Source organism: Tsukamurella pseudospumae (assembly GCF_001575195.1).
In the GTDB taxonomy this organism is placed as follows: domain Bacteria; phylum Actinomycetota; class Actinomycetes; order Mycobacteriales; family Mycobacteriaceae; genus Tsukamurella; species Tsukamurella pseudospumae.
In genome coordinates this window covers 218,221-273,355 of the sequence record NZ_LSRF01000057.1, presented here as the reverse complement: position 1 = coordinate 273,355, position 55,135 = coordinate 218,221, and the positions used below count along the sequence as shown (strand labels likewise).

Genomic DNA, 55,135 nt, shown 5'->3' with positions numbered 1-55,135 from the left:
AGAAGACCGCGCCCTCGACGGCGGCGACGATGCCCTGCCCGCCCAGCTCGGGGGCGATGTCCGAGCGCACCCAAGTAGCGTTGCCGCCGTGCCGCCGGTCGCCCGCGGCCTCCTGGACGACCACGGACTCGACGTGCACGCCGAACCGGCCCAGCAGCTCGTCGAGGTTGTTGCCGGAGGTGGCGGTGTCGCACTCCGCGAGCACGACGAGCCCGCCGCCGGCCCGCACGTACTGCTCGATCGCGTCGAGCTCGGCGGGGGCGTAGACGGGCGGCAGATCGCCGGTGGTCCGCTCGACGCCCTGCCGGGCGAGGTGCGGGATCACGTACACGTCCGTCTCACGGAGCGCGTCGACGGTGACCTGCGGGAACAGCCCGTCCGCCACGGACATCCCGCGACGGCGCAGGGCCTGCACCGCCTGCGCGAGGCTGACATCTCCGGGGTTCACGGGCACCAGCTCGCGGGCGCGGTCCAGGGTGGTCGCCCAGGCGCAGCTGCGGGCCTGTTCGACTACCACGCGCGGGAACACGGAATTTTCAGACATAACCGTTCCGATCATTTGCCTCTTACATCTCTTAACGCGATTTTAGCGGTCGAGGGCCTTGATTTCGAGCGGAACGGCACAGTTCGTACGGAGCGGGCGCAGAGGACGACGGCCGACCGGGTGAGGAACCCGGTCGGCCGTACGCGAAGAGGTACGAGTCGGTCAGCCCACCCGGTCGGGATCGTGGTGCGCCGAGGCGGCGGCGACCGGCGACAGATCCGCGGCCGCGGGATCGACGGTCGGCGACTTCGTGACCAGCTTGTGCCCCCACCACAGCCCGAGGAACAGGATCAGCGCGGCGTAGGTGGTGAGCAACAGACTGACACTGCCGCCCGTGTCGGAATCGTTGACGGCGACGTAGTACTGGCCCGCGACGACCGCGACGCACATGAGGAGCGCCACGATCGGCCCCGCCGGGTACAGCCAGGCCTTATAGGGCAGAACGTCGAGCGAGCGCCCCTGCGCGTTCCACGCCCTGCGGAACTTGTAGTGCGCCCACGCGATCCCGATCCAGGTCACGAATCCGGCCACCGACGATGCGGCGACCAGAACCGTGTACGCGGCACCGTCGCCCTTCGGGCCGGCGAGGAAGCACAGGCAACCGATCAGCGTGGTCGCCGCGGTGGCCGCGATGGGAACACCGGCCTTCGTCACCCGAGCGAAGATCTTCGGGGCGTTGCCGTCCACCCCCAGGCCGTACAGCGCGCGCGTGGCGGCGAACAGGCTGGCGTTGCCGGCCGAGAGGATCGCGATGAGGATGACCGCGTTCATGATCGACGCCGCGGCATCGATACCCGCGAGCTTGAACACCAGGGTGAACGGCGCCACCGCGACGTTCTCCGCGGACGCGTCGAGCAACTCGGGGCTGGTGTACGGGATGAGGAAGGCGATGATCGTGAGCGTGCCGATGTAGAAGACCAGGATCCGGAAGAACACGGTCCGCACCGCGCGCGGGATCGCGCTCTTGGGTTCGATCGCCTCGCCCGCGGCGACCGCGATCATCTCCGTGCCCTGGAAGGCGAAGCCGGCAATGAGGAACACCGAGAGCATGCCGAGCGGGAAGTCCACGAACGGCGCGTCGCCGACGGTCCAGTTCTGGAAACCCGGAGCCGGTCCGTCACCGACCGCTCCCACCACCATGAGCACGCCGACGATCAGGAAGATCACCACGGCGATCACCTTGATCGACGCGAACCAGAACTCGGCCTCACCGAACGCCTTCACCGCGAACAGGTTCAAGGCCAACAGTCCGACGAGGAATATCACCGACCAGACCCAGGTGGGGACGTCGGGCAGCCAGAACTTCATGATCAGCCCGCCTGCGACCACCTCCGCGGCCAGCGTGATCGACCAGTTGAACCAGTAGTTCCACCCGGCGGCGAAGCCGAAGGACTTGCTGACGAACCGGGTACCGTACTCCTCGAACGGGTTGCTGCACGGCAGGTACGCCGACATCTCGCCGAGGCTCTGCATGAGGAAGAAGACCATGACGCCCATGAGCGCGTAAGCCGTGAGGGCACCGCCGGGGCCGGCCTGGCTGATCGTGGCGCCGGACGCCACGAACAGGCCCGTGCCGATGGCACCGCCGAGCGCGAGCATGCTGATGTGGCGGCTCTGCAGGCCCTTGCGCAGGGTCTCGTCCGGGGTGATTCCAAGGGGGCTCGACACCCGATGAGAGTAGCGACCGCGACGCCGCTGCGGATACCATTCGCTACGACATGTTCTCGTACGACACCCGTTCCGCTCTGGCCAGCGCCGCCGACCTCGTGAACACCGCCCCCGACGCGCGCACCGGCCGGTACGAACGACTCCCCGACGTCGCCGCACTGCGCTCCTTCGTCGAGCGCTGGGGCTGGACGGGGCCCATCCCGCTGCGCGAGGACGAGCTCGACCGGGTGCACGCCGTCCGCCGCGTCCTGCGCGGCCTGTGGGATCTCGCCGGCGACGAGGCCGGCACCGTCGACCTGGTGAACCGCATGCTGCGCGATGCGGCCGTACTGCCCCAGCTCGTCCGGCACGACGACTGGCCGTACCACCTGCACGGTTGGAACGACGGGACGCCGATCGCCGAGCGCTTCCTCGCCGAGCCCGCGATGGGCATGGTCGACGTGGTGCGCGCCGACGCGCTGGACCGCCTGCGGCACTGCGCCGCTCCCGACTGCGCCGGGGTGCTCGTGGACTTCTCGCGCAACTCCTCGCGCCGGTTCTGCGACGACGGCTGCAACAACCGCCTCAACGTGGCCGCGTACCGCGCGCGCCGCGCCTGACCTCTAGGATCAACGGCGTGGCGGAATCGACGGGTGCGGGCGGAGCGATCAGGGGCGTTCCGGGGCCCGATCACCTGGTCGCCGGGCGGTACCGCCTGACCTCGAAGATCGGCGGCGGCGGCATGGGCGCCGTGTGGCTGGCCCGGGACGAGCGGCTCGAGCGCGAGGTGGCCGCCAAGCAGGTGATCTCCACCGAGGGCCTCACCGAGGAACAGGCGGATGAGCTGCGCAAGCGGGCCCTGCACGAGGGCCGGCTCGCGGCGCGGCTGCAGCACCGCAACGCCGTCGCGATGTACGACGTGGCCCTGGACCGCGGCGAGCCCTGGCTGGTCATGGAATACCTCCCGTCGCGTTCGCTCGCGCAGGTGCTGCACATGACGGGGACGATGCCCGAGCGGCAGGTCGCGCAGATCGGCGCACAGGTGGCCGACGCGCTGATCGAGGCGCACGAGTCGGGGATCATCCACCGCGACATCAAGCCCGGCAACATCCTCATCGCGAACCGGGGCCGCGCGTCGGGCACCGTCAAACTCTCGGACTTCGGCATCGCGCGGGCCGAGGGCGACGATGCCGGCCCGGCCGGGATCATCACCGGCACGCCCGCCTACTTCGCCCCCGAGGTGGCCCGCGGCACCGAGCCGTCCGAGGCCTCGGACCTCTACTCGCTGGGCGCCACGCTCTACACCGCGTTGGAGGGCACGCCGCCCTTCGGTGTGGACGACGACTCGATCCGGTTGCTGCACAAGGTCGCTCTGGGGCAGATCGATCCACCCAAGCACGACGGCGCACTGACCCACGTCATCCTCGACATGCTGCAGCCGAGCCCCAAGCGGCGCCCGTCGCTGGCTGAGGCACGGGACCGGCTCGCGGAGGTCGCGGCCGCCGGCGGCAACCCCGCCGCGATCCTGGCCGCCCCGCTGCAGGCCTCCGAGGGCGCGCCCGCGGTCTGGCTGCGCCGCACCGCCGGGGAACGCTCAGCGGGAGCGTCCGGGGAACGCGGTTCGACGGTGCGCCCGGCATCGTCAGGCAGGCCGGGCGCGTCCGGACCCGTCGAGCGCAAGCGTCCCGTCCCGCCCGCACCGCGGCCGAGCGCCTACGTCCCGCCGCCCGTGGCGCCGCCGACGAAGATGTCGAACACCATGCTGGCAGCGTGGATCATCGGTGGGTTCATCGTGCTGGCCGCGATCATCGCGGGGATCATCGTCGCCCTGGGCTGACGCGATATCGGCAGCGCGCGGCCGAAGACAGCCGGAAAACTCACTTCTCCACGTACACCGCGACGATGAGATTCACTCCTCCCATCTTCGCGGCGTCGAACAGCTCACTGAGGCGTTGTTGGCGAATCCCCCTCTTGGCCAGCAGCTCATCGAGGTCCGGTTGCCGCGTGGGCATCACACCGAGGTAGAAGTGATCACTTCCCGCTGCCCCGATCGCCGCTGTTACCGTCAAGTCCGACTCGGGCAGCTCCGTCACGCCTTCGCCAGTCGGGATGGCAAGCAAGATCGGAGGTGATGGCAGCCCAGTGGGCGGATTGCTCGGATATCCCAGCAAGCGTTTGGCATCCGCGACCGTCATTCCGACCAGATCGTCCAGGTCGACCTTGGTGAACCGGCCATCCACCGCTGCCTGAATTTCCGACGCCGTTCGGGAATCCATCTGCGGTCCCACAGGATCCGAGACGGTGCATCCACTGGCGGCCGATATCGCCAGCGCCGCAAGAAGCGACACCGCAAAATTTCGCATAGTTGATTACAGCATGAGTGTCCGCTATCGGCGCGCAAGCGCCCCGCGATATCGGCAGCGCGCGGCCGGTAGCTCTGAACGCTGCCGGCAATCGGCAGCGCCCACGAATGTCAGCAGCGCGCGGCCACAACCTCAGCGGCCGGGAACTCAGTCCGCGAGGTGGCGGGTGTGGGCCCAGCGGGTGAGCGCGTTGCGGTTGCTCTGCTGGGTCTTGCGGAGCACATTCGAGGCGTGGGTCTCGACCGTCTTCACCGAGATGAACAGGTCCTCGGCGATCTCCTTGTAGGTGTAGCCGCGGGCCAAGAGGCGCAGCACCTCGAGCTCGCGCGGGGTGAGCGAGTCCAGCTCCGGGTCGAGCGCGGGCTCCGGTACCGGCGAGCGGCCGGTGAACGAGTCGAGCACGAAACCGGCCAGCCGAGGCGAGAACACGGCGTCGCCCTCGGCGACCCGGCGCACCGCGTCGGCCAGTTCCTGCCCCGAGATCGTCTTCGTGACATAGCCGCGCGCGCCCGCGCGGATCGTGGCGATCACGTCCTCCGCGGCGTCGGAGACGCTGAGCGCCAGGAAGACCGGCATCTTCTCGAGCTTGGCACGCGGGGCACCGTCGGTCACGCCGCGCAGGACGGCGACACCGCCACCGTCGGGCATGTGGACGTCGAGGAGCACCACGTCCGGTGCGACGGAGAGGATCCCGGCCACGGACTCCGCGACCGTACCCGCCTCCCCCACCACCTCGATGGCGTCCTCGCGGGCCAGCTCGGCGCGCACGCCGGACCGGAACACCCCGTGATCGTCGACCAGGAACACCCGGTAGCTCACGCGTTCTCCTCCACTCGATCCAGTAGTGATCAGTACAGTTCCTGCAGCGGCGGAAGCGACTCCGAGACGCGCTCGGAATCCGCATTCCAGTACCGGATGAACCCCTTCGGATCGGCGAAGACCAGGGCTTGGGTGGGACCGGTGCCGTTCATGCGACGAAGCCTAGTGGGACCCCGCGCACCCGTGGGGGAAGTGCTCGTCGCGTCGGCCGGGTGCTCACGATGCGGACGCCTCCGCCTCGCATCGGGGGACCGACATCCTGACCTCGGTACCTCGCCCCGGGGCGGACCGGACCGCGACGGCGCCGCCGCGACGCTCCACCCGCGACCGGATCGACTTCGCCAGGCCCTGCCTGTCCGCCGGCACCGCCTCCGGATCGAATCCCACGCCGCGGTCGCGCACGAACACCGCCACCGAGTCCTCGTCGACCTCCGCGTACGTGTCGATGCTCTCGCAGCCGGAGTGCTTGGCCGCGTTGACCATCGCCTCCCTCGCCGCCCCGAGCAGCGCGGTGAAGCGGTCATCGACGCCCAGCTCCGGTCCCTCGACATCGCCGACCGTGATGACGTCCACGGCCACCGAGTGCGCGTCCTCGACGTCCGCGGCCGCAGCCTTGAGCGCCGCGGCGAGGGACCGCGCCGGCGCCTCCGCCCCGCCGAACAGCCACTCGCGCAGCTCACGCTCCTGGCTGCGGGCCAGACGCTTGACGGCGGCACCGTCGGCGGACTGCTTCTGGATGAGAGCGAGTGTCTGCAGCACCGAATCGTGCAGGTGCGAGGCGATCTCCTCACGCTCGATGGTGCGCACCCGGGCGGCGCGCTCGGCGCCCAGATCGCGCCACATGCGCACCCAGATCGGCACCGTCAGCAGCGCCACGCCCACCAGCGTCAGGACGACCGCGGCGAGTGCCGTCGGGATCGCCGCCACGTCCACCCGGCCGAGGAAGACCACCGCGAGACCGACGATCACCAGCGTGACTCCGCCCAACATGCGCAGCCAGGTGATCAGACGGGAGCCGCCGCCGAGCGCGGTCGACGTTGTACGCGCGGAATCGGCCTCGCGCCAGACCAGCGCGGCGCCGACGCCGATGACGATCACCGGCACCACGAATCCCGCGCTGGTGCTGCTCGCCACCGACGCGAGGGTCGCCGCGCCGACCACGCCGAGTACCGCCAGGGCCAGGCCCTGCCGGCGCTCGGCCGGATCCGGCCGCTCCGTGTCCGTGCCGGGGCGGCACATGAACCACAGCAGCGCGTACATCACGACGCCCGCACCGAGGAGTGCGAGCAGGGTGAAGGCGATGCGGACCTTGGTTACGTCGACGCCCAGGTGATCGGCGACGCCGCCGCACACTCCGCCGATCACCGCGCCGCCGCTGCGACGGTGCATCCGGGGGTACGACGGCGCCGGCGCCGGCTGCCCGGGCGGCGGCACGACCGCGGGCCGGGCCGCGGCAGGCGACGGAGCGGGCGCGCGGAGTCCGGCGGCCTGCGCCTGGTCCGCGCCCTGCTGCCACCCCTGCTGCCAGTTCTGCCAGCCCTGCTGCCACGCCTGCTGGCGAGCCTGGTGCCGCGCCCACCGGCGATCTGCTCGTCTGCTCATGATCCCTCGATGGTGGCACGGATCGTCGCCCTCGGGTATCGGGGAAGCCCCTGAATGTTCACCCTTCACCCCGAGGCGCGGCGCCACGATTTCAGGGTAGATCCCGATGGACCGGGACCGCCGCGCCCCGCAGGATCGAAGGCATGGACACGACAACCCTCTCCAGCCAGCTCCGGCAGATGTGGGAGACCAGGCCGCTCCGGGCCCGGCAAGCGCCGATCGCCGGCGTCTGCACGGGTTTCGCCCGCCGCTACCAGGTGGACGTCGCGCTCGTGCGTGCCGCCTTCATCGGTGCGACGGTGCTCGGCGGGCTCGGCTTCATCGCCTACATCGTCGGGATCTTCGTCCTCCCCAAGGAATCCGAGTACGCGTACGGCACGCCCGTGCAGCGCTCCGGGCCGCCCACCATCGTCCTGATCATCGCGGCTGTCCTCGCCGTGACCTTCGGCAGCAACTTCAGCTCGTCGTGGCCGGGCGCCGGATTGATCAGCCTGGCCCTGCTGTTGGCCGGCTGGTACGCGCTGCACCAGCGCCTCCCCGTCCCCCCGCCCGGCACCGCCGTCACGACCCGGTTCGCCCCCGCCCCCGTGGGCGCCTGGCAGCCGCCCGCCGCGCAGTTCCCGTGGCAGCCCGTGTGGACGCCGCCGACCGCGGGAACCGTCCCGTCCGAGCCCGCGCCGCCCAGCGCCGCACCGGAATCGGCACCGTCGGAAGCTGCGTCGTCGGAGGCAGCACCGTCGGGCGCGGCACCGTCGGACCCCGTGAACCTGCGCAAGGCACCCGAGGCGGGCCCCCGCACCCGGGACGTGACGCAGGCGACGGAGGAGATCCACCCGCCGCGCTGGGATCCGCTGGGCGCCGCTCCCTTCGCCTGGGACCTGCCCGAGCCCGCCTCCGCGGTGACGCCGGTCCCGGTCGTCCCGAAGCGGCGCACCCGCGTGACCCCGGTGACCCTCGGCATCGCACTGTTGACCGCCGCAGCGATCGCCACCATGAACCTCGTTCTCGGCGTGCCGATCTCGCCCGTGGTGGGCGCCGCGATCGTGCTGGCCGTGGTGGGCGGCGGCCTCGTCATCGGCGCGTTCCGGCGCTCCGGATACGGCCTCCTGTTCGCGGCGATCCCCCTCGCGGGCGTCGTCGTGGTCGGCACGATGGCGCAGAACGTGGTCACCGGCCTCGCCGATGCGCCGCGCGGCGACCAGAGGTTCACGGTGACCACGCCGACCGACCTGCGCGAGAGCTACACCACGCAGGTCGGCTCGCTGAAGCTCGACCTGACCGGGCTCACACTCGACCACGACCGCACGGTATCGACCCGGGTGGGCGTGGGCGACACCAAGATCCGCGTGCCGGCCGGCATGAACGTCCGCGTGAACTGCTCCGTCTCCGTGGGCGAGGCTCAGTGCCCCGACGGACTCAGCGTCGGCAAGGACGCGAAGCCCGACGCCCCCACCCTGACGATCAACGCCCAGGGCAACATCGGCAACGTGGAGGTGAACCGTGACCGGTGATACGTCCCATCGGCTGTCCCCCGCCCTGCTCGTCGCAGGCCTCGCCTCCCTCGTGATCGCGGCGTGGGCGATCCTCGGCGGCCCCGGACTGGTGAACGCGGGAACGCTCCTCGGCGGCCTCGCGATCGCCGCCGTCGCCGCGGCCGGGCTGGTGCTGATCAGGCCCCGAACGCGGCCCGATTCTTCGAAGCCCACTGCGCCAGGCTCGTCGCCGGACGACCACTGAGATCCTCGACCAGCGAGTTCGCCTCCTGCCGGTACCGGCGGGAGGCGTCCTGCAGGTCCAAGTACCAGCCGGCCATGTCGCCCATCTCCGCCGCGAGAGCCGCTTCGGCGGCCTCGCGGCTGATCTGTTCGAACCGCACCTCCCGGCCGATGCCCTCACCGATCTGCGCGGCCATCTCGACCCGGGTCAGGAAGCTCGGGCCGGTGAGCTCGTAGACCTCCCCGACATGCGCCGACCGGTCCTCGGCCGCGAGCAGCGCGGCCGCGACCGCGGCGATGTCGTCCATCGAGATCGGCGCACTCCCCGCGTCCGGGTAGGGCTCGCGGACCACGCCCGCGGCCACCTGTCCCGCCCAGCCCGCGAAGTTCTCCATGAACTCGCCCGGGCCGAGAACCGTCACGTCGATGCCGCTCGCGAGGATGGTGTCCGTGAGCGCCTGCCAGTGCGCGCTGCCCGAGGTCGCGACCACGTACTCGACACCCGCGTCCTTCGCCCGCCGCAGCACCTCCTCCGCCGTGGGCTCGTACGGCGCGAGGTACATCGCGGTCACGCCGTCGAAGGCACCGTCGAGCGTCTCCGGCTTGCCGATGAAGCCGCTGAAGGCCTCGATCCGGCTCGGCAGCGCCGCCTTCGCGGGGTTCGTGGTGAGCGCCCGGATGTCGGTGACACCCCTCGCCACCAGCTCGTCGACCACTTTCCGCCCGATGTTGCCCGTCGCACCCGTCACCAGAATCGTCATGGCATCGACCGTACCGGCGGCTCCGGTCAGAACGTGACCGCTATGTCATTCCCCCGGGGCTCCGCCCCCGAGCACCCCCGCCCTACTCCCACTCGATGGTCCCCGGCGGCTTGCTCGTCACGTCGAGCACCACGCGGTTGACGTCCTCCACCTCGTTGGTGATGCGGGTCGAGATGATCTCGAGCGTCTCGTAGGGCACGCGCGTCCAGTCCGCGGTCATCGCGTCCTCGGAGCTGACCGGCCGCAGCACGACCGGGTGGCCGTAGGTGCGGCCGTCGCCCTGCACGCCCACGCTGCGGACGTCCGCGAGCAGCACGACCGGGCACTGCCAGATGGTGCCGTCCAGGCCCGCGGCGGTGAGCTCCTCGCGGGCGATCGCGTCGGCCTTGCGCAGCAGGTCCAGCCGGTCCTTCGTGACCTCGCCGACGATGCGGATCGCCAGGCCCGGGCCGGGGAAGGGCTGCCGGCCGACGATCTCCTCCGGCAGACCCAGTTCGCGGCCCACGGCGCGGACCTCGTCCTTGAACAGCAGGCGCAGCGGCTCGACGAGGGTGAACTCCAGGTCCTCCGGGAGGCCGCCCACGTTGTGGTGGCTCTTGATGTTCGCGGTACCCGCGCCGCCGCCGGACTCGACGACGTCCGGGTACAGCGTGCCCTGGACGAGGAAGTCGACGGTGGTGTCGGCGTTCCCCACGACCTCGCTGACCGCGCCCTCGAACGAGCGGATGAACAACTCACCGATGGTCTTGCGCTTGGTCTCCGGATCACTGACTCCGGCGAGGCGATCCAGGAAGGTCTTCTCGGCGTCGACGGTGACCAGGCGCGCGCCCGTGGCCGCGACGAAGTCCGTCTGCACCTGCTCGCGCTCGCCCTGCCGCAGCAGGCCGTGGTCGACGAAAACACAGGTCAGACGATCACCGATGGCCTTCTGCACCAGTGCCGCCGCGACGGCCGAGTCGACACCGCCGGACAGGCCGCAGATCGCGAGACCGTTCTCCCCGACCTGTGCGCGCACGTCCTCGATCAGCTGCTCCGCGATGTTCGCCGCGGTCCACGTGGGCTTCAGCCCGGCGATCTCGTACAGGAAGCGCGTGAGAACCTCCTGGCCGTGCGGGCTGTGCAGCACCTCGGGGTGGTACTGGACGCCGGCCATCCTCTTCTCGACGTTCTCGAACGACGCCACGGGCGCGCCGGGCGTGGAGGCCACCGTCGAAAAGCCCTCCGGGGCGACCTGCACGGCGTCGTTGTGGCTCATCCACACCGGCTGCTCGGCGGGCAGCCCGACGTGCAGCACACCGTCGCCCGTGGGCGTCAGGGTGGTCCGGCCGAACTCGCGCCCGCCCGTGTTGGCGACGGTGCCGCCGAGGGTCCGGGCCATCATCTGGAAGCCGTAGCAGATGCCGAACACCGGGACGCCGAGGTCGAAGACCGCGGGGTCGAGGTTCGGCGCGTCCTCCGCGTACACCGACGCGGGACCGCCCGACAGCACGATCGCGGCGGGGTTCTTCGCCCGGACCTCCTCGGCGGTGATGGTGTGCGGCACCACCTCCGAGTAGATCCGCGCCTCGCGGACGCGGCGCGCGATGAGCTGCGCGTACTGCGCGCCGAAGTCGACGACCAGAACCGGGTTGGGTGAGGAGTCCGTCACCCGCAACAGTCTAGTTGCCGCCCGCCGCCGGTCAGGACACCAGGGCGGTCACGATTCCCCCGCCTGCCGCAGACGAGGAAGGAACGGCGTCAGCCTTCGCGGCGCCGAACCATCTCGGTGATCCAGATCGGGGCGAAGGGCGAGACGCAGCCCTTCGAGACCGGGTAGTCCGCCAGCACCTGCAGCTCCTCCCCGATGGCCAGGGCGCGGGCCCGGCGGGACGGATCCTCGATGCCGATGGTCGCGAGGGTCTCGTTCATCGCCCACTGCAGCTTCGACGGGGCATCGCGCATCTCCCGCGCGACGGTGTCGAGCAGCACGTCCCGATCGAGGTCGGCCGTGGTCACGGCGTGCGTCGTGAGCGCCCAGCCCGCCGCCCGCACACGCGGGTCGGCGTCGCCCCACCACCGGGTCCGGAGCGCACCCGCATGCGGGGACTTCTTCACCAGGTAGTTCAGCAGCCAGTCGTGCGCCTTGTCGCTGCGGGCGGACCGGAGCATCGCGTCCAGCTCGTCCGCGGTGTACTGCTTCGGCCGGCTGATCAGCAGCGCCACGAGCTGCCCCGCGACATCACCCGAGTCCCACAGCTCGCCGGCCAACTCCCGGTCCGTACCGAGCGACTTCGCCACAGCCCGCAGCTTCGTCAGGTTCACGCCGTGCGGGTCACCGTGCCGCTCGTTGACCGCCCGCGCCTTCGGATCCTCCAGCGCCGCCAACTCGGCCAGTACGTCCTCCACGCGCGTCATGGCACCGAGCGTAGCGACGGCGGACCGTCAGGCCTGCGTGTCCTGACGGCGGACCGTCAGGCCTGCGTGTCCTGCGCCGGCCGGACCTTCGGCAGCGGGAGCAGCAGCTGCCCGGGGGCGCCGGCCGGGACGGCGGGCTTCTGCGGCGCGGTGGGCGCGATCCGCTGGTAGCCCTCGCCCTGCGCGGGGCGCGGGTCCTTCTCGCCCTTGTTCGGCCAGAGCGACGCGGCGCGCTCGGCCTGCGCGGCGATCGACAGCGACGGGTTGACGCCGAGGTTCGCCGAGATGGCGGCACCGTCGACGACGAACAGCGAGGGGTAGCCGTGGATCCGGTGGTACGGGTCGATGACGCCCGTCTCGGGCGTCTCGGAGATGGCTGCGCCGCCGAGGAAGTGGGCCGTCATCGGGACGTTGAAGATGTCGCCCCAGGTGCCGCCGGCCACGCCGTTGAGCTTCTCGGCGCCGATCCGTGCGGCCTCGTTGCCCTTCGGGATCCAGGTGGGGTTCGGCGCGCCGTGGCCCTGCTTGGAGACCATGCGGCGCTTGCTGCTGCCCGGGATCTTCTTGGTGTAGGTGGTGATCGAGTTGTCCAGGCTCTGCATCACCAGCAGGATCAGCACGCGCTGGCCCCAGTCCTTCTGCGTGAGCAGCAGTTTCAGGTCGCTCGGCTTCTTCGCCAGGTCGCGCACGAACCCCTTGAGGCGGGTGCGTCCGGGGCCGCCATCGACCAGGAGCGACTGCAGCATCCCCATCGCGTTGCGGCCGGGCCCGTACCGGACGGGCTCGATGTGGGTGTCCGGCGTCGGGTAGAAGGAGCTGGTGATCGCCACACCCTTGGAGAGGTCCTCGACGGGGTCGACGACGGTGCGCGCCGAGCCCAGGATCGACTCGGAGTTGGTGCGGGTGAGCACGCCCAGACGCTCCGAGAGCTTCGGCAGCGCGCCCGTGTCCTTGAGCGAGTGCAGCAGCGTCTGCGTGCCCCAGGTGCCGGCCGCGAAGACCACGTTGTCGGCGGTGTAGACGGTGCGGTTCTTGCGCACCTTCGCGCCCGTGCGGCGGGTGTACACCTCCCACACGCCCTTGCGTCCCTCCCGGACCCCCGTCACCGTCGTCATCGGGATGAACCGCGCCCCACCGGCCTCGGCCAGGTGGATGTAGTTCTTCATCAGCGTGTTCTTCGCGCCCACCCGGCAGCCCGACATGCACTGGCCGCACTCCGTGCAGCCCGTGCGCGCGGGGCCGGCGCCACCGAAGAACGGGTCGGCGTCGGTGCGGCCCGGCTGGTTGAAGTACACGCCCACCGGGGTCTCGGTGTACGTGTCCGCGACGCCCATCTCCTCGGCGATCTGCTTGATGACCCGGTCCGACGGGGTCTCGTGCGGGTTCTTCACCACGCCCAGCATCCGCCGGGCCTGGTCGTAGAACGGCGACAGCTCGTCGTCCCAGTCCGTGATGTGCTTCCACTGCGGGTCGTTGAAGAACGGCGCCGGAGGCTTGTACAGCGTGTTCGCATAGTTCAGCGAGCCGCCGCCCACGCCCGCACCGGCGAGGACCACGGCGTCGCTGAGCAGGTGGATGCGCTGGATGCCGTACAGGCCCATCGACGGTGCCCACACGAACTTCTTGAGGTTCCAGGTGCTCTCGGCGAAGTCCTCGTCCTCGAACCGCTGCCCGGCCTCGAGCACGCCGACGCGGTAGCCCTTCTCGGTCAGGCGCAGCGCCGTGACGCTGCCACCGAACCCGGAGCCGATCACGAGCACGTCGAAGTGGTCGCCCGTGTTCTGCTTGACTGCCTTGGCCATCTGGCACCCCTCACCCGTCCGCGGAAGGACATGTGTCACCGGGCCGCGGCTGAACGGCCCTACTGACGGGTAACGGTACTACTAAACTCCACTCAATAACAGTGGTTCGCGCTCAGTACGCGACGTTGAGCCCGACCTTCTGGAACTCCTTGAGCTCGCTGTAGCCGGACTTGGCCATCGACCGGCGCAGGCCACCGACCAGGTTCAACTGGCCGTTCGGCTCCGTCGACGGGCCGTTCAGGATCGTCGCGAGCGACGGTGCGGCGCCCACCGCCGCGTCGTCGCCGGCGTCCAGCCCGCCCAGCTGCGCGGGCGCGACCGCGCCGCGCGGGATCGACGGGTGGGCGGCCACCGACGGCCAGTACCAGCCCTTGCCCGGTGCCTCGGCGGCGAGGGCGAGCGGAGCGCCCAGCATGGTGGCGTCGGCGCCGCACGCGATCGCCCGCGCGACATCGCCGGCGCTGTAGATGTCGCCGTCGGCGATCACGTGCACGTAGCGGCCGCCGGTCTCGTCCAGGTAGTCCCGGCGGGCCGCGGCGGCGTCGGCGATGGCCGTGGCCATCGGGACGCCGATGCCGAGCACCTCACGGGTCGTGGTGGACCCCTCGGCGGAGCCGTAGCCGACGATGACGCCGGCCGCGCCGGTCCGCATCAGGTGCAGTGCGGTGCGGTGATCGCTCACGCCGCCCGCGACCACCGGCACGTCGAGATCGCCGATGAAGGTCTTGAGATTCAGTGCCGAGCCCTCGTTCGAGACGTGCTCCGCCGAGATGATCGTGCCGTGGATGACCAGCAGGTCGATCCCGGCCTTGATCAGCACCGGCGTCAGCTCCTGAGCGCGCTGCGGCGAGACGCGCACGGCCACCGTCACCCCCGCGTCGCGCACCCGGCCCACGGCGGCGGCGAGCAGCTCGGGATCCAGCGGCGCGGCGTGCAGCTCCTGCAGGCGGCGGATCGCGGCGATGCCGGTGATGTCGGACGCGGCGAGCGCCACGACCTCCTCGAGCTTCGCCTCGGCATCGCGGTGCCGCGAGTAGAGGCCCTCGGCGTTGAGCACGCCCAGGCCGCCCAGCTTCCCGAGCTCGATCGCGAACTCCGGCGAGCCGATCGCGTCCGTGGGATGCGAGAGGATCGGGGTGTCGAAGCGGTACGCGTCGAGCTGCCAGGCGGTGGACACCTCCTTCGAGGAACGCGTGCGGCGCGACGGGACGATGTTCACGTCCTGCAGCTCGTAGGTGCGTCGGGCCGTGCGGCCCATGCCGATCTCAACCATGTCGCGCAACGCGCTCAGTCCTTTCCGGACGGGAGCGGGGCATCGTCGGCCCCGGGGTACGTAAGAGGGCTGCCGGACTACCGCGTGGTGTAGTTCGGCGCCTCGACCGTCATCGTGATGTCGTGCGGGTGCGATTCTTTCAGACCCGCCGCGGTGATCTGCACGAACTGGGCGCGCTGCAGGTCCTCGATGGTCTGGCTGCCGGTGTAGCCCATCGCCGCGCGGAGGCCGCCGGTGAGCTGGTGGATCACCGAGCTCAGTGGGCCGCGGAAGGGCACCCGGCCCTCGATGCCCTCGGGCACCAGCTTGTCCTCGGAGAGCACGTCGTCCTGGAAGTAGCGGTCCTTGGAGTAGGACTTCGCCTGGCCGCGCCCCTGCATGGCGCCGAGGCTGCCCATGCCGCGGTAGCTCTTGAACTGCTTGCCGCCGACGAGGATCAGCTCGCCCGGCGACTCCCCCGTGCCCGCGAGCAGCGAGCCGAGCATCGCCGTCGACGCGCCGGCGGCGAGGGCCTTCGCCACGTCACCCGAGAACTGCAGGCCGCCGTCGGCGATGACGGGGACGCCCGCGGGCGCGCACGCGGCGTTGGCCTCGAGGATCGCGGTGATCTGCGGGGCGCCCACGCCCGCCACGACGCGCGTGGTGCAGATCGAGCCGGGACCCACTCCCACCTTCACGCCGTCGACACCGGCCGCGACCAGAGCGGCCGCACCGCCGCGGGTGGCGACGTTGCCGCCGATGATCTGCACGTCGTCGCCCAGCTCGTGCTTGAGCTTCTCGATCATGTTGAGCACGCCGCTCGAATGGCCGTGCGCCGAGTCGACCACCAGCACGTCGACGCCGGCGTCGCGCAGCGCCATGGCCCGCTCCCACGCCTCGTCGCCCGCGCCGACGGCCGCACCGACGAGCAGCCGACCGTCGGAATCCTTGGTGGCGTTGGGGTGCTGCTCGGTCTTGACGAAGTCCTTGACGGTGATCAGCCCGGTGAGCCTGCCGCTGCCGTCCACGATGGGCAGCTTCTCGATCTTGTGCCGGCGCAGCAGGCCCAGCGCGGCCTCGGCCGTGACGCCCTCCTGCGCGGTGATCAGCGGCGCCTTGGTCATGACCTCGGCGACGGGCCGGTCGAAGTCGACCTCGAAGCGCATGTCGCGGTTGGTGATGATGCCGACCAGCGTGCCCTTCTCGTCCGTGACGGGCAGGCCGGAGATGCGGAACCGGGCGCACATCTCGTCGACCTCGCGGAGCGTGTTCGACGGGCTGCAGGTGACCGGGTTGGTGACCATGCCGGCCTCGGACCGCTTGACGGTCTCGACCTGGCCGGCCTGCGCCTCGATCGACAGGTTGCGGTGCAGCACGCCCATGCCGCCGTTGCGGGCCATGGCAATGGCCATCCGTGCCTCGGTGACAGTGTCCATCGCGGAACTGATCAGCGGGACCCGCAGCGTGATCTCGCGGGTGAGCCTGGTGGAGATGTCGACCCCCGACGGGATGACATCGGAGGCCGCGGGAACGAGGAGCACATCGTCGAAGGTGAGGCCGAGCATGGCGACCTTGGACGGATCGTCACCACCGATGCGAACAGAGCCGGGAGCGGGCGCGGAAGAGGCGGAACGCGTCATGTATCCATGGTACGCGGCGGATACTTCCGCTCGTACAGCGCGTGTGACTGGCCAGAACAGGGCATTTCTGCGTACCGTGGGGGCGTGCGCAACAATCTTCCCCCCGGCCTTCCGCCGGACCCGTTCGCCGACGATCCGAGCGACCCCACGGCCGCTCTGGACTCGCTCGATCCCGGCCAGCCCCTCGATCCCGCCGAGCGGCTCGCCGTCGAGGAGGACCTGGCGGACCTGTCGGTCTACGAGGCGCTCCTGGCCCATCGCGGCGTCCGCGGCCTGGTGATCTGCTGCGACGACTGCCAGGAGGATCACTACCACGACTGGGACATGCTGCGCGCGAACCTGCTGCAACTGCTGGTGGACGGCACCGTCCGGCCCCACGAGCCGGCCTACGATCCCGCGCCCGACGCGTACGTCACCTGGGACTACTGCCGCGGCTACGCCGACGCCGCGATGAACCTCGCGAACGAGGAATAGGCCCCCGAACCGACGAAGGCCCCCACCGCACGGTGGGGGCCTTCGTGGTCGTCACGGACTACCGCGGGAACAGCTCCGGAGGGAGCACCGTGGTCGTCTCCGTCGCCGCGGCCGTCGACGTGTTGGTCGTCGTCCGGGGCGGCGTCGTGGTGGTTGTCGTCGCCGGCGGGGTCGTCGTCGTGGTGACCGTCGGCGGCGGCGTGGTCACCGTCGGCTCCGTCGTCGACGGTTCCGTGGTCGTCGGCTCGGTCGTCGTCGGATGCGTCGGCGTCGGCGTCGGCCGCGGTGTGGTCGGACGCGTGGTCGGCACCGGCGTATCGAGGATCGTCGGATACGGCACCGTCGTCGGCGGCGTGGTCGGCACCGTCGAGGGCGAGGTGGGCGGTGCCGAGGGCGTCGACGGCGCGGACGTGGGCAGGTCGGTCGACCCGACCGGCAGCCCGGCGCGCGCCTCCGCGGCCCGGATCCGCTCCTCGAGCGCGGCGCGGTCCTTCGCGTTCTTCACCTTCGCGGCCTGCTGCCGGGCGCTGACCAGCGCCGTCTGCGCCGCCGCCTGATTGCTCCCGCTGATCTCCTCGTCGGCCTTCGCGATCTGCGCCTTCGCCTCCGACGTGGCGACCGTCTGCGAGGCGGCGTCCGAGAACACGACCTCCTTGACGCTCCACAGCGCACCGTCGCCCGGGTCGGCGGAGTTCACGAGCACGCCACCGCCGCCGATGATCGCCACGGCGGCCGCAGCCGAACCGGCGATCAGGCCGAACCGGCGGTTCCGCCGCGACGGCGCGTTCGCGATGTCGGTCACGTCACCGTCGCCCGACGGTGCCTCCGGCGCGCCGTCCGGCGTTCCGCCCACGAGCGGCGCCGGGGGCGGCGGCACGGGGCGGGTGGGCCGCGCGGAGCGCATGCCACGGCCCCGTCGGCCGCCACCGGTGGCGGCGACGATCTCGTCGATCGACGGGCCCGAGGGCACCGGCGTCGTGACGATCTCGTCGCGCCAGTCGGCGAGCAGCGATGCGAGTGTGAACTCGGTCTGATCCGCGGTGGTGACGGCGCCGCCGGCGGCGAGGGCCTCGATCAGGTCGTCGTCCCGCCGGACCGCGGCCACGTCGACGGGAGCACCGTCGTCCGTGACGCGGTCGACGAAGCCGGTGTCGCCGTCGCGGAAGTCGCGGGGACCACCGGGGCGCATCGGGCGCATCGGCGGACCCAGACGGTGAGTGGCCGTGCGCTCGGGGTCCTGGGGATCGAAACGCCCCTGGTTGTTCCCGGGCTTGTTCGTGTCGTCGGCCATGTCAGTTCTCACCTTCTTTCGCGATCTGGTTCTTCAGCTTGGACAGCGCTCGGTGCTGAGCGACGCGGACGGCACCTGCGGTACCGCCCACCGCCTCCGCGGTCTCCTCGGCCGACAGGCCGACGACCACACGGAGGATCAGGATCTCGCGCTGTTTCTCCGGGAGCGTGCTGAGCAGGCGGGCCATGTCGCGGCTCGCCTCCGTGGCGAGCGCCTGACCTTCGGGCCCGCCGTCCAGCGACGCTCTCTCTGGGATCTCGCTGACGGGGTCGGATTTGTTACGCGCTGCGCCACGGAAGCCGTCCGCGACCTTGTGCGCGGCGATGCCGTACACGAACGCCATGAACGGGCGTCCCTGGTCCTCGTACCGGGGCAGAGCCGTCATCACAGCCATGCACACCTCCTGCGCGATGTCTTCAGCGGACAGCGAGTGACGCTCGCCACCACCGACCCGCGCGCGGCAGTACCGCACGACGAGGGGTCGGATGGTGTCGAGAACATCTGCGAGCGCGGACCTGTCGCCGCGCGCTGCCTCGCGCACGGCCCGGTCGAGCTCCTCACCTGTCAGATTCATCGCCAGCCTGCATCCTGCCGTTACAACCGTGCCAATCCCGCGCCATGGCGAATCCAGTCCGCCTCCACGGCCGCAGCCTCGCGCGCGAACGCCTCCCCATGCCCCACCTCCGACAACGCGACCAACATCTTCGCTCCGGCCCACCTTAGAGGATCGAGCCCCTCCGAGGTGGCGACGCCGTACGCCTCCGTCGTGAGTTCCCGCGCCCGGTCCGGGTCGTCCGACGCCATCGCCGCAGAACCCGCGATGAGCAGCGTCTTCGCATGGTGCCGCGGCGCGGTCGGCCCCGGGTCGGCCGACAACAGGGGATCTATCGCCGCGGCCGCTGCCGCTGCGTCCCCGGTGTACACGGCGAGCTCCGCCGCGACCCACTCGCGTCGCAGCCGGGCGCGCGGCACCGTCCACCACGGGAGATCGCGCGACGAGGCGGCACCGGACCGTTGCGGACCCGCAGCTCCAGCCGCACGGAGATGCTCGTCCGCGCGCGCGAGCAGGCGGGCGCTCAATGCGTGCCGGCCGGTACCCAGAGCGTCCGCAGCGAGTCCCACCGTCGCATCGACCGTCAGCGCCACCGACAAACCATATCCTGGTTGTCCATCGATTGAACTCGCAAGGCTCAGTGCGGCACCGTCGGGCAGCGCGGCGGCCCGGTGCGCGCCGGACTGCCGGAGCATGGAACCCTCCAGGCAGCGCGCCGCCGCGGCGAACGGCCCCGCGGTCACGCCCGCGGTCAGCACCCGGGCGGCCGCGAACCGCCCCGTCCCGGCGAGCGCGACGGCGCGCAACCAGACCCGACCACCGGCCGAGTCCGCGGGACCCGGCACTCCCGCCGTCGCCCCGAACGCCGCCGCGAGCAGACCCTCCGCAGAGACGGTCGCCGGATCCTCATGTCCAGTTTCCAAAGATTTAACCTTCCACAATTTGCAGCAGCGACAATGGTGTCGAACGGTCGCACACGGGCGCTAATGTTACCGGCTTGTAAAGCGTTTGCCGGGCGTCTTCCATGTCGCCGCGACCGCAGGTCATAGCTCGTTGGGCCGCACAATGCACGTTCACCTGCGACGACCGCCACCGCACTCCCGAGGGTCACGGACGCAACACTGGTCCATATACCCCGGAATGAATGAACGCAACGTTAATTCTCACGGTGACCGAAGCCGCCCCGCAATCGCCCGCAGCGGGTTGACCTTCGTCTAGCGAACTGCATACGGTGAACGAGCGAGAGGAACAACGACGTTTCCACGCCAGCGAGATCGCCGAGTGTTTGGAGAATGCGCATGCCTCAACCCAACGAGCTCCCCGGTCCCAACGCGGATTTCTGGGACTGGCAGATGCACGGCGTGTGCCGCGGCGTCGACAGCTCGGTGTTCTTCCACCCCGACGGCGAGCGGGGCCGGGCGCGCGCGCAGCGCGAACGGCGCGCGAAGGAACTGTGCCGCACCTGTCCCGTGCTGACGCAGTGCCGCGCGCACGCGATCGCGGTCGCGGAGCCCTACGGCATCTGGGGCGGCCTGTCCGAGTCCGAGCGCGCCGCGCTGGCGTCCAAGGCGCGCGTCAAGACGAGCCGCATCGCAGGCTAGCCCCGACGACGGAGCGCCCCCGACCTTCCGGTCGGGGGCGCTCCGCGTTCGTGCCGGTCGCGCTGGGGATCCTCCTAGTGGGAGTGTCCCGCGTGCGCGTCCTCGGGCTCCTCCGCCGGCTTGTCGACGACGGTGGCCTCGGTGGTGAGGATCATCCGGGCGACCGACGCGGCGTTCACCACGGCGCTGCGGGTGACCTTCACCGGGTCGATGACGCCGTCGGCGATGAGGTCGCCGAACTGCAGGGTGGCGGCGTTGAAGCCCTCCCCCGTCTCGGTGACCCGGTTGACGATGACGGCGCCGTCCGCGCCCGCGTTGGTGGCGATCCAGAACAGCGGGGACGTCAGTGCGCGACGGAACGCGCGCACGCCCAGCTGGAAGTCGCCCTCGCTGCCGTCCTCGAGGTCGGCCAGCTGCGCGCTGACCTTGACCAGCGCGGTGCCGCCGCCGGACACGATGCCCTCCTCGACCGCGGCACGAGCAGCGGACACGGCGTCCTCGACGCGGTGCTTGCGCTCCTTGAGCTCGGTCTCGGTGTGCGCACCGACGCGGATCACCGCGACGCCACCGGCCAGCTTCGCGAGGCGCTCGGAGAGCTTCTCGCGGTCCCAGTCGGAGTCGCTGTTCTCGATCTCGGCCTTGATCTGCGCGGTCCGCTGCTGCACGTCCTCCTTGGACCCGGCACCGTCGACGATGGTGGTCGAGTCCTTGGTCACCTCGACGCGCCGGGCGCTGCCCAGCAGGTCGACGCCGGCCGTGGCCAGCGAGAGGCCCAGGTCGGTGTTGATGACGGTGCCGCCCGTGACGATGGCGAGGTCCTCGAGGAAGGCCTTGCGGCGATCACCGAAGAAGGGCGCCTTCACGGCGACGGCGCGGATGGTCTTGCGCAGGGTGTTGAGGACCAGAGTCGAGAGCGGCTCGCCCTCGACGTCCTCGGCGACGATGAGCACCGGCTTGCCGGTCTCGAGGATCTTCTCGAGCAACGGCAGGAAGTCGGGCAGCGAGGTGATCTTGTCGCGGTAGAGCAGCACGAGGGCGTCGTCGAAGACGACCTTGCGCTCCTCGAGGTCCGTGACGAAGTTCGGGGAGATGTAGCCCTTGTCGAACTGCACGCCCTCGGTGACGACCACGTCGGTCTCCACGCCCGAGCTCTCCTCGACGGTGACGACGCCGTCGGCGCCGACCTTGCCCATCGCCGAGCCGATCATCGCGCCCAGCTCCTCGTCGCGCGAGCTGACGGTCGCGACCTGCGCGATCGCCTTCTCGCCGTCCACCGGAGTGGCCTGCGAGACGAGGATGTCGGCGGCCTTGTCCGCAGCCGCGCCGATGCCCTTGCCGAACTCGATCGGGTTGGCGCCGGCCGCGACGTTGCGCAGGCCCTCCTTGACGATCGCCTGCGCGAGCACGGTGGCGGTCGTCGTGCCGTCGCCGGCGATGTCGTTGGTCTTGGTCGCGACGGACTTGACCAGCTGGGCGCCCAGGTTCTCGACCGGGTCCTCCAGCTCGATCTCCTTGGCGATGGTCACACCGTCGTTGGTGACGACGGGGCCGCCGAAGGCCTTGGCGAGCACCACGTGCCGGCCGCGGGGGCCGAGGGTCACCTTGACGGCGTCGGCGAGCTCATCGATGCCGGCTTCCAGGCTGCGGCGTGCGTTCTCGTCGAATGCGATCTGCTTAGCCATGTTTCAAAGCTCCTAAGGCTCTGGTGGAAAAGCCGGACCGCCCCGCCTCAGCTTCGGGCGGGGCGGTCCGGACTTCGCACGTGTGCGGCCGACTACTTGCCGATGACGGCGAGGACGTCGCGCGAGCTGAGCACGAGGTACTCCTCGCCGTTGTAGTTGAACTCGGTGCCGCCGTACTTGCTGAACAGCACGGTGTCGCCCTCGTTGATGCCGGTCGGGACCCGGTTGCCCTGCTCGGTCACGCGGCCCTCGCCCACGGCGACGACGGTGCCGGTCTGCGGCTTCTCCTTGGCGGTGTCCGGAATGACCAGGCCCGACGCGGTGGTGGTCTCGGCCTCGGTGGCCTTGACCAGGATCTTGTCGTCAAGCGGCTTGATGTTCACGCTTGCCACAGTTCGCCTCCATGTATGGATGTTCGGTGTCATGTTGTCTGGCCCGAAAGTCACAGCCGTCGTCGCGGGTGCCGGCGTCACCTTGTGTGCGCGGGGTGTCCCGCACACACGAACCACTTAGCACTCTACCCATGGGAGTGCTAGCACTTCAAGGGCGGGACTGACTGCGCGCGGCATGGACCGCACCGACCGCGAGGAGGCCCACCCCGACCACGAGGAACGCGGCGACGCGGACGGCGCCGTCGAGGGCGGCCAGGTCGAAGAGGAAGAGCTTGGCGACGGCCCCGCCGATCATCGTCGGCCCCGCCACGGTCGACACCGTTCCTCGCGGCGTGCGGCGCTGCAGCAGCAGGTAGGCGCCGGTCGCCATCCACGCGACGGTCGCGATGCCGTGGCCCCACAGCATCCCCTCGGTACCGCCCAGCGCGGAGCCGAGATTGGCCAGCAGCGCGGTCGCGGCTCCGAGGGCCGCCCCGCCGCCGGTCACGCCGATCACCGCACGGGCCTCCGTGGGCACCAGCGGCAGCAGGCGCCACACGGCCGAGACGGCGAGGGCCACCGCGAGGGCCGATGTCGCGATCGCCGCCGCGCTCCCCGACGCCGGCGCGACGGGGTCGAGGCGGGTCACCGTCGAGCCGAACCGGCCCAGCGCCACGAGCAGCCCCACTGCGCCGAGCCCGACGCCCGCCCAGCAGGCCGACGGTTCGCGGCGGGCCGCCACGAGCGCGCCGGCGCCGAGACCCAGGACGACGGCGGCGAGCCACGGACCGGGCACGGCGACGACGGACCCGATGAGGGCGGAGAACGCCGCGACGCCGAACCACGTGCCGCGCACCGACGGTGCGGTGCCGGGCAGGAGGCCGAGCGCGACGGTCGATGCGACCAGCGCGAGGGCGGCGACCGCCGCGGCCCAGTCGGGCGCGCCGATCTCGGCGAAGAGCACCGGCAGCGCCGCGACGATGCCGGCGGAGACGAGCGGCCAGCACCGTCCGGCCCGAGCGGCGGGGTCCGCGGCGGCGAGCAGCCCGACGACCGCGGCGAGCACCGCGCCGCCGAGGACGGGCAGGGAGTCGGCCGTTCCGGCCGCGAGGGCGAGGACCGCGAAGGTGCCGGACGTGCCGACCGAGCGCACGACGTGCAGCCACGGCCACGCCGCGGGTCGGGCGACGCCGATCGAGGCGATGGCGAGGATGAGGACGAATCCGCCGAGCAGGTAGGCGTTGTCGGCGAGCGGCGGCGCGAGCACGTAGATCGGGGCGAAGAGCGCGATCCCGAGCCATTGACTGCGCCAGCGCGAGGCCAGGGCGAGCCCGGCGAGCGCGATCAGGCCGGAGCCCGCGAGGCCGGCGACCGGGTGGACCCAGTGGTAGATCCCCGTGACGGCGACGACGTCGAGGTAGGCGGCGGCGATGCCGGTCGCGGCGAGCGCGGCGGCGCCGAGGCGCCCACCGGGCCGCGCGTGCAGCCAGAGGGCGGCCCCGAGCAGTCCTCCTGCGAGCGCGGTCCCGAGACCGACCCGGACCGCGGGCCCGAGGAGCCCCGCCTGAGCGGCGAGCACGAGGAGCAGAGCGACGCCGATGAGGGTGACCAGCACGCCGGCCCCGGCGAGCACGCGGGCCACTGTGAAGGCGGCCTTCCGGTCCGGGCGGTTCGGCGCGGGCACCGGGCTGAAGGACGCGGGCGCGAAGGGGGCCCGCCGGACGTTCGCCGGATGGAAGGGTGTCGGGGCGGGTGGCGCGGGCCGGGGGTGCGGCGCGGGAACCCGCGGAGCCGGACGGTGCGCGGCGGGGCGGTGCGCCTGTGAGATGAGCACGGGCCCGACGGACGGCTGCTGCAGCGCGCCGAGCTGGCCCTGCATCCACTGCAGCCGCTTGACGGTGATGTCGAGTTCGGTGGCGAGCCGGACGATCCGGGGATCTGTCTGCGCGATGATCTGAGGCATACCCCTACGCTGCCGCGCCGGGATGCGGCGCGGCAGCGTAGGACTACTCAGTCCCGGGCGGTACTTCCCACCTCGGGGCCTCGAACGTCGGCCGGGACCTCCGGGCCGGGGACCGGCGCACCGTCGGACCTGCCCGGGCGGGCCAGGGCGAGGACCGATACCGTGCCGGCGAGGCCGACGAGCGTGAGCCCGACGACGACGGCGATCGCGGTGGTCATGCCCGGCAGCAGGTGGCCGGGCAGCGCCTCGGTCCCGGCGCTGGTGGTGATCGCGGTGACGACGGCCATCATCACGGCGCCGCCGACCTGGATGAAGGTGTTGAGCAGGCCGGACGCAAGGCCCTGCTCGTCGTCGGAGACTCCCTCGGTGGCTTGCGAGTTCACCGCCGGGAAGGTGAGGGCGAAGCCCACGCCGAGCAGCAGGATCGTCGGGAACAGGAACAGCCAGTAGCTGGCCCCCGCCTCGGCCCGGAGGAACCAGACGTACGCGCCGAGGAACGCGGTCAGGCCGACGGCGACGAGGACGGTGCTGTTCACGCGGTCGAGCACCGCGTCGATCTTGGTCGCCGACGCGACCACGAGCAGTCCCGCGGGAAGGAACGCCAACGACATGGCGACGGGGCTCCAGCCCAGCGAGTCCTGGACGTACAGCGTGACCAGGAACTGGAAGGCGGCGTACCCGCCGAACATGACGAAACCGGCGAGGTTGGCGTGCACGAGCCGGACCGACTTGAGGATCGCGAGCCGCACCAGCGGATGCGGGTGCTTGACCTCGGTCACGACGAATGCCACGGCGAGCAGTGCGGACACGGCGAACAGGATGAGTACGGTCGGCGAGGCCCAGCCCAGGTGGGGCGCCTGGACCACCGTGTACACGAGGATGAGCAGGGCTCCGGTCGAGGTCAGCGCACCGGCCACGTCGAACCGCTTGAGGGAGAAGGTCTCCGACGGTGCCGTGTGCGGGATGACCTTCCAGCCCAGGACGAGTAGCGCGAGGGCGATCGGGCCGGGGAAGAGCAGGGTCAGGCGGTACGAGACCTCGGTGAGCAGGCCGCCGAAGACGAGGCCCAGTGAGAAGCCCGAAGCGCCGCAGACGGTGTAGATCGAGAAGGCCTTGTTGCGCGCGGGGCCCTCGGCGAAGGTCGTGGTGATGATCGACAGCCCGGCGGGGACGGTGAACGCCGCGGCGACGCCCTTGATGAAGCGCAGCGCGATGAGGGCCGCGGGGAGGTCGATGAATGCCGTCGCCACGGAGGCGACGCCGAAGACCGCGACGGCGCCGAGGAAGACGGGCCGACGGCCGATGAGGTCGGCGGCGCGCCCGCCGAGGAGCAGCAGGCCGCCGTAGCCGAGCACGTAGCCGGAGACGATCCACTGCAGCGAGGACGGGTCCATGCCGAGCGCGGCCTTGATGGACGGCAGTGCCACGCCGACCATCGAGATGTCGAGGGAGTCGAGGAACAGCGCCCCGCAGAGCACGAGCAGCAGGAGCCAGGTCTTGGAGGTCCAGCCGCCGGCGGTGGTGACGTGGTGCGCGGGTGCGGGTTCCGGGTTCGACGGTGCTGTCGGGGGTTCGTGTGTCGTGGTCACCCGAGGAACTCTATGCGCATGCATTGAATGTGTCTACATATATTTCGGGGGAATATTTTGCGGGCGTCCGGTGTAGACTGCGGACATGAGCGTCAAAGGCGACGTCGTGACCGTCCACGCGAACACCTGCACCCCCGCGGACGACGCGTTGGCGGAGCAGTGGCACCGGCTGATGCGCGACTACGCGCGCATGACCTGCGCGCTGGACCGCGCGCTGGGGGCACACGAGCTGACCTCGTCGGAGTTCGAGGTCCTCGAGCAGCTGGTCCGCGCCCGCGCAGCCGATGGCGGCAAGGTCCGCATGTCGGATCTGGCCGAGCACGTGCACCTGTCGCAGTCCGCACTGTCCCGGCTGGTCGCGCGCCTGGAGAAGGACGGGCTGGCCGTGCGCAGCATGTGCGAGAGCGACCGGCGGTCCGTCTTCACCACGATCACCGACAGCGGCCGCGAGCGCTACGACGCGGCTCGGCCGACGCAGCGCGCCGTGCTGCGCGCCGAGTCGGCCGAGTGCGAGATGCGCGAGTACCTGTGCGGCGACGAGGCCTGATCAGCCGGCCAGTGCGGCGACCGCCCGATCGATGAGGTCCGCGATCTCCCGCGGGTGCGAGGCCAGGGAGGCGTGACTCGCCTCGAGCTCGATCACCTCACGCGCTCCCATGCGCTCGGCCATGCGGCGCTCGTTGTCCGGGTGGATCATCCGGTCCTGCGTGGACACCTGATACCAACTGGGCCGGTGCCGCCAGGCCGGATCCGTGACGGCGTCACCGAAGGTCGACCCCAGCGGCGCCTTCTGGGTCACGGCCATCACCAACGCGGCGTCCTCGTCGAGATCCTGGGCGAAGCTGTCGCGGAACCGGTCCTGCGCGATCCACAGGTAGCCGTCGGAGTCGGGTGCGATCGCGTCGAACGCCGCGGGCGGATGCTGCTCGGTGATCGCGCCGGGGCTCTCGCCCGCGTCGGGGGCGAACGCGGCGATGTACACCAGCCCCACGACATCGGGATGGTTCCCGGCCTCGGTGATCACCGCGCCGCCGTAGGAGTGTCCGACGAGCAGGACGGGCCCCCGCACCTGGGCCACCATCCGCCGAGTGCGCTCCGCATCGTCGGCGAGTGAGGTGAGCGGGTTCTCCACCGCTCGCAGCTCGGGGTAGCCGCGCCGCCGCAACTCGACGATGAGCTCACCCCAGTGGGCCGCACCGCCCCAGAATCCGTGGACCAGGACGATCGTGGGCTTCTCCGTCATCGCTCGTGACCTTTCGTGTGCTGTGACCTATCCTTGCCCTGTCCACGCTAGAAGGATGCGGAGTCAATTCCCATGCCTGATTCACCCTCTTTCTTTGCCGATCGTCCCGATGATCCGCCGGACGCGCTGAGCGTGCTCCTGCGCGCGGTGCGTCTGCGCGGCGGTCGCGTCCGGCGCGGGAGCGCGACCGTACCGGTCGTGCTGCGCGTCGCGGACCGCCGGGTCGCGCATCTCGCCGTCTCCCCCGGCATGGCGGTGCACGTCGGCGGTACGACGGTGCCGCTCGCCCCGTCCGACATGGCCCTCCTGCCGCGCGGCGACGAGCACGTACTGTCCGGGCCGGCAGGCGCCGAATGGGTGACCGGCGAGTTCACGGCGGACCATGCCGTCGCCGACGCCGTGCTCGCCGTGCTCCCGCCCGTCATCCACTGCGCCGGCGCCGCACCGGACGCGCAGTGGCTGCGCACCAGCCTGGAACTGTTGCTCCGCGAGACCGATTCACCGAGCCCGGGGAGCGATGTGATGGCGGCGCGGATCCTCGACCTGCTGTTCATCCACGCCCTGCGCCGATGGGCGGCCGAGGCCGAAGCCGCACCCGGATGGCTCACCGCGGCGATGGATCCGAGGCTCGGTCCCGTGCTCACGGCGGTGCACGATCATCCCGAACACCCCTGGAGCATCGACGAACTCGCGCGCGTCGCCGCGCTGTCCCGGTCCGCGTTGGCGGCGCGGTTCACCCGCTTGCTCGGCGTGCCGCCGGCGGCGTACGTCACCGCGCAGCGGCTCGATCGAGCGGCGGAGCTACTGCGCGACACCGATTCTCCGGTGGGCGAGATCGGAGCCGCCGTCGGTTACGCCTCCGAGGCCGGGTTCAGCCGCGCCTTCCACCGACGCTTCGGGGCGCCACCGCTGCGCTGGCGCGGCACCGTCGGGTAGGCGGCGCCGCCACACGACCGGCCCCGCGTCGACCGAAGCGCGGCTACTCCGAGGCCTCGGCGACCTTCGGCTTCGGGATCATCAGGGCGATGACGCCGGCCAGCAGCGCAGCGACCGCGGCGACCACGAAGATCGTCTCGAACGCGCCCTGCGTGGGGATGACGTGCCCGGCCATCGTCACCGACTTCGACGAGATGATCGCGGCGGCGACCGCGGAGCAGATCGTGGTGCCCAGCGAGCGCATCAACGCGTTCAGGCCGATCGCGGCGCCCGTCTCGCTCTGCGGGACCGAGGTCATGATGATCGTCGGCATGGCGGCGTAGGCGATCGCGACGCCGACGGTGCCGACGATCGACGCGAGCGAGAGCTTCCAGGCCGCGTCCATGAGGAAGAAGGCGAGCACGTAGCCGCCGGCCACGACGAAGGCGCCGATCGCAAGGGTGACCGCGGGACCGACCTTCTTGATGAGGATGCTCGACACGGGCGCGAAGATCATCATCATCATGATGCCACCGGGCATCATCCAGAGGCCCGCCTCGAGCATGCTCTTGCCGAGCCCGAAGCCGGTGGCCGTGGGGAACTCCATGATCTGCGGCACGCACAGCATCATCGCCATCATGCCGAAGCCGATGGTCACGGTCGCGATGTTGGTGATCAGCACGCGCGGCCGCGCGGACGTACGCAGGTCGACGAGCGGATCCGCGTGGCGCAGTTCGAAGAATCCCCACGCGACGAGCACGGCGAGACCGCCGATCAGCAGCCCGAGGGTCGAGCCCGAGGTCCAGCCCCAGTCGTTGCCCTTGGTGACGGCCACGAGGGTGGCGACGAGGCCGACGGCCAGACCGATCGAGCCGATGACGTCGATGCGCCCACCGACGCCGGGGGCACCGTCGGGCAGGACGAACAGGACGGCGGCGAGGATGAGCCCGGCGAGCACCGTCGAGACCCAGAACAGCATGTGCCAGTCGTAGGTCTGCGCGATCCACGCGGACAGCGGGAGGCCGATGGCGCCGCCGACGCCGAGGGTCGCGCTCATCGCGGCGACCGCGGTCGCGGTCATCGACGGCGGCGTGACCTCACGCATCATCGAGATGCCGACGGGGATGAAGGCCATCGCCAGGCCCTGCAGCACGCGGCCGACGAGCATGAGCACGAGCCCGGTGGACAGCGCCGCGGCGAGCGAGCCGGCGACGAGCAGTACGGCACTGAGCACCAGCACACGGCGCTTGCCGATCATGTCGGCGAGGCGTCCGCCGATCGGCATGGCGACGGCGGCCGCGAGCAGCGTGGCCGTGATGACCCACGAGGCATTGGCCGACGAGGTGTTGAGCAGCTGCGGCAGCTCGGGCTGGATCGGGATCACCAGCGACTGCATGAGCGCGGCGACCATGCCGCCGAAGCACAGGATGACGACGGTCACCAAGGGATGATTCCGGCGCGAGGCGCCGGGTGCGAGCGCACCGGAATCGCCCGGCGCAGTAACGGTGCTGGTCACGAGGACCGCCTCTCTGAAGACTGAACGAATGTGTGTAACATACATATCGTTGAACACTGCAACTGTATGCCCCGTGAGCATGCGGTGCAACACGGACATTCCGCCGTGCTGACAGAATCAGCGCACCGGTGCAGACCCGAGGGAGGACCCATGGACGACGCGGCCCGCAGGCTCGAGCGCGAGATCAACGCGCTCGGCCAGCACATGCGCGCGCGACCGCGGTCGATGGAACTGCACCTGGACCGCTCCGCCTACCACGTGCTGCTCCTCCTCGACTACACCGGCCCGCGCACCCTCAAGGAGATCGCCACCGAGCTCGAGCTCGAGCAGTCGACCGTGAACCGCCAGGTCAACAAGGCCATCGAGCACGGGCTGCTCGAGGCCGACGGCGCCGTCTCCGGTCCGAAACGCATCCGCCCGACGGCGGCGGGGCAGGCCGCGTACCTGCGCGACCGGGAGATCAAGCTGCGCGGAATCGGCGAGATCCTCGGCGACCTCGACGAGGCCGACCGCGAGGCCCTCATCGGCGGGCTGACCGCCCTGAACGCGGCGCTGGCGGCGCGCGCTACAGCTTCGTCCGGGTGACCGACAGCCCCGGATCGGTCGCGGCGCCGAGGTCGGTGGGCGTCGGGTCCGCGTCGATGACGTGTGCGCCGAGGGTCGCGATCATCACGCCGTTATCGGTGCACAATCGCGGCCTCGGGACGCGCAGCTCGATTCCCGCTGCGTCGCACCGCTCCTGAGCCAGCGACCGGATGCGGGAGTTCGCGGTGGCGCCGCCGCCCAGCACCATCGTATCCACGCCCGTGTCCTGCACCGCGCGGATCGCCTTGAAGGTCAACACGTCCGCGACCGCTTCTTGGAAGGAGGCGGCGATGTCCGACACGTTCAGCGCGCGGCCGGCGGCGTTCTCCGCCTCGACGTGCCGCGCGACGGCCGTCTTGAGCCCGCTGAACGAGAAGTCGTACCGCGCGTCCTGCTGCCGGGTCATGGCGCGCGGGAAACGGATGGCCTTCGGATCACCCTGGCGTGCGAGCTCGTCGATGACGGGCCCGCCCGGGTAGCCGAGCCCCAACAGCCGCGCGACCTTGTCGAAGGCCTCCCCCGCGGCATCGTCGACGGTGGTCCCCAGCTCGGCGATCGGGGCACCCAGGTCGGTAACGTGCAGGAGGTGGGTGTGGCCGCCCGACACGAGCAGCGCCACGCACGGCGGCATCGGGCCGTGTTCGAGGGTGTCGACGGCCACGTGCCCGCCGAGGTGGTTGAGGCCGTAGAAGGGGATGTCCCACGCCGCCGCATAGGCTTTCGCGGCGGCGACGCCCACGAGCAGCGCGCCGGCGAGGCCGGGGCCGATCGTGACGGCGAGGGCGTCCGGACGGTCGATGTTCGCGGCGGCCAGGGCACGGCGCATCGTCGGGACGACCGCCTCGAGGTGGGCGCGGGAAGCGACCTCGGGCACCACTCCCCCGTACCGGGCGTGCTCGTCCTGCGAGGATGCGACCTCGTCGGCGAGCAGTCGCGCCGTCTTCGACTCCGGATCCCAGTCGACGATGCCGACGCCCGTCTCGTCGCACGAGCTCTCGATGCCCATGACGATCATCGCTGTTCCTGCGCTTCCCGCTTCATCGTGTACGCATCCGCCCCGGAGGGACGGTAGTAGTTCTTCCGCACCCCGACGGTGACGAATCCGTTGCGCTCGTACAGGGTCCGGGCCGGATCGTTGTCGGTGCGAACCTCCAGGAAGACCGCGCCGCCGTGCCGGTCGGCCTCGTCGAGCAGGGTGCACAGCAGCGCGTAGCCCACCCCGCGCCCCTGGTACGCCGGGTCGACGCCGATGGTGAGGACCTCGGACTCCGGGAAGAAACTGTTGCCCAGCAGCCCGATCCCGGCGTAGCCGACCAGACGCCCGTCGTCCCGCGCGGCGAACAACCGGGTGTGCCGCTCGGGCACGAACGCCGAAGCGGGCCACGGGCTGTCGCCGTCGAACAGGATCGTCTCCAGTTCGGCGCACCGCTCGGCCTCGTCGGGACGCAGGGACCCGATCGCGATGTCAGGCACGCGCTGCCGTTTCGACGGCGTCGGGGCGACGCAGGTACAGCGGCACGAGGGCCTGCGGATCGGTACCGAACAGGGCCTCCGCGACGGCGACGAGGCTCGCCGGGTCGGGCGATCCCTCGACGATGCGGGCCCCGTCGGTGTTCAGCTCGGCGGGCTTGACGACCCCGGGACCCTCGACGCGGGCACCGTCGGAGTACCGGGCCCAGTAGACCTCTTTGCGGCGAGCGTCGGTCACGACGACCACGTCGCCCTCCTCGCCGTGCGCTATCGCGTCGAGGCTGCAGACACCGTGCACCGGGATGCCGAGGGCATCGCCGAACGCGGCGCCGGTGGCCATGCCCACGCGCAGGCCGGTGAACGGGCCGGGACCGCAGCCCACGACGACCGCGCCCAGGTCCTCCCGGCGGAGCCCCGCCTCCGCCAGACATTCGAGCAGGTACGGCACGAGGACCTCGGCGTGGCCGCGGGCGTGCACGCGATCGCGGCGGGCGAGGACGATGCCGGAATCGGTGTCGACGATGCCCACCGTGAGCGCCGGCGTGGCGGTGTCCAGGGCGAGCACGTGCATACCTGCAGGTTACCGCCTCGATGGCGTCGGACTCGAATCAGCGGGCGCAGGATCGGGCGTACCGCCGCGCCCCGCGGGCAGCATCATCGACCGGACGAACTGCGCGATCACGGCGCGGATCTCGGCCAGCGCGGAGTCCGGCTCGTCGGCGCGGGTGATGTACAGCGCGGATTCGTCGAGCATGCCGAGGATCACGTGGGCGAGAGGACGCGTGGGTTGCGGCGCCATGTGCCCCTTCCCGATCGCGTCCGCGACGAGCGCCTCGATCACCGCGAGCCCGTACTTCTCACCGCGGGCGCGCCAGCCGTCCCACCCCAGCACGGCGGGCGCGTCGATCATCGTGATCCGCGTGATGCCGGGCGCCGCGATCGCCGCCATGTAGGTGTCGACCGCGAGCAGCATCGTCTCGACGGGATCCAGGTCGCCCGCCTCGAGGACCGCCCGCGCCGCCCCGCCGATCGTCTCCTCCTCCACCGCGTCGAAGACGGCCTCGAACAGTCCGCGCTTGTCGCCGAACTGGTGGTACAGCGCGCCGCGGGTCACGCCGGCACCGTCGACGATCGCCTGCGTACCCACGCCCGCGTAACCGTGCTCGGCGAACAGGTCGCGCGCGGCGGTGATCAGCGCGGCCCGGGTCGCGGCCGTCCGTTCGGCCTGCGTCCGGCGACCGGCCGGTTCCCCACCATTGACTTCCATACAGAGTGCACGTAACTTTCACACCGAGTGTTCGCAACTACGCTCAGACCTTAGCCGGACTTTCCGAAGGGTGTGCCATGCGGTGGTTCTACCTGGTCATGATGGTCGTCGGCACCGTGGTGCCGTGGGTCTTCTTCGGCGGATTCTTCGCCGCCGAGGGCCTCGACCTCCCCTTGTTCGTGACGAGCCTGTTCCGGGGCGGCGCTGCGGCCGGCTTCACCGCCGACGTCCTGCTCTCGATCGTCGTGTTCCTCGTGTGGTCGTCGACCGACGCACAGCGGGTCGGCGTCCGCCGCTGGTGGCTCGTGGTCCCGGCGACGTGCCTCGTCGGGTTGTCCCTGTCGCTGCCGCTGTACCTCTACCTGCGGGAGACCCGCGCCGGTCAGGGACTCGCCGGGCGCGCCTCTGCGGCACCGTCGGGGGTGGCGGCATGAGCCTCGCCTCGCTCCCGTCCGGCACCGTCGACTTCCAGGTGTACGGCCCCGAGACCACCGATCGACCGCCCGTCCTGTTCGTGCACGGCGTGCTCGTCGACATGCAGTTGTGGGACCGGGTGGCGGGCTCCCTCGGCGCAGCGGGGCACCGCTGCTGGTCGGCGACCTGGCCACTGGGCTCGCACCGGATCGCCTGCCCGGACGCCGTCACCGACGGTCCGCGCGGGGTCGCCCGGATGGTCGCCGACTTCATCGAGGACCGGGGCATCGAGGGCTGCACGCTGGTCGGCAACGACACGGGCGGCGCGATCTGCCAGTACCTGCTGCACGAACGTCCCGAGCTCGTCAGCCGGGTGGTGCTCACGGACTGCGACGCCTTCGACGTGTTTCCGCCGCAACCCTTCTCGGCCCTCTTCGCACTGCTCCGCCGCCGCCCGCTGCTGCAGCCGCTGATGGCGACGATGCGGGCTGTCGCCCTCCGGCACTCGCCGCTCGGATTCGGGCTGCTGCTCACCGAACCCGATCCGGAGCTCACGGCGTCATGGGTCCGTCCGGCACAGGTCGCGGCGAAGATCCGCGCGGACCTCGTGGCGCTGCTGCGAGCCATCGATCCGGCCGAGCTGGCCCGGATCACACCGACGATGCGCGACTTCCCCGGCCCCGTCACCCTCGTGTGGGGAACGGCGGACCGGTCCTTCACCCCCGCGCTGGGGCGGCGGCTCGCGGCCGCGTTCGGCGACGACCGGCCGGGCGGCGTCCGCTTCGTCGAGGTCGACGGTGCCCGCACCTTCGTCGCCCTCGACGCCCCGCAGGCCGTCGTGGACGCGATCGTCGACATCGCCGACATCGGCTGAGTCCGAGCCGGTCGAGCTCGACGGATTCCGTGAACCTGTCGGACGTCCGGCGCACTATGAAGGGCATGAGCGAGAACACCGATCCCCTTCCCGACTGGGCGCCGCTCGTCCGCGGCCTGCACGCCCGGTTCCGCACCCGCGACTTCGCCGCCGGCCTCGAGTTGGTCACGGCCTTCGCCGCCGAGGCGGAGGCCGCCAATCACCACACCGACCTCACCTTGCGGTACGGCACCGTCGACGTGCTGCTGTACAGCCACGACGCGGGCGGCGTCACCGATCGCGATCATCGGCTCGCCGCACGATTCTCGGAGATCGCCCGCGATCGCTCGATCAGCGCGAGCCCCGGGGAGCTGTCGGTGGTCGAGCTCTGCCTCGACACCGCGGACGCCGCCGAGATCGCACCGTTCTGGTCGGCGCTCCTGGGCGCCGAGATCCAGGACGACGACGGCGATCTCGAGGTCCGCGCCCACGGCGCGGACGCGGTGCTGTGGTTCCAACGCACCGAGCCGCACGACGTACCGCGCCAGCGCTTCCACCTCGACGTGTGGGTCGACCCCCGCGAGGCCCGCGACCGCATCGACGCCGCGCTCGCGGCGGGTGGCCGGCTGGTGTCCGACGAACGCGCACCGTCGTTCTGGGTGCTCGCCGACACCCAGGGCAACCACGCCTGCATCTGCACCGTGGCGGGGCGTTAGACCCCGTCGCCGGTCGCGACGCAGCGAGCCGGATGACACCCGTCGAACGCGACAGGATGCTGAATTTCGACGCGGAACTCTACGACGAGGAGACGGGGCTGCCGACATGATCGTCGACACCTCCGCGGTCATCGCGATGTTGGCGAACGAGCCGGACGCCCATCACCATGCGCTGGCCGTCGCACTACAGCCAGCTCGAATGTCCGCAGGCAACTACCTCGAAGCAGGGGGAATAGTCGCGGACTCGATTCTCGATCCGGTCGTCGCACGACGCCTTGACGAGGTTCTCGCCGAGTCCGACATCGAGATCGAACCGGTTACCCGGCTCCACGCGACCCTCTCCCGCCAGGCCTACCGCGACTTCGGGCGTGGCAGCGGCCACCCCGCAAATCTCAACTTCGGCGACTGCTTCGCCCACGCGCTCGCCGTCGACTCCGGCTAACCCCTGCTCTGGAAGGGGGACGACTTCGGCCGCACGGGCATCGCGTCGGCGCTGCCCGACGAGAGCTAGGCCCCGTCGACCCATTCCCAGGTCACGGTGCGGACGTCGGTGCCCTCTGCCCGGCGCAGCCGGACCATGAGGTGCCGGTCCGCGAGGCGCTCCGCCACGCCCTCGCCCCACTCCACCACGACGACGCAGTCCTCGAGGTCGGTGTCGAGGTCGAGCGCGTCCAGTTCGTCGAGCCCGCCGAGGCGATAGGCGTCCACGTGGACCAGGCCGGGGCCGCCGGTCTCCCCGGGACGGTGCTCGCGGGCGATGATGAACGTGGGCGAGGAGACGCGACCGACGACGCCCAGGCCGGCGGCGATCCCGCGGGTCAGCGCCGTCTTGCCGGCCCCGAGCGGACCGTCGAGGATGACGAGGTCACCGGCGGCGAGCTCCCCCGCCAGTTCCCGGCCGAGCGCCTCGGTGTCCTCGACCTCGGGCAGCACCCGCTCGAAGGAACTCACGATCCACTCACCCGCGCAACCAGTTCCGCGATCGCGCGCGCGACCCGCGGAGCGGATTCGAGGATCAGCATGTGCCCGGTGTCGGCGAGCACGACGAGCTCGCAGTCCAGTTCCTCGGCGAGCGCCTTCGATTTGCGCAACGGCGTCATCCAGTCGTGGTCGCCGCACACCACGGAGGTCTCGATCCGGCGCAGCACGGGCACGGCGCCGCGCTCGTCGTACTCCTCCAGCGCCGGCATGAATCCCGCGTACGTACCGAGCGGCGCGGACAGGCTCATCGTCGACGAGAAGTCCGTCATCGTCGCGCTCCGGTCGCCCGGGGCGTAGGCCCCCGCCGTGACGAAGGGGGTCGCGATGGGCTTGATCGCCTCGCGCCCCCGGCCGACCACGGTGGGCAGGAAACGGATCGCGGCGCGGACCACATCCAGCACGGGATTGCGCAGCGCCGCGGCCAGTCCCACGTCGGTGAGCGCGTGCGACGCGGTGCCCAGCAGGGACGCGCCCACCACCCTCGACCCGATCAACTCGGGATGCCCGGTGGCCAGCGCGCAGATCGCCATGCCACCCATGGAGTGTCCGGCGAGCACGACCGGGCCCTCGGGGACGAGAGTCCTGATGACGGTGGCGATGTCGTCGCCCAACAGCCCGACGGTGCTCTGCTCGGGCGTGCAGGACCCGGAGTCGCCGTGGCCGCGGCAGTCGGGGAAGACCATGCGGACGTCGTCACCCCAGCGGGACTGGAGTTCGTTGCGCACCAACACCCACGACCCGGTGCGGAGCGTGAAGCCGTGCACGAACACCACCGTCATCGACGCGGTCCGCGGGCCGACCTCCCGAACGTGCAACGGCACACCGTCGGAGCTCATGACGATCGACTCCCGATCCGACCGGAACACGAGATCGTCGGGCGCGATCGGATCCTCGCCGCCACCGCGCACGCCGAGTGCCCGTGCAGCGGCGGCGATCCCGGTGAGGGCGGCCACCGCGACGCCCGTGCTCAGGCCCGCGAGCAGCGCGGGACCGGGCAGGTGGATGCGCTCGGGGATGTGTACTCGCCCGCGGCCGTCGTCGTTCACAGCTCCCCCGTGTACGTCCGGACGGCGCGCCCACGCACGCCGGTGAGGACCTCGTAGTCGATGGTGCCCAGCTTCTCCGCCCAATCGGCGGCGCGGTCGGCGCCCGGCGCGTCACCGAACAGCACCGCCGTATCGCCCTCGGCGACCCCGCCACCGTCGGGACCGAGGTCGATCACGCACTGGTCCATGCAGACCCGGCCCACCTGCGGGAAGCGGCGGCCGCCGATCGCGACCTCGATGCGGCCGCTCAGCGGTCGCCACACGCCGTCGGCGTAGCCCGCCGGGATCAGGCCGACCACCGTGTCGTGCGGCGCGATCCAGCTGTGGCCGTAGCTGACCCCTTCCCCGGCGCGGATCCGCTTGATCAGGATCACCGGCGCGGCGAAGGTCATGACCGGCCGCAGACCGAAGTCCCTGCCGGGCACCGGGATCCCGCCGTACAGCGCGATGCCGGGGCGGACCAGGTCGAAGTGGAGGTCGGGACGGGTGAGGGCGGCCGCGGAGTTCGCGGCGTGCACCAGGTCGGGCGTCAGGCCGTGGGCGCGGGCATCGGCGACGATGGCCGCCAGCGCGTCGCGCTGCACGTCCAGGAAGGGATGCTCGGGTTCGTCGCCGTGCGCGAGGTGCGTGAACACGCCCTGCAGCCGGACGCGCCCCGCGCGCTCCGCGTCGACGAGGGCGTCCCGGGTGGCAGCCCACTCGGCCGGGGCGACGCCGTTGCGGTTCAGGCCCGTATCGACCTTGACGTGCACCATCGCCGGGCGGCCCACCGCGCGCGCGGCCTCGACCACCTTCGCCAGCTGCCGCGGCGAGCTCACCCCCAGCCGCACGTCGGCGTCGATCGCGCGCTCGTAGCCGCTGGTGCTGAGCCAGCTGAGCAGCGGCACCGTGACGCCGCCCTCGCGCAGTGCCACGGCCTCGTCGATGGTGGTCACGCCCAGCTCCGCGGCCCCGCCCGCGAGTGCCGCCCGCGCCACGGGCAGCGCGCCGTGACCGTAGGCGTCGGCCTTGAGCACGGCCATGAGCGCCGCTCCCGGCGCGTACGCGGCGACGGTCCGCGTGTTGTGCGCGAGCGCGCCCAGGTCGATCTGTGCGGTGAGTCCGTCCAGCCCGGACGCCGGGATCTGTGTGTTCATGGCGTCGTCAGCCTAGCGGCGCAGAAGTTCGCACAGCACGTCCGGCACGGCGGCGCTGATGGCGGACGCGTGGGTGGGGGCCCCGTCGGCGGCGCGGGCGGCGGCGAGGCCGTGCACCCGCGCTGCGCAGGCGGCCGCATCGAGCGGCCCGAGGCCGGACGCGAGGAGCTTGCCGATGATCCCCGTGAGCACGTCACCGGAGCCGGGCGTCGCGGCCCAGGACGACCCCGCGGTATCGACGACGACCCGGCCGTCGGGGCCCGCGACCACGGTGACGTGCCCCTTGAGCAGCACCGTCGCATCGAACTCCCGGGCCGCCTCGCGCGCCGCCGCGACCCGGTCGTTGCCGACCGGGCCGGCGAGCCGCGCGAACTCCCCCGCGTGCGGGGTGAGCACCGTCGGCGCGGTCCGGCCCGCGAGCAGCCCCGGATGCTCCGCGAGCAGGGTCAGGGCGTCGGCGTCGAGCACCGTCGGGAGGTCCAGGTCCAGGCCCCGGGCCAGACGGTCCGCCGCGGCACCGTCGACGCCCATCCCCGGACCGACCGCCCAGGCCTGCACCCGCCCGGCGGTGGCGAGGTCGTCGCTCGCGACCGCCTCGGGCCAGGCGGCGAGCACCGCATCCCGCGCAGTGCCCGCGTACCGGACCATGCCGGACGTGGCGCGGATCGCCGATCCCGTCGCGAGCACCGCGGCGCCCGGGTACGTCGCGCCGCCGGCGACGACGCCGAGCACGCCGAGGCTGTACTTGTCGTCGGCGGCGCCCGGCACCGGCCAGAGCGCGGCGACATCGGCATCGTCGAGGGACCGCAGGTCACCCGGGCCGAGGCTCAGGCCGATGTCGATCGACTCGACCCGACCGCACCGCGCCGGCGCCAGCGCGTGCACGGGCTTGAGCGCACCGAAGGCGACGGTGACGGCCGCCGTGACGGCCGGGCCGTGGACGATCCCGGTGCGCACGTCCACGCCGGACGGCGTGTCCGCCGCGACGATCGGGGCCTCGATCGCGTCCACGATCCGCGCGGCGTCCGGCCGGAGCGACCCGCGGCCGCTGATCCCGACGATGCCGTCGACCACCAGGTCCGGACGGTCCGGCGCCGTCGCGACGCGGCCACCGGCACGTCGGAAAGCGGCCAGCCCGGCGGGGTGCGCACGGTCCGGCGCGAGCAGGACGGCCTCGACGGCGACGCTGCGTCGCCGCAGGTAGGCGCCCGCGAACAGGGCGTCACCGCCGTTGTCGCCGGAGCCGACGAGCAGGGTCACCCGCCGGCCCGCGACACCGCCGGTGCGGGCCGCGAGCTCGGCCGCGCAGACCCGCGCCAGGCCGTACGCGGCGCGCCGCATCAGCGCACCGTCGGGCAGCGAGGCGAGCAGGGGCGCCTCCGCGGCCCGGACCGCGTCGGGAAGGTGATAGTGCCGCACGCCGCCACGGTACGGCAGATCGACTAACGTGAGGGCCGTGACGGATCCGAACAAGCTGGTGAAGCAGTTGCAGCGCCGCGGCCCCCACCGCGTGCTCAAGGGCGACCTCGGCGTGGCGGGCCTCCCCGGCGTGATCTACACGCCCGAGAGCGGCTCGAACCTCCCGGCGGTGGCGTTCGCGCACGACTGGGTGACGCCGGCGAAGCGGTACCGCAAGACGCTCGAGCACCTGGCCTCCTGGGGCATCGTGGTCGCGGCCCCCGACACCGAGCGCGGCGTGCTCGGCGCCGACGGACGGCTCGCGCTGGACCTGGGCACCGCGCTCGACGTGATCACCGAGGTGCGCCTGGGCACCGGCGACATCACGGTGAACCGCACCAAGCGGGGCGTCGTGGGCCACGGCTGGGGCACCGGTGCCGCGCTCATCGCCGCCGCCGCGGACAACCGCGTCGAGTCGGTGGCAGCCCTGTTCCCGGCCCCCACCTCGCCGCAGGCGGAGAAGGCCGCGGTCGGCACGAGCGCGAGCGCGCTGATCCTGGCCTCCGCCGGCGACGAGCATTCGATGACCTCCAACGCCGGCGTGCTGTCCCTGCGCTACGCGGGCCCGACGGAGCTGCGCATCGTCCCCGATGCGCAGGCCGGCGGCCTCGCCGAGGGCATCTCGCTGCGCGGAGCGCTGGGCGCGGGCGGGTCCGACAAGGCGACCCAACGGATCGTGCGCGCCCTGCTCACGGGGTTCCTGCTCGGCGGCCTCGCCGAGGTCAAGGAGTTCCAGGCGTTCGCCGAGCCCGGCGCGGACCTCGGCGACACCTCGTTCGTGTGGGACCCCGACGCGGAGCCCACCAAGCCCAGTGCCATGCAGCAGCTGCGCAGCCTGGTCTGAGGATCAGCCGCCGCTGAGCCAGGACGCGGGCCGGTCCGTCCGGGCGACCACCGCGATCGGTTCGGTGATCACCGCCGGTTCCGGCGCGACGCCCACGGCCCGCATCAGGTCCGACAACACGGTCTCGCGCGCCGCGATCCGCTGCGCGCGGGCATGGTCCTCGGCGTTCCACGCGGGTGTGCTCACGACGGCCTCCTAGGGGACGGTGACGGCGAATTCGGCTCCGCTGCCCTGCTGTTCGGCCGGTGGGCAGGGCTCTTCGGCGGCGCCCGACTGTGCGGGGTCCGGCCGCGCGGGATCCGGCTGTGCGGTGATCTTCGGATTCACCGGGGCAGGAGCGGGACTCGGTGTCGGCGACGCGGTCGCTCCCGTGCCGGCGCCCTCCCCGGTGCCGGTTCCGGCGCTCGGCGCAGCATTCGGGTTGGACGGTGCGCCGCCGTCCGTCGCGCCGGTGGGCGGAGCGGACGGCGTTCCGGCGGGAGTCGCCGCGGGGTTCGGTGTCGGTGTCGCGGAGGGCTTCTCGGCCGTACCCGGCTTGTCGGCAGTCGACTCGCCGGCGCCGGCCCTGGCCGCGGTCCCATCCCCGAGCGGCGTCAGCGTGCCATCCTCTCCGACCTTCAGCGTGATCCTCTGCTCGGTGCCGTCCGGGCGCCTGGCAGTGATCTCGACGGTCTTGCCGTCCGGACTCAGGGTGGCGGTCACGGTGCGGCCCAGCGCATCCGTGCCGATCGCCTTCGCGCCGCCCTTCTCATCGGTGCCCTTGCCGGCCTTGTCCTCGTCCTGCCCCTTGCCGCCGGTCTTGTCGTTCGAGGCACCGTCGGCCTTGTCGAGGCCCAGCTTCTCGGTCAGCGTGGGCAGGAGCTTCGACAGCCAGGAGGGCATGCCCGTGTCGCCGGCCGACGGCGTGCCGCCGCTCGGCGTCGCACTCGACGGCGTGGTGGCGGACGGCGTTCCCGCGCCGCTCGTCGTCGGGTTCGAGGGGCTGCCGGACGACGGGGTCGCCTTCGAGGCGGTCGGCGTCGCGGTCGTGGGCGAGCTCGTGGTCGGGCCGGCCGACGACGGAGCCGCCGAGGAGGGCGATGTGGACGTCGGGGATGCGGTGGTCGGGCTCGAGCTCGACGGGGCGCCTCCCCCTCCCCCTCCGCCACCGCCTCCGGTGCCGGTGCCGGTGCCGGTCACCGGGGCCGGAGTGGTGGGCGAGCCCGGCGTCGGGGTGGACGTCGCGGAGATCGCGGTGAAGACCGGCGCGGGGAAGGCCGAGGAGTCGGCCCCTTTCGCCGCCGCCGGGACCGCGGCGTACGCCGCCCGGATGGACGTGCCCGCCGTGTCGTTGATCGCGTAGAACCTGGTCAGGTCCGCCTGCAGCTGCTGCTCGAAGGCGGCGACGACGGCGCGGTCCAGGTCGTTCGTTCCGCCGGGCACGATCTCGCGGCCCAGCACTCCCCGGGTGAGCGCGGCCGTGTCGACGGACGATACCGAGAACTCGGTGAGCGCTTTGATCTTGGTCGCGACCGCGGCGACCACGGCGCCCGGGATCGCCTCCGCGGCCTTCGCGGTGGCCTCGATCAGCGCGGCCGCGCTCGTGCTGCGGGTGTTCTGCGCGGCGAGGGTGGTGACCGCGGCTCGGCCCGCGTTGTCGGGCCAGGCCGCGTTCACGGAGTCCTTGGCGGCGCTCTGGTCGGTGATCGCCTGCGCGGCGGCCGTGGCCTGCGCCCGGAGCATCACAGCGTCCCCGCGCAGGGCAGCGAGGTCGATACCGCGCTCGCGGTCGTAGGTCCTGCACACGTCGCGGATCCAGTGCGGCCAGCGCCGGGTGGAGATGCGCCGCGCGATCTCGAGCATCAGCTTGAAGTACTGGAGGGGCTCCGCACCCGCGTCGAGCATCTGGTCGACGGTCTGCTCAGCCACCGGCGCCGGCCCCCGTGACCGCGGTGGCGGCACCGTCGTCCGTGCGGACGTGGGCGCTCGCGGAGTTCGTGAGGCCCGTCCCGCAGGCCGTGGCGCCCGCCTGCCAGGCGGCGGCCACCGTGGCGACCGTCCCCAGCGCCGCCGCGTAGGCCGCGCCGTCGGAGTGGTAGTTCCGCCCGAAATCCCCGGCCTCCGCTGTGAACCCGCGGATCCTGCCGGCGATCGTCCCGAGCGTCTCACCCACCGCCTGGTACCTGCCGCCCGCGGTGCGGACCGCCGCCGCATCGATCTTCGTGCCCATCGCGATCCCCCATCGCCCGCACAACCCCGTCATACATTGGACGCACCAGCAGGCGGATCGGTTCCGCGCGACCCCTCAGATCACGCCGGCCTGTCGCACGGCGTCGAGCAATCCGGAGGGACGCCGATCCACGGGCAGAGGATCCACCTGCGCGAAGCCGCACCCGATCGCGCGGGAGGCACCGTCGGCCTCGTGGCTGTCGCCGACCATGAGGACCCGCTCCGGCGCCAGCGCCAGCGCCTCGGCGGCGATCCGGAAGACCTCGAGGTCGGGCTTGGCGTGCCCCGCCTCGAAGGAGAGGACGAACTCGTCGACGAGGCCGTCGATCCCCTCCCGCTCGAAGGCCGGGCGGATGTCGTAGCCGATGTTGGACAGCACGCCCACCCGGAGGCCGGCGTCCCGGACCGCGCGCAGGACATCGGCGGTGTCGGGGTAGATCGTCCAGTTCAGCGGGTTCGAGAACTCGCCGTAGAGGCGCTCGCGATCGGCCTCGTCGGCGACACCGGAGTGCTCGAGCACGTGCAGGTAGGCGCCCCGATGGTCCGCGGTCGAGAGGTCGCGGGCGTGCCAGGTGCGCAGCGCCTCGCCCTCCATCGGCACCGGAAGCCCGACGGGGACCGTCATCCGGTGCAGGAGCTCGCGCTGGGCGGCGTCGTCGAGCGGGCGCCCGTCGGCGGCGGCGAGGCCCGCGAACCACTGCGGGTCCGGCTCCAGCCGGAACAGGGTTCCCGAGAAGTCGAACAGCACACCCTCATAACCGGTCATACCCACACGGTACCGGTTATGAAAACGTTTCGACAGGACCCGTCAGGAGATGAGACCGGCGAGACGCTCGGCGGTGCCCCGCGCGACCTCCTCGGTCGGCGCCTCGACCATGACCCTGACCAGCGGCTCCGTGCCCGACGGGCGCAGCAGGATCCGGCCGGCCTCGCCCAGCGCGGCCTCCTCCGCGGCGAGCGCCGCGACCAGGTCCGACGAGGACATCGCCGCGGCCTTGTCGATCACCTTCACGTTCACCAGTACCTGCGGCAGGACGGTGAGCACCGACGCCAGCTCGGCCAGCGACGCACCGGTCTGCGCCATCCGCTCCATGATCTTGAGTCCGGTGAGGACACCGTCGCCCGTGGTGCCGAGCGCCGGAAGCACGACGTGCCCCGACTGCTCCCCACCCAGGGCGTAGCCGCCCGTACGCAGCTCCTCGAGCACGTAGCGGTCGCCCACGGCGGCCGTCCGCAGGGTGATGCCCGCGGCCTTCATCGCCAGGTGCAGGCCGAGGTTGCTCATCACGGTCGCGACCAGCGTGTGGTCGGTGAGCTCGCCGGCCTCGTCCATCGCGATGGCGAGGATCGCCATGATGGCGTCGCCGTCGATGGTCCGGCCGGCGGCGTCGATGGCGAGGCAGCGGTCCGCGTCGCCGTCGTGGCCGAGGCCCAGGTCGGCCTCGTGCGCGAGGACCGCCGCACGCAGGCCCTCCAGGTGCGTCGAGCCGCAGTCCCGATTGATGTTGAGCCCGTCGGGAGCGTCGTGGATGGCGATCACCTCGGCGCCCGCGTCGCGGTAGGCCTTGGCCGCCACCGTCGAGGCTGCGCCGTTGGCCGCGTCGACGACCACCTTCAGTCCGGCGAGCGAGACGTGCACCGCCGACTCGAGGTGCGCGACGTACCGGTCGACGGCGTCGAAGGCGCGCTTGACGCGGCCGATCGCGGCGCCCGTGGGGCGGGGCGGCGCGGGATCGTCGAGGGCCGCCTCGATGGCGTCCTCCTGCGCGTCCTCGAGCTTGTGCCCGCCGCGCGCGAAGAACTTGATGCCGTTGTCGGGCATGGGGTTGTGCGAGGCGGAGATCATCACGCCGAGCGCGGCGTCGTACTCGGCCACCAGGTGCGCGACCGCGGGCGTGGGCAGGACGCCCACGAGCAGGACGTCGACGCCGGCGCTGGTCAGGCCCGCGGAGACCGCCGCGGACAGCATCTCCGACGATGCCCTCGGGTCCCAGCCGACCACGGCGAAGGGCCGCGCTGCGCCCCTTCCGCCATTCGCCGGGTCGCGACGGCCGTTCGGCTCACCTTCAGCCGTGCCCCACCTCTCGTACGGCGCGCCCAGCACCGCCGCCGCGGCCGCGGACAGCCGCAGCGCCAGGTCGGCGGTCAGGTCCTTGTTGGCCAGGCCGCGCACACCGTCGGTCCCGAACAGACGCCCCATGGGTCACCTCACAAGTAGAGAAGAAGGGTGGAAACGAGACCAGGGCAGGCGCCCGCACGGATGCGGGTGCCTGCCCTGGTGAAAGCCTGCAATCAGCGCTTGCTGTACTGCGAAGCCTTGCGGGCCTTCTTCAGGCCGTACTTCTTGCGCTCGACGGCACGCGGGTCACGCGTGAGGAAGCCGGCGCGCTTGAGCGCGGGGCGATCCTCGGGCGAGACCTCGATCAGCGCGCGGGCGATGGCGAGGCGCAGTGCGCCCGCCTGGCCCGACGGGCCGCCACCGGTGAGGTTCGCGGCGATGTCGAAGGACTCGAGGCGCTCGACGGTGACCAGCGGCGACTTCACCAGCTGCTGGTGCAGCTTGTTGGGGAAGTAGTCCTCGATGGTGCGGCCGTTCAGCACGAAGTTGCCGGTGCCGGCGGTCAGGCGCACGCGGACGACGGCCTCCTTGCGGCGGCCGACGGTCTGGATGGGACGCTCGACGACCACGGGGCCACGGGGGGCGCGGGTCTCGGCAGCGGCCTCGGGGGTCTCGGAGGTGTACTCGTTCAGTACGACCTCGGCGTCGCCCTCGACGTTCTCGATGGTCTCGCTCACTGGGCCACCTGCTTGATCTCGTAGGGAACCGGCTGCTGCGCGGTGTGGGGGTGGTTCGGGCCGGCGTAGACCTTCAGCTTGCCGCCGATGGCGTTGCCCAGCTTGTTCTTGGGGATCATCCCCAGAACGGCCTTCTGCACCACGCGCTCCGGGTTCTTGGAGCCGAGCACCTCAGCCATCGTGCGCGAGCTGAGACCGCCCGGGAAGCCCGAGTGGCGGTAGTGCCGCTTGTCGGTGAGCTTGGCGCCCGAGAGGGCGACCTTCTCGGCGTTGATGATGATGACGTAGTCGCCGCCGTCCACGTTGGGGGCGAAGGTCGGCTTGTGCTTGCCGCGCAGCAGGGTTGCAGCTGCGACAGCGAGACGGCCGAGCACCACGTCAGAAGCGTCGATGACGTACCACTGCCGGGTCACGTCACCCGCCTTCGGGGTGTAAGTAGGCACAGGAGATCCTCTGCTCGATGGTTCGGTGCCGGTCCATGCGCGACGAGAGCACCCCCGGCGACCAACGGAGACCCGGGACTCGACTCCGCACAGCCAGGAACTGCGGCGCGGCGTCACACACCAGCGGACCAGAGTACGCGGGTACAAGGGCGCAGGTCAAAACGCCCGACGGTCCGCCGCACCCCCGAACCGGAATCAGGGTGCGGCCCAGGGACGTCCCGGATGTGGCCGAGCACCGTCGGGACATAGATTTCCGACCATGACCTCCCAGACAGTGGAGGCGGCACCGTCGGCGCCCGAGAACGCGCCCGTGCCCGCCTGGACCACCGCCCAGAAGATCGGCTTCCGGCTGCTGTTCACCCTCGGCGGCGGGCTGACCCTGCTCGCCGTGTTCGGCAGCCTGCAGCTGGGAATGATCATGCCCGCGGTGCAGGACCCGTTCGCGCGACTCGGCGCGCTCGTCACGGGCACGGAGGTGCAGCTCCTGGCGCTGCGCGGCGCGGGCGACTCGCTGGGCATCTGGCAGTACCACATCGGCTGGGCGGTGACGGCCGTCGTGATCACGGCGGTGTGGACGCTGCTCGACCGCGGCCGGCGCGACTACCGCGGCCTCGGCGGCCTGCTCTGGCAGGTGGGGCGGATCGCGCTGGCGAGCGGCATGATCTTCTACGGCCTGGGCAAGGCGATCCCCACCCAGATGGCGTTCATGGAGCTGCCGACCTACGCGCTGCAGCCCGCGGGCGACATCAGCCGGATGAACATGCTCTGGGGATTCATGGGCGCGTCCGACGGCTACTCGATCGTGACCGGCCTCGTCGAACTGATCTCGGGACTCCTGTTGCTCTCGCGGCGCACCTGGATTCTGGGAGCCCTCGGCTCGATCATCTCGATGGTTCAGGTGGTGCTGATGGACACCTTCTACAACGTGCCGGTGAAGTTCCTCTGCGTCGAGTTCCTGCTCATCGCGATCACCCTCCTCGCACCCCAGTGGATCAACCTGATCCGCGTCGGATTCGGCCGCGCCGCCGGGCCGATGCCGGCGATCTGGCGTGCCGCGGGCGCCGAGCGGACCTGGCTGCGACGCTGCGGCAAGGCCCTCGCCGTGCTGGCGATCGTCACGATCACCGCCTTCGGCGTGGTGTCGGGCGTGAGCTCCAAGGCCGCGCTCGCCGAGACCCGCAGCGACATCGACGGCGTGTGGCACGCCACCTCGTTCCGGGTCGACGGCGCGGAGGCGACGCTGTCCGCGGACCCGCTGTGGGTCAACGTCGCGATCACCTACCGCGGCCGCGGGATGTGGGAGTCCACCGGCGACGGCTACACGTCGTTCGTCACGCAGGACTCCGCCGCCCGCGCGACCCCCTGGGTCCTCGAGGTCGACGACGCCTCCCTCACGATCAAGCCGCGCGAGTCCGGCCCGGAGACGGTGCTGCGGTACACCCAGCCCGACCGCGACCACCTCACCCTCGCCGGCCGCGTCGACGGCCGGGAGATCACCGCGGCGTTCGAGCGCCGCCCGATGAAACGCGCCTCGGAGGACCTGCGGTTCACCCACCCGATACCCGACGAGGACGCGCCGAGCCTCGATTTCCCCTGACATCCGGTTACATCTGTCACTAGGAGGGACTCGTGAGTGAGCCATACGATTCGGTCATGAGCGCACCGCAGAGCCACGGAACGCAATCGTCGCCCGCCCCGGCCGCACCGCAGCCGTCCGATCCGGGCGCCTCCGATCCGGGCGCCTCCGATCCGGGCGCGCAGTGGTCGGGCGCGCAGAAGCTGGCGTTCCGGTTCCTGTTCGTGATCGGCGGCGGCATCCTGCTGCTGTCGCTCTACGGCAACGTCGGACTGGCGATCATCTGGAAGTTCAGCGGGATCTGGTGGCTGTTCGCCCAGATCGGCAGTTATGTCGCACGCGGGCGGGGCGTGGACATCGTCCTCACCGGCGGCGGCGACAACATGTGGCAGTGGTGCATGCACCTCGGCTGGATCATCGTCGGCATCGTGATCGTGGCGGTATGGACCCTGCTGGACCGGAACCGCGCGGACTACCGCTCGCTGCTGGGACTGCTCGGGGTCCTCGCCCGGTTCTGTCTCGCACTGTCGATGATCATCTACGGCCTCGCCAAGGTGATCCCCACGCAGATGGGTTTCATGGCGCTGCCCTCGCAGCAGTTGCAGCTCACCGGCGACACCAGCCTGTTCACCACACTGTGGGGCTTCATGGGTGCATCCGTCCCGTACATGGTGGCCACGGGCCTGGTCGAGCTCGTCGCCGGCATCCTGCTGCTGTGGCGGCGCACGGCGCTGCTCGGTGCGCTGCTCGCGATCGTGGCGATGGGCCAGGTGTTCCTGCTCAACCTGTTCTACGACGTCCCCGTGAAGATCGTGTCGGGAGAGCTGCTCGTCGTGGCCGTCGCCCTCACGGTGCCGTACCTGCCGAACCTGCTGCGCGTCGTGTTCAATCGCCCCGCGCCGACTCCGGTGACTCCGCTGCCCGTGGCGGGTGCGGGCCGGGCCTGGTCGCGGATCACCGGCGTCGTGCTCAAGTTCGCGGCGGCCGCACTGATGGTCGTCTCGCTGGCCTCCACCGGGGCGATGACGGTCTACGTGATCCACACCCCGCGCTCGGACCTCGACGGGATCTGGCGCACGACCTCGTTCACGATCGACGGCGCGCCGGCCACACTCACGCAACGCGATCCGGCGCCCTGGTCCAACGTGGCGATCACCCTGCGCGGCAGCGAGAGCAACGCCGTGCTCAAGTCCCTGGGCGAGGGCTACGACAGCGTCGTGACCCAGGAACCGTCGGGGAAGACGGTCGCGTGGCAACTCGAGAAGAAGGGCGACGTCCTCGAGATGCGCAAGCACAAGGACGACGCTCCGCTGCTCGTCACGGCGCGGCTCGACGGTGGCCGGTTGCACCTGTCCGCCACCGTCGACGGCAAGCGGATCGAGGGCGTCTACGAGCGCCGGTACATGGAGCGCGATCGCTCGCACTTCCGCCTCGTCCAGCCCGACGGCGACGGCGGTTCCAGCCCCGAACAAGGAGGTTCCTGACATGACCCGACCATTCCGATTCGCGGTCACGGCGCTGCCCGTGCCGCAGCTGGGCGACTGGGCGACCTATGCGCGGTCGATCGAGTCCGACGGCTTCGACGTCCTCGCGCTCCCCGAGAACTACCCGCTCCCGGACGGTTTCACCTCCGCGGCGGTGGCGCTGGGCGCCACGTCGACCCTGGAGGTGGCGAACTACGTGGTCGCCGCGCCGCTGCACGACCCGAAGCACGCGGCGTGGCAGGCGCATTCGCTGGCGACCATCAGCGGCGGGCGGTTCCGGTTCGGCATCGGCACGGGTAGGCCCGACGTGGCCGCCGATGCTGAGGCGCTCGGCGTGCCCTACGGCACGGGGGCGCAGCGCCTGGCCCGGGTCGTCGAGACCCTCGACGCCCTCACCGCGCTCGACGGTGCCGGCCACACCCCGGTGCTCATGGCCGCCGGCGGGCCCAAGGCTCTTGCCGTGGCACGGGATCGGGCCGACACGGTGGCCGTGGCGACGGCCCCCTCCACCTCGGCGGAGCGGCTCGCGGAACTCACCGCGCCGCTGCGGGACCGAGTGGAGCTGGCCTGCTCGATCTTCGCGGTCAACGGCTTCGCCCCCGACTACGTCAGCGCCTTCATCGGCAGCGATCTCGACGCGCTCCGCGCCGTGGACTCCCCCGCGCTGGTCGACGGCTCGGTCGACGAGATCTGCGACACGCTGATCCGCCGTCGCGAGCAGTACGGCTTCTCCCTCATCGCGCTCGGCGGGCACACCCTGGAGGCGATGCGCCCGGTGGTCTCGCGCCTGGCCGGCACGTGACCCGCCGACGGTGCCCGTCCCCGACCGTCCAGGCGTTCCCGGCCCGCGCGGCGCATGATGGAGGCATGCGCCCCGAACTGAGATCCGTCCCCGGTACCGCCCCGACCGGGGTGGTGTTCGCCGATCCGCACGTGACCCCCGACGGCACGACCGTGATCGAGGTGTCGCGGGTGCGCCGCCGACGCAGCGGCGAGTTGCGCACCTCCGCGCTCGGCGTCTACGCGATCCGGGACGGCAAGGCCGTCTGGTCGCCCGCCGTCGACGCGGATCGGATCGCCCTCATCGGCGTGGCCACCGGCTTCGTCGCCGCGACCCTGGCCACCCTCGCCGTGCTGCGGCAGCCGCCGTGGCCGGTGTTGACCGGGACGATCACCAGGGCGCTCGACCGCTGAGCTACGCCACGGATTCGCCGTCGTCCCACGTCCCTGCGGGCAACAGCTCCGAAGGCACGACCTCAGCGAACCGCAGAGTGAGCGCACGCACCTCGTCGGTGCTCGTCCCGGCGCCGTTGCAGCAGCCGCGGTTCACCAGGACCTCATGCCGCAGAGGCAGGTGTTACGCGGACTTCCGCGAGAAGGGCGTTGAGTTCGCGGTCATCCACTGCGCGGACAGCTTCGGCAACATCGAAGGGAAGGGACCTGGCGGTCATCGTCAGTAGTCGCAGCCCGCGTTCGACGGTGGAGAAATGTTCACCACCGAGACGCATCGGGTCGGACACGTACTGTCTGTCGCGCACATCGTCGAACAGCACGGCTACTCGCTCGACGAACAGTTCGCCGAGCGCCTCGATCGTCGGTGCTGTGTCGGACATGACAACCATGCTATCTCCGCCAATCCGATTCCGGTACCTCGCCGATGGGCGTGAATTCTGCGAGACGGCCACGGTCGAACGACACCGGCGCGCGGGACGGGGAAGTGTCGGACGGAGAGTTCCTCATGACTCCATTCCCCGAGATAGGGAAGGCACGATCGAACGCGCCGCCGGCACGAATCGTGACCATGATGATCACGCCGGATACCTCCCGGAGATAGGCCACGTCACCAGAACGTTCGTACGCGCGGATGTGAGACGGATCGAGCACCACCCGCGCACACGCGTCCATCACATCGTCGTCCGACCATTCACGAGGAAAGGTGGTCTTCCTGGGCCGTCGTGAGTTCCAACGATGCCCGCCCTTCCTGCTCGAGAGCGCTTCTCCGTCCAAGATGTGCCCGCGAGTGTCGACCGCCTTCATGACGGCCGGCAACCACGGGTGCGTCAGGAACGGATGTGTCAGTCGCCGGGGCCCGAGCCGACCCCACAGGTCGATCACGTCGGGTCCGAACCCCGTGGCCTCGTACAGATACCTCCGGTTCATCGTACGTAGACCGCGCTCATTCCTCCGGCTCGTCGACCATCGCGACCTGGACCAGCTCGACGCCGCGGGCGCGGGAGACCCACGTACCGCGGCCGGGCGGCTGCGGACACATCTTGACCGTACCGAGGACGGTGCCCTCCTCACGGGAGCCACTCATCACCAGGCCGTCGGCGGCGAGGTCGCGGATGCGGGCGAGGAAGGTCTCGTACAGGCCGCGAGCCAGACCGCCGCTGCGCCGGGCGATGACCACCTTGAGCCCGATGTCCCGCGCCTGCGGCAGCAGGTCCAGCAGCGGAGCGAGCGGGTTCCCGGCGGCGCTCGCGACCAGGTCGTAGTCGTCGACGATCAGATAGACGTCCGGCCCCGTCCACCACGACCGTTCCTTGAGCTGCTGCGGCGTGACATCGGAGCCCGGGCAGCGGTCGCGGAGGATCTGCACCAGGTGCGCGACCATCGGGGTCAGCGTGTCCGACGACGAAGCGTACCCCGCGAGGTGATCGCCCTCGAGCGCGCCGAGCAGTGTGCGGCGGTAGTCGACGAGCAGGATCTTGGTCTGCTGCGCCGTGCCGCCCGCGACGAGCGATGCGATCAGCGTGCGCAGCGTCTCGGTCTTGCCGCACTCGCTGTCGCCGAGCACCAGGAAGAAGGGCTGCGACTCGAACTGCAGTGTCGCCGCCGCCAACTCGGACTCACCGACGCCGAACACCGCGTGCGTGGGCGGTGCATCGCGGCGCCCGGGGATGCGGTCGCGCAGCACCAGGTCGGGCAGCATCCGCACCTCCGGGGCACCGTCGGCGTAGCGGGACACCAGGTCGGCCACGACGGCCTCCTGCGCGGCGGGCACGTCGTCCGACGGTGCGCCGCTCGGCAGCGCGACGAGCATGTGCAGCTGCTCCGACGTGATACCGCGACCGGGCCGCCCCATCGGGACGAGCCCCGCGACGCGGCGGCCCATCTCCGAGTCCATCGGGTCGCCGAGCCGCAGCTCGATCCGGGTGCCGAGTTGGTCCTTGACCGCCGGCCGGATCTCGCCCCACCGCGACGCCGCGACCGCCAGATGCACGCCGTACGAGAGCCCCTGGGCCGCGATCGCGTTCACCTGCGGCTCCAACACCTCGAACTCCGTGCGCAGCACCTGCCAGCCGTCGATGACGAGGAAGACATCGCCGAACGGGTCCGCGGCGGCCGCCGGATGCGCGCGGTACTGCTCCATCGACTGCACCCCGTGCTCCCGGAACGCCGCCTCGCGCCGCCGGATCAGCCCCGATACCTCGGCGACGGTGCGCCGCACCCGATCCGGATCCAGGCGGCCCGCCACCGAGCCCACGTGCGGGACGCCCGCCAGCCCGGCGAGCGACCCGCCGCCGAAGTCCAGGACGTAGAACTGGATCTGCCGCGGCGTGTGCGTGAGCGCCGCGGACACCACGAGGGTCCGCAGCGTGGTCGACTTGCCGGATTGCGGACCGCCGACCACCGCGACATTGCCCTGCGCGCCGAACAGGTCCACCACCAACAGGTCCCGCCGCTGATCGTAGGGACGGTCGACCACGCCGATCGCGACCCGCAGCGGCGTCGCGTCGTTGCGACGGAGGTGTTCGGCCAGATCCCCGACGGCCGCGGATTCGTCGAGCGGCGGCAGCCACACCTCGTGCGCGGGGAGTCCGTGCCCCGCCAACCGGCCCACCATCGTCTGCAGGAGCGACGGTGCGCCCACCGTCCCGCCCGGAGGGTTCGGTACGCCCTGCCCGACGACGGACCGCCGCACCGGATCTCCGGGTTGCGCCGGAATCCGCTGCAGCCCCGCAGGGAGCCCCGAGGCGCGGCGCTCGATCGGGGAAGCCGCGTTGCGGTACTCGCGCACCGTCGCACTCCCGACGGTCGCGCGCCGGGCGGCCGCGGGCCCGCTGGGCGGCACGTACTCGCCGGAGACGTAGCAGGCGTGGAAGCGGCGCGGCGGGTCGGCGTCGTACTTGAGGTAGCCGGCGCCCGGCGTCGACGGCAGGTGGTAGGCGTCCGGAACGCCCAACACCGCGCGGGACTCGCTGGCGGAGAATGTCTTCAGGCCGATCCGGTAGGACAGGTGCGAGTCCAGTCCGCGGAGCTTGCCCTCCTCCAAGCGCTGCGAGGCGAGCAACAGGTGGATGTGCAGCGACCTGCCGAGCCGTCCGATGGCGACGAACAGCTCCGCGAAATCGGGCTTCTGCGCGAGCAGTTCGGAGAACTCGTCCACGATGACCACCAGCGCCGGCAGCGGGTCGAGCGGGGCGCCCGAACGGCGCGCCTTCTCGTACTCGCCGACGTTGGCGAAGTTGCCCGCCCGCCGCAGCAGTTCCTGCCGCCGGTTCATCTCGCCGGAGAGCGCGTCGCGCATGCGGTCGACCATCGCGATCTCCTCCTCGAGGTTCGTGATGACCGCGGCCACGTGATTGAGCGACTCCAGGCCGAGGAAGGTGGCGCCACCCTTGAAGTCGACCAGAACGAGGTTCAGCGCCTCGGGCGGGTGCGTGGCGACCATCGACAGCACCAGGGTGCGCAGGAACTCAGATTTTCCGGAACCCGTTGCGCCGATGCACAGCCCGTGCGGACCCATGCCGCTCTCCGCGGCCTCCTTGAGGTCGAGCTCGATCGGCTCGCCGTGCGGCCCCACTCCGATCGGGACGCGCAGCCGTTCGCGCGCCGTGCGCTCGCGCCACACCGACTCGGGTGTGATCGCCGCGGCGTCGGCGATCCCGATCAGAGCCGGTAGACCGGGATCGGACGGTCCGCCGTCACCGTCGAAGTCGAGCAGCTCGGCCATCGACGCCGGACGGAACCTCCCGACGCGCCGCGCAGTTACCTGTGCGGCACCCGCGGTGACGGCGTCGGGCCGGGCGAAGAACTCGACGCCCGCGGCACTGCGCGCACCGAGGCGACGGGAGTCGTCGAGCACCAGCTGCAGGCCGGAGCGAACGGCGAGCGAGTCGGGCTCCGGGGCCAGGTCGATCACCGTGACGCCGTCGATGCCGACGGCTGCGTCGAGGACGCCGCCGGGCGTCACTGCGATACCCCGGTCCAACAGGATCACGTGGTGGGGGCGGCCCGGGTCGACGGGGGTCGCGCGGGCGAAGGCACCGCGATCGGCGAGATCCGGTGCGATCGCCTCCTCGAGCTCGGCGGCCGAACCGTAGACCGTCCGGACCGGGCCGAGGGCGTCGCACTGCGTCGGATGCGCGAGGTGCGGCAACCATTTGAGCCAGCCCCATTCGGCGGAGTCGACCTCGGTCGTGGCGACGGCGATCCGCACGTGGTCCGGCCCGTGCAGCACCGCCAGGCTCGACAGCATCGCGCGGGCGGTGTCGAAGACCTCGGCGCGCGGACCGTCGAGCCCGACGGCGGGGAACCCGCGCAGGGCGACCGCCACCGGCAGGCCCGGCACGGACGCGCCGTGCCGGACGAACCGGCGCAGCGCCACCGTCGACACCGGTTCGAGGTCCTCGAGCGGCCCCGTCTCGGGCGGCACGAGCCGGGTGGCGAGCCGCTGTCCGCCGACGCCGACGCGTACGTGCAGGAAGTCCGGATCCGCCGGCCGCCGTTCCCACATGCGCCGTGTACCGACGCATCCCGGTAGCGCCTCCGGGGCCGGATGGATCCACTCCAGCGCCGCCCGCTGCTCGGTGCGGGTGCGGTCCACCTGGCCGCGGATCTGCCCCAGGTAGCGCAGGTAGTCCTTGCGATCCTCGTTGAGTTCGGCCGCGGACGCGCCGTTGCCCCTGTTGTTCATGCCGTACATGCCGAACATCGACATGAGCATCATCAGCGGGAACATCATCATGTAGGGGCTCTGCATCATGGCGCTGCCCGAGGTGAACATCAGCGCGATCATGCCCACCACCGCGACCACCATCACCACGGGGAGCAACTTGCCGAGCAGGCCGCCCGGCACGGCGCGCGGGATCTCGGGTGGCGCCTGCAGCGCCACCTC

Annotated in this window: 57 protein-coding genes (2 of these 57 running past the window's edge); 18 read left to right on the top strand and 39 right to left on the bottom strand. The window is 71.4% G+C overall.

What is annotated here, in order from left to right; genetic code table 11:
• Together AXK60_RS18440 and AXK60_RS18435 are read right to left on the bottom strand one after the other, a co-directional pair.
• Nucleotides 1–544 carry the 5' end (the start) of a DUF6421 family protein gene (locus AXK60_RS18440; RefSeq protein WP_068573403.1) on the bottom strand. It extends 1,574 nt beyond the left edge of the window, so only the first 544 of its 2,118 coding nucleotides appear in the window; the start codon lies at nt 542–544; its stop codon lies beyond the left edge, outside the window.
• A 162-nt stretch (nt 545–706) separates the two neighbouring features.
• The gene (locus tag AXK60_RS18435) at nt 707–2,212 is read right to left on the bottom strand and encodes an amino acid permease (RefSeq protein WP_068573401.1); all 1,506 of its coding nucleotides are present in this window, start codon (nt 2,210–2,212) and stop codon (nt 707–709) included.
• 50 nt (nt 2,213–2,262) lie between these two features.
• On the opposite strand from AXK60_RS18435, the gene AXK60_RS18430 reads away from it, so the two are divergent.
• Both AXK60_RS18430 and AXK60_RS18425 read left to right on the top strand, forming a co-directional pair.
• Nucleotides 2,263–2,811, top strand: a complete 549-nt coding sequence (locus AXK60_RS18430; RefSeq protein ID WP_068573399.1) for a CGNR zinc finger domain-containing protein — start codon at nt 2,263–2,265, stop codon at nt 2,809–2,811.
• Nucleotides 2,812–2,828: 17 nt separating this feature from the next.
• Nucleotides 2,829–4,028 carry a serine/threonine-protein kinase gene (locus tag AXK60_RS18425; protein ID WP_082778107.1) on the top strand — a complete coding sequence of 400 codons (1,200 nt, stop codon included), beginning with the start codon at nt 2,829–2,831 and terminating at the stop codon, nt 4,026–4,028.
• Between the two features lie 40 nt (nt 4,029–4,068).
• On the opposite strand, the gene AXK60_RS18420 is transcribed toward AXK60_RS18425, so the two are convergent.
• The 4 genes from AXK60_RS18420 to AXK60_RS18410 all read right to left on the bottom strand — a co-directional run bounded on the left by AXK60_RS18420 (nt 4,069) and on the right by AXK60_RS18410 (nt 6,975).
• Nucleotides 4,069–4,467, bottom strand: a complete 399-nt coding sequence (locus AXK60_RS18420; RefSeq protein WP_139058030.1) for a hypothetical protein — start codon at nt 4,465–4,467, stop codon at nt 4,069–4,071.
• A 234-nt stretch (nt 4,468–4,701) separates the two neighbouring features.
• The gene (locus AXK60_RS18415; protein WP_068573395.1) at nt 4,702–5,373 is read right to left on the bottom strand and encodes a LuxR C-terminal-related transcriptional regulator; all 672 of its coding nucleotides are present in this window, start codon (nt 5,371–5,373) and stop codon (nt 4,702–4,704) included.
• A 29-nt stretch (nt 5,374–5,402) separates the two neighbouring features.
• Complete coding sequence (locus AXK60_RS27840; RefSeq protein WP_269451172.1) at nt 5,403–5,525, bottom strand: hypothetical protein; 123 nt, start codon at nt 5,523–5,525, stop codon at nt 5,403–5,405.
• A 64-nt stretch (nt 5,526–5,589) separates the two neighbouring features.
• Complete coding sequence (locus AXK60_RS18410) at nt 5,590–6,975, bottom strand: ATP-binding protein (RefSeq protein WP_414930000.1); 1,386 nt, start codon at nt 6,973–6,975, stop codon at nt 5,590–5,592.
• A 143-nt stretch (nt 6,976–7,118) separates the two neighbouring features.
• Here AXK60_RS18410 and AXK60_RS18405 point away from each other — a divergent pair, with 143 nt between their 5' ends.
• Both AXK60_RS18405 and AXK60_RS26580 read left to right on the top strand, forming a co-directional pair.
• The gene (locus tag AXK60_RS18405) at nt 7,119–8,486 is read left to right on the top strand and encodes a PspC domain-containing protein (RefSeq protein ID WP_068573393.1); all 1,368 of its coding nucleotides are present in this window, start codon (nt 7,119–7,121) and stop codon (nt 8,484–8,486) included.
• Nucleotides 8,476–8,712 (top strand): hypothetical protein, encoded by a 237-nt coding sequence (locus tag AXK60_RS26580; protein ID WP_139058029.1) that lies wholly within the window; start codon nt 8,476–8,478, stop codon nt 8,710–8,712. The genes AXK60_RS18405 and AXK60_RS26580 overlap by 11 nt, the downstream gene beginning before the upstream one ends.
• On the opposite strand, the gene AXK60_RS18400 is transcribed toward AXK60_RS26580, so the two are convergent.
• From AXK60_RS18400 to guaB, 6 genes are all read right to left on the bottom strand, one after another.
• Nucleotides 8,645–9,451, bottom strand: coding sequence for an SDR family oxidoreductase (locus AXK60_RS18400; RefSeq protein WP_068573391.1), 807 nt, complete (start codon nt 9,449–9,451; stop codon nt 8,645–8,647). The genes AXK60_RS26580 and AXK60_RS18400 overlap by 68 nt on opposite strands.
• 82 nt (nt 9,452–9,533) lie before the next feature.
• A complete protein-coding gene (gene guaA / locus AXK60_RS18395; protein WP_068573389.1) occupies nt 9,534–11,099 on the bottom strand; it encodes a glutamine-hydrolyzing GMP synthase in 1,566 nt (521 codons plus the stop codon).
• 89 nt (nt 11,100–11,188) lie between these two features.
• A complete protein-coding gene (locus tag AXK60_RS18390; RefSeq protein WP_068573387.1) occupies nt 11,189–11,845 on the bottom strand; it encodes a DNA alkylation repair protein in 657 nt (218 codons plus the stop codon).
• Between the two features lie 56 nt (nt 11,846–11,901).
• Nucleotides 11,902–13,647 carry an FAD-dependent oxidoreductase gene (locus AXK60_RS18385; RefSeq protein WP_068573385.1) on the bottom strand — a complete coding sequence of 582 codons (1,746 nt, stop codon included), beginning with the start codon at nt 13,645–13,647 and terminating at the stop codon, nt 11,902–11,904.
• Between the two features lie 112 nt (nt 13,648–13,759).
• Nucleotides 13,760–14,929 carry a GuaB3 family IMP dehydrogenase-related protein gene (locus tag AXK60_RS18380; protein ID WP_068573383.1) on the bottom strand — a complete coding sequence of 390 codons (1,170 nt, stop codon included), beginning with the start codon at nt 14,927–14,929 and terminating at the stop codon, nt 13,760–13,762.
• Nucleotides 14,930–14,997: 68 nt separating this feature from the next.
• Entirely contained in the window at nt 14,998–16,539 is a 1,542-nt protein-coding gene (guaB, locus tag AXK60_RS18375; protein ID WP_068573380.1) for an IMP dehydrogenase, read from the bottom strand.
• A gap of 84 nt (nt 16,540–16,623) precedes the next feature.
• On the opposite strand from guaB, the gene AXK60_RS18370 reads away from it, so the two are divergent.
• Nucleotides 16,624–17,013, top strand: coding sequence for a DUF5319 domain-containing protein (locus AXK60_RS18370; protein ID WP_068522523.1), 390 nt, complete (start codon nt 16,624–16,626; stop codon nt 17,011–17,013).
• 58 nt (nt 17,014–17,071) lie between these two features.
• Here AXK60_RS18370 and AXK60_RS18365 read toward each other — a convergent pair whose 3' ends face one another.
• From AXK60_RS18365 to AXK60_RS18355, 3 genes are read right to left on the bottom strand one after another with little or no spacing between them, the layout of a single operon-like run.
• Nucleotides 17,072–18,304 (bottom strand): anti-sigma-D factor RsdA, encoded by a 1,233-nt coding sequence (locus AXK60_RS18365; protein WP_068573378.1) that lies wholly within the window; start codon nt 18,302–18,304, stop codon nt 17,072–17,074.
• A gap of 1 nt (nt 18,305) precedes the next feature.
• On the bottom strand, nt 18,306–18,878 hold the full coding sequence (locus tag AXK60_RS18360) for a sigma-70 family RNA polymerase sigma factor (protein WP_068573376.1): 573 nt from the start codon (nt 18,876–18,878) through the stop codon (nt 18,306–18,308).
• A 20-nt stretch (nt 18,879–18,898) separates the two neighbouring features.
• Nucleotides 18,899–19,780, bottom strand: a complete 882-nt coding sequence (locus AXK60_RS18355) for a hypothetical protein (protein WP_068573374.1) — start codon at nt 19,778–19,780, stop codon at nt 18,899–18,901.
• A 375-nt stretch (nt 19,781–20,155) separates the two neighbouring features.
• Here AXK60_RS18355 and AXK60_RS18350 point away from each other — a divergent pair, with 375 nt between their 5' ends.
• Complete coding sequence (locus tag AXK60_RS18350; protein WP_068573457.1) at nt 20,156–20,458, top strand: WhiB family transcriptional regulator; 303 nt, start codon at nt 20,156–20,158, stop codon at nt 20,456–20,458.
• 74 nt (nt 20,459–20,532) lie between these two features.
• Here AXK60_RS18350 and groL read toward each other — a convergent pair whose 3' ends face one another.
• The 4 genes from groL to AXK60_RS18330 all read right to left on the bottom strand — a co-directional run bounded on the left by groL (nt 20,533) and on the right by AXK60_RS18330 (nt 26,087).
• Nucleotides 20,533–22,140 (bottom strand): chaperonin GroEL, encoded by a 1,608-nt coding sequence (gene groL / locus AXK60_RS18345; protein WP_068573372.1) that lies wholly within the window; start codon nt 22,138–22,140, stop codon nt 20,533–20,535.
• A 92-nt stretch (nt 22,141–22,232) separates the two neighbouring features.
• The gene (gene groES / locus AXK60_RS18340) at nt 22,233–22,532 is read right to left on the bottom strand and encodes a co-chaperone GroES (protein ID WP_068573370.1); all 300 of its coding nucleotides are present in this window, start codon (nt 22,530–22,532) and stop codon (nt 22,233–22,235) included.
• A gap of 148 nt (nt 22,533–22,680) precedes the next feature.
• Nucleotides 22,681–24,474 carry a DUF2339 domain-containing protein gene (locus AXK60_RS18335; RefSeq protein WP_068573368.1) on the bottom strand — a complete coding sequence of 598 codons (1,794 nt, stop codon included), beginning with the start codon at nt 24,472–24,474 and terminating at the stop codon, nt 22,681–22,683.
• Nucleotides 24,475–24,521: 47 nt separating this feature from the next.
• Nucleotides 24,522–26,087 (bottom strand): MFS transporter, encoded by a 1,566-nt coding sequence (locus AXK60_RS18330; protein ID WP_082778106.1) that lies wholly within the window; start codon nt 26,085–26,087, stop codon nt 24,522–24,524.
• Nucleotides 26,088–26,148: 61 nt separating this feature from the next.
• On the opposite strand from AXK60_RS18330, the gene AXK60_RS18325 reads away from it, so the two are divergent.
• Entirely contained in the window at nt 26,149–26,610 is a 462-nt protein-coding gene (locus tag AXK60_RS18325; RefSeq protein ID WP_068573366.1) for a MarR family winged helix-turn-helix transcriptional regulator, read from the top strand.
• Here the strand turns inward: AXK60_RS18325 and AXK60_RS18320 are convergent, their stop codons facing one another.
• Nucleotides 26,611–27,306, bottom strand: a complete 696-nt coding sequence (locus tag AXK60_RS18320; RefSeq protein WP_068573364.1) for an alpha/beta hydrolase — start codon at nt 27,304–27,306, stop codon at nt 26,611–26,613.
• 72 nt (nt 27,307–27,378) lie between these two features.
• Here AXK60_RS18320 and AXK60_RS18315 point away from each other — a divergent pair, with 72 nt between their 5' ends.
• The gene (locus tag AXK60_RS18315; protein ID WP_068573362.1) at nt 27,379–28,242 is read left to right on the top strand and encodes an AraC family transcriptional regulator; all 864 of its coding nucleotides are present in this window, start codon (nt 27,379–27,381) and stop codon (nt 28,240–28,242) included.
• Between the two features lie 43 nt (nt 28,243–28,285).
• Here AXK60_RS18315 and AXK60_RS18310 read toward each other — a convergent pair whose 3' ends face one another.
• The gene (locus AXK60_RS18310) at nt 28,286–29,782 is read right to left on the bottom strand and encodes an MFS transporter (protein ID WP_082778105.1); all 1,497 of its coding nucleotides are present in this window, start codon (nt 29,780–29,782) and stop codon (nt 28,286–28,288) included.
• Between the two features lie 105 nt (nt 29,783–29,887).
• On the opposite strand from AXK60_RS18310, the gene AXK60_RS18305 reads away from it, so the two are divergent.
• Nucleotides 29,888–30,322, top strand: coding sequence for a MarR family winged helix-turn-helix transcriptional regulator (locus AXK60_RS18305; RefSeq protein WP_068573358.1), 435 nt, complete (start codon nt 29,888–29,890; stop codon nt 30,320–30,322).
• Here AXK60_RS18305 and tsaD read toward each other — a convergent pair.
• From tsaD to AXK60_RS18285, 4 genes are read right to left on the bottom strand one after another with little or no spacing between them, the layout of a single operon-like run.
• Nucleotides 30,303–31,337: a tRNA (adenosine(37)-N6)-threonylcarbamoyltransferase complex transferase subunit TsaD gene (gene tsaD / locus AXK60_RS18300; protein ID WP_068573357.1), complete on the bottom strand. Its 1,035-nt coding sequence runs from the start codon at nt 31,335–31,337 to the stop codon at nt 30,303–30,305. The two genes, AXK60_RS18305 and tsaD, sit on opposite strands and share 20 nt — an antisense overlap.
• A complete protein-coding gene (gene rimI / locus AXK60_RS18295; protein WP_068573355.1) occupies nt 31,334–31,795 on the bottom strand; it encodes a ribosomal protein S18-alanine N-acetyltransferase in 462 nt (153 codons plus the stop codon). Before rimI ends, tsaD begins: the two co-directional genes overlap by 4 nt.
• Nucleotides 31,788–32,363, bottom strand: coding sequence for a tRNA (adenosine(37)-N6)-threonylcarbamoyltransferase complex dimerization subunit type 1 TsaB (gene tsaB / locus AXK60_RS18290; protein WP_068573353.1), 576 nt, complete (start codon nt 32,361–32,363; stop codon nt 31,788–31,790). The genes rimI and tsaB overlap by 8 nt, the downstream gene beginning before the upstream one ends.
• A 9-nt stretch (nt 32,364–32,372) precedes the next feature.
• Nucleotides 32,373–33,059: a TetR/AcrR family transcriptional regulator gene (locus AXK60_RS18285; protein WP_068573351.1), complete on the bottom strand. Its 687-nt coding sequence runs from the start codon at nt 33,057–33,059 to the stop codon at nt 32,373–32,375.
• A 77-nt stretch (nt 33,060–33,136) separates the two neighbouring features.
• On the opposite strand from AXK60_RS18285, the gene AXK60_RS18280 reads away from it, so the two are divergent.
• The 4 genes from AXK60_RS18280 (at nt 33,137) to AXK60_RS18265 (ending at nt 35,484) form a co-directional block, all read left to right on the top strand.
• Nucleotides 33,137–33,493, top strand: a complete 357-nt coding sequence (locus AXK60_RS18280; protein ID WP_068573349.1) for a DUF2834 domain-containing protein — start codon at nt 33,137–33,139, stop codon at nt 33,491–33,493.
• Nucleotides 33,490–34,347: an alpha/beta fold hydrolase gene (locus AXK60_RS18275; RefSeq protein WP_068573347.1), complete on the top strand. Its 858-nt coding sequence runs from the start codon at nt 33,490–33,492 to the stop codon at nt 34,345–34,347. Before AXK60_RS18280 ends, AXK60_RS18275 begins: the two co-directional genes overlap by 4 nt.
• A 65-nt stretch (nt 34,348–34,412) precedes the next feature.
• Entirely contained in the window at nt 34,413–35,042 is a 630-nt protein-coding gene (locus tag AXK60_RS18270) for a VOC family protein (protein WP_068573455.1), read from the top strand.
• Nucleotides 35,043–35,148: 106 nt separating this feature from the next.
• Nucleotides 35,149–35,484, top strand: coding sequence for a type II toxin-antitoxin system VapC family toxin (locus tag AXK60_RS18265; protein ID WP_068573345.1), 336 nt, complete (start codon nt 35,149–35,151; stop codon nt 35,482–35,484).
• 65 nt (nt 35,485–35,549) lie between these two features.
• Here AXK60_RS18265 and tsaE read toward each other — a convergent pair whose 3' ends face one another.
• The 4 genes from tsaE to AXK60_RS18245 are packed head-to-tail and all read right to left on the bottom strand — an operon-like array spanning nt 35,550 to nt 39,624.
• A complete protein-coding gene (gene tsaE / locus AXK60_RS18260) occupies nt 35,550–35,993 on the bottom strand; it encodes a tRNA (adenosine(37)-N6)-threonylcarbamoyltransferase complex ATPase subunit type 1 TsaE (RefSeq protein WP_244881129.1) in 444 nt (147 codons plus the stop codon).
• The gene (locus AXK60_RS18255) at nt 35,990–37,069 is read right to left on the bottom strand and encodes an alpha/beta fold hydrolase (protein WP_082778103.1); all 1,080 of its coding nucleotides are present in this window, start codon (nt 37,067–37,069) and stop codon (nt 35,990–35,992) included. The genes tsaE and AXK60_RS18255 overlap by 4 nt, the downstream gene beginning before the upstream one ends.
• Complete coding sequence (gene alr, locus AXK60_RS18250) at nt 37,066–38,205, bottom strand: alanine racemase (RefSeq protein ID WP_068573343.1); 1,140 nt, start codon at nt 38,203–38,205, stop codon at nt 37,066–37,068. Before alr ends, AXK60_RS18255 begins: the two co-directional genes overlap by 4 nt.
• A 12-nt stretch (nt 38,206–38,217) precedes the next feature.
• Nucleotides 38,218–39,624, bottom strand: a complete 1,407-nt coding sequence (locus AXK60_RS18245) for an NAD(P)H-hydrate dehydratase (protein WP_068573341.1) — start codon at nt 39,622–39,624, stop codon at nt 38,218–38,220.
• A 37-nt stretch (nt 39,625–39,661) separates the two neighbouring features.
• On the opposite strand from AXK60_RS18245, the gene AXK60_RS18240 reads away from it, so the two are divergent.
• Nucleotides 39,662–40,507: a dienelactone hydrolase family protein gene (locus tag AXK60_RS18240; RefSeq protein WP_068573339.1), complete on the top strand. Its 846-nt coding sequence runs from the start codon at nt 39,662–39,664 to the stop codon at nt 40,505–40,507.
• Between the two features lie 3 nt (nt 40,508–40,510).
• Here AXK60_RS18240 and AXK60_RS26575 read toward each other — a convergent pair whose 3' ends face one another.
• The 7 genes from AXK60_RS26575 to rplM form a co-directional block, all read right to left on the bottom strand.
• Complete coding sequence (locus AXK60_RS26575; RefSeq protein ID WP_068573337.1) at nt 40,511–40,693, bottom strand: hypothetical protein; 183 nt, start codon at nt 40,691–40,693, stop codon at nt 40,511–40,513.
• Nucleotides 40,694–40,702: 9 nt separating this feature from the next.
• Nucleotides 40,703–42,415 (bottom strand): hypothetical protein, encoded by a 1,713-nt coding sequence (locus AXK60_RS18230; protein ID WP_068573335.1) that lies wholly within the window; start codon nt 42,413–42,415, stop codon nt 40,703–40,705.
• The gene (locus AXK60_RS18225; protein WP_068573333.1) at nt 42,408–42,716 is read right to left on the bottom strand and encodes a hypothetical protein; all 309 of its coding nucleotides are present in this window, start codon (nt 42,714–42,716) and stop codon (nt 42,408–42,410) included. The genes AXK60_RS18230 and AXK60_RS18225 overlap by 8 nt, the downstream gene beginning before the upstream one ends.
• Nucleotides 42,717–42,791: 75 nt before the next feature.
• Complete coding sequence (locus tag AXK60_RS18220; RefSeq protein ID WP_068573331.1) at nt 42,792–43,481, bottom strand: HAD family hydrolase; 690 nt, start codon at nt 43,479–43,481, stop codon at nt 42,792–42,794.
• A 42-nt stretch (nt 43,482–43,523) separates the two neighbouring features.
• A complete protein-coding gene (glmM, locus tag AXK60_RS18215) occupies nt 43,524–44,915 on the bottom strand; it encodes a phosphoglucosamine mutase (protein WP_068573329.1) in 1,392 nt (463 codons plus the stop codon).
• A gap of 92 nt (nt 44,916–45,007) precedes the next feature.
• On the bottom strand, nt 45,008–45,511 hold the full coding sequence (rpsI, locus tag AXK60_RS18210) for a 30S ribosomal protein S9 (protein ID WP_068573327.1): 504 nt from the start codon (nt 45,509–45,511) through the stop codon (nt 45,008–45,010).
• On the bottom strand, nt 45,508–45,954 hold the full coding sequence (rplM, locus tag AXK60_RS18205; protein WP_068573325.1) for a 50S ribosomal protein L13: 447 nt from the start codon (nt 45,952–45,954) through the stop codon (nt 45,508–45,510). The genes rpsI and rplM overlap by 4 nt, the downstream gene beginning before the upstream one ends.
• A gap of 259 nt (nt 45,955–46,213) precedes the next feature.
• On the opposite strand from rplM, the gene AXK60_RS18200 reads away from it, so the two are divergent.
• The 4 genes from AXK60_RS18200 to AXK60_RS18185 all read left to right on the top strand — a co-directional run bounded on the left by AXK60_RS18200 (nt 46,214) and on the right by AXK60_RS18185 (nt 50,208).
• Nucleotides 46,214–47,551 carry a hypothetical protein gene (locus AXK60_RS18200; protein ID WP_139058027.1) on the top strand — a complete coding sequence of 446 codons (1,338 nt, stop codon included), beginning with the start codon at nt 46,214–46,216 and terminating at the stop codon, nt 47,549–47,551.
• A gap of 56 nt (nt 47,552–47,607) precedes the next feature.
• Entirely contained in the window at nt 47,608–49,014 is a 1,407-nt protein-coding gene (locus AXK60_RS18195; RefSeq protein ID WP_231855553.1) for a hypothetical protein, read from the top strand.
• 1 nt (nt 49,015) lies between these two features.
• Complete coding sequence (locus AXK60_RS18190; protein WP_068573321.1) at nt 49,016–49,816, top strand: LLM class flavin-dependent oxidoreductase; 801 nt, start codon at nt 49,016–49,018, stop codon at nt 49,814–49,816.
• Nucleotides 49,817–49,881: 65 nt separating this feature from the next.
• A complete protein-coding gene (locus AXK60_RS18185) occupies nt 49,882–50,208 on the top strand; it encodes a hypothetical protein (RefSeq protein ID WP_068573319.1) in 327 nt (108 codons plus the stop codon).
• Nucleotides 50,209–50,351: 143 nt separating this feature from the next.
• Here the strand turns inward: AXK60_RS18185 and AXK60_RS18180 are convergent, their stop codons facing one another.
• The 3 genes from AXK60_RS18180 to eccCa all read right to left on the bottom strand — a co-directional run.
• Entirely contained in the window at nt 50,352–50,627 is a 276-nt protein-coding gene (locus AXK60_RS18180; RefSeq protein WP_139058026.1) for a hypothetical protein, read from the bottom strand.
• A 10-nt stretch (nt 50,628–50,637) separates the two neighbouring features.
• On the bottom strand, nt 50,638–51,051 hold the full coding sequence (locus AXK60_RS27980) for an EndoU domain-containing protein (protein ID WP_425315226.1): 414 nt from the start codon (nt 51,049–51,051) through the stop codon (nt 50,638–50,640).
• Between the two features lie 139 nt (nt 51,052–51,190).
• Nucleotides 51,191–55,135, bottom strand: partial view of a type VII secretion protein EccCa gene (eccCa, locus tag AXK60_RS18170; protein ID WP_068573314.1) — the 3' portion only. The gene runs 81 nt beyond the window's last position; the window shows 3,945 of its 4,026 coding nt (coding positions 82–4,026); its start codon lies beyond the right edge, outside the window; the stop codon is at nt 51,191–51,193.

Excerpts from the sequence above, each read along its gene's own strand:
- AXK60_RS18330 (WP_082778106.1), bottom strand. The coding sequence starts at position 26,087 with ATGCATGCGCATAGAGTTCCTCGGGTGACCACGACACACGAACCCCCG.
- AXK60_RS18195 (WP_231855553.1), top strand. The coding sequence starts at position 47,608 with ATGAGCGCACCGCAGAGCCACGGAACGCAATCGTCGCCCGCCCCGGCC.
- AXK60_RS18405 (WP_068573393.1), top strand. The coding sequence starts at position 7,119 with ATGGACACGACAACCCTCTCCAGCCAGCTCCGGCAGATGTGGGAGACC.
- AXK60_RS18305 (WP_068573358.1), top strand. The coding sequence starts at position 29,888 with ATGGACGACGCGGCCCGCAGGCTCGAGCGCGAGATCAACGCGCTCGGC.
- tsaD (WP_068573357.1), bottom strand. The coding sequence starts at position 31,337 with ATGATCGTCATGGGCATCGAGAGCTCGTGCGACGAGACGGGCGTCGGC.
- AXK60_RS18200 (WP_139058027.1), top strand. The coding sequence starts at position 46,214 with ATGACCTCCCAGACAGTGGAGGCGGCACCGTCGGCGCCCGAGAACGCG.
- AXK60_RS18285 (WP_068573351.1), bottom strand. The coding sequence starts at position 33,059 with ATGGAAGTCAATGGTGGGGAACCGGCCGGTCGCCGGACGCAGGCCGAA.
- groL (WP_068573372.1), bottom strand. The coding sequence starts at position 22,140 with ATGGCTAAGCAGATCGCATTCGACGAGAACGCACGCCGCAGCCTGGAA.
- AXK60_RS18325 (WP_068573366.1), top strand. The coding sequence starts at position 26,149 with ATGAGCGTCAAAGGCGACGTCGTGACCGTCCACGCGAACACCTGCACC.
- AXK60_RS18275 (WP_068573347.1), top strand. The coding sequence starts at position 33,490 with ATGAGCCTCGCCTCGCTCCCGTCCGGCACCGTCGACTTCCAGGTGTAC.
- AXK60_RS18270 (WP_068573455.1), top strand. The coding sequence starts at position 34,413 with ATGAGCGAGAACACCGATCCCCTTCCCGACTGGGCGCCGCTCGTCCGC.
- AXK60_RS18385 (WP_068573385.1), bottom strand. The coding sequence starts at position 13,647 with ATGGCCAAGGCAGTCAAGCAGAACACGGGCGACCACTTCGACGTGCTC.
- AXK60_RS18335 (WP_068573368.1), bottom strand. The coding sequence starts at position 24,474 with ATGCCTCAGATCATCGCGCAGACAGATCCCCGGATCGTCCGGCTCGCC.
- AXK60_RS18185 (WP_068573319.1), top strand. The coding sequence starts at position 49,882 with ATGCGCCCCGAACTGAGATCCGTCCCCGGTACCGCCCCGACCGGGGTG.
- guaB (WP_068573380.1), bottom strand. The coding sequence starts at position 16,539 with ATGACGCGTTCCGCCTCTTCCGCGCCCGCTCCCGGCTCTGTTCGCATC.
- tsaB (WP_068573353.1), bottom strand. The coding sequence starts at position 32,363 with ATGCACGTGCTCGCCCTGGACACCGCCACGCCGGCGCTCACGGTGGGC.
- AXK60_RS18430 (WP_068573399.1), top strand. The coding sequence starts at position 2,263 with ATGTTCTCGTACGACACCCGTTCCGCTCTGGCCAGCGCCGCCGACCTC.
- AXK60_RS27840 (WP_269451172.1), bottom strand. The coding sequence starts at position 5,525 with ATGAACGGCACCGGTCCCACCCAAGCCCTGGTCTTCGCCGATCCGAAG.
- AXK60_RS18190 (WP_068573321.1), top strand. The coding sequence starts at position 49,016 with ATGACCCGACCATTCCGATTCGCGGTCACGGCGCTGCCCGTGCCGCAG.
- AXK60_RS18400 (WP_068573391.1), bottom strand. The coding sequence starts at position 9,451 with ATGACGATTCTGGTGACGGGTGCGACGGGCAACATCGGGCGGAAAGTG.
- AXK60_RS18420 (WP_139058030.1), bottom strand. The coding sequence starts at position 4,467 with ATGGATTCCCGAACGGCGTCGGAAATTCAGGCAGCGGTGGATGGCCGG.
- AXK60_RS18350 (WP_068573457.1), top strand. The coding sequence starts at position 20,156 with ATGCCTCAACCCAACGAGCTCCCCGGTCCCAACGCGGATTTCTGGGAC.
- AXK60_RS18360 (WP_068573376.1), bottom strand. The coding sequence starts at position 18,878 with ATGAATCTGACAGGTGAGGAGCTCGACCGGGCCGTGCGCGAGGCAGCG.
- AXK60_RS18390 (WP_068573387.1), bottom strand. The coding sequence starts at position 11,845 with ATGACGCGCGTGGAGGACGTACTGGCCGAGTTGGCGGCGCTGGAGGAT.
- AXK60_RS18320 (WP_068573364.1), bottom strand. The coding sequence starts at position 27,306 with ATGACGGAGAAGCCCACGATCGTCCTGGTCCACGGATTCTGGGGCGGT.
- AXK60_RS18310 (WP_082778105.1), bottom strand. The coding sequence starts at position 29,782 with ATGTATGTTACACACATTCGTTCAGTCTTCAGAGAGGCGGTCCTCGTG.
- AXK60_RS18265 (WP_068573345.1), top strand. The coding sequence starts at position 35,149 with ATGATCGTCGACACCTCCGCGGTCATCGCGATGTTGGCGAACGAGCCG.
- AXK60_RS27980 (WP_425315226.1), bottom strand. The coding sequence starts at position 51,051 with ATGAAGGCGGTCGACACTCGCGGGCACATCTTGGACGGAGAAGCGCTC.
- AXK60_RS18365 (WP_068573378.1), bottom strand. The coding sequence starts at position 18,304 with ATGGCCGACGACACGAACAAGCCCGGGAACAACCAGGGGCGTTTCGAT.
- AXK60_RS18315 (WP_068573362.1), top strand. The coding sequence starts at position 27,379 with ATGCCTGATTCACCCTCTTTCTTTGCCGATCGTCCCGATGATCCGCCG.
- glmM (WP_068573329.1), bottom strand. The coding sequence starts at position 44,915 with ATGGGGCGTCTGTTCGGGACCGACGGTGTGCGCGGCCTGGCCAACAAG.
- AXK60_RS18280 (WP_068573349.1), top strand. The coding sequence starts at position 33,137 with ATGCGGTGGTTCTACCTGGTCATGATGGTCGTCGGCACCGTGGTGCCG.
- AXK60_RS18180 (WP_139058026.1), bottom strand. The coding sequence starts at position 50,627 with ATGTCCGACACAGCACCGACGATCGAGGCGCTCGGCGAACTGTTCGTC.
- AXK60_RS18220 (WP_068573331.1), bottom strand. The coding sequence starts at position 43,481 with ATGACCGGTTATGAGGGTGTGCTGTTCGACTTCTCGGGAACCCTGTTC.
- AXK60_RS18225 (WP_068573333.1), bottom strand. The coding sequence starts at position 42,716 with ATGGGCACGAAGATCGATGCGGCGGCGGTCCGCACCGCGGGCGGCAGG.
- AXK60_RS18410 (WP_414930000.1), bottom strand. The coding sequence starts at position 6,975 with ATGAGCAGACGAGCAGATCGCCGGTGGGCGCGGCACCAGGCTCGCCAG.
- alr (WP_068573343.1), bottom strand. The coding sequence starts at position 38,205 with ATGAACACACAGATCCCGGCGTCCGGGCTGGACGGACTCACCGCACAG.